The organism is Gordonia sp. SGD-V-85, from assembly GCF_001456905.1.
GTDB lineage: Bacteria > Actinomycetota > Actinomycetes > Mycobacteriales > Mycobacteriaceae > Gordonia > Gordonia hongkongensis.
The window spans coordinates 1-55,727 of record NZ_LNQO01000027.1 but is presented as its reverse complement, the minus strand read 5'-3'; the positions used below and the strand labels follow the sequence as shown (position 1 = coordinate 55,727).

Annotated in this window: 59 protein-coding genes, 1 tRNA gene and 1 other RNA gene (1 of these 61 running past the window's edge); 29 read left to right on the top strand and 32 right to left on the bottom strand. The window is 63.9% G+C overall.

Annotation, left to right across the window (positions count from 1 at the left end):
• From AS181_RS22295 to crcB, 6 genes are all read left to right on the top strand, one after another.
• Window positions 1–590, top strand: the 3' portion of a protein-coding gene (locus AS181_RS22295) for a universal stress protein (RefSeq protein WP_058253677.1). The gene continues 52 nt to the left of window position 1, outside the view; only the last 590 of its 642 coding nucleotides appear in the window; its start codon lies beyond the left edge, outside the window; it ends in the stop codon at window positions 588–590.
• A gap of 26 nt (window positions 591–616) precedes the next feature.
• Complete coding sequence (locus tag AS181_RS22290) at window positions 617–1,216, top strand: MSMEG_1061 family FMN-dependent PPOX-type flavoprotein (protein ID WP_058253689.1); 600 nt, start codon at window positions 617–619, stop codon at window positions 1,214–1,216.
• A gap of 119 nt (window positions 1,217–1,335) precedes the next feature.
• A complete protein-coding gene (locus tag AS181_RS22285) occupies window positions 1,336–3,216 on the top strand; it encodes a propionyl-CoA synthetase (RefSeq protein ID WP_058253688.1) in 1,881 nt (626 codons plus the stop codon).
• Window positions 3,217–3,220: 4 nt separating this feature from the next.
• The gene (locus AS181_RS22280) at window positions 3,221–3,703 is read left to right on the top strand and encodes a DUF6790 family protein (protein WP_058253676.1); all 483 of its coding nucleotides are present in this window, start codon (window positions 3,221–3,223) and stop codon (window positions 3,701–3,703) included.
• 14 nt (window positions 3,704–3,717) lie between these two features.
• Window positions 3,718–4,182 (top strand): fluoride efflux transporter FluC, encoded by a 465-nt coding sequence (locus AS181_RS22275; RefSeq protein ID WP_058253675.1) that lies wholly within the window; start codon window positions 3,718–3,720, stop codon window positions 4,180–4,182.
• Window positions 4,179–4,547 carry a fluoride efflux transporter CrcB gene (gene crcB, locus AS181_RS22270; protein ID WP_175404384.1) on the top strand — a complete coding sequence of 123 codons (369 nt, stop codon included), beginning with the start codon at window positions 4,179–4,181 and terminating at the stop codon, window positions 4,545–4,547. The genes AS181_RS22275 and crcB overlap by 4 nt, the downstream gene beginning before the upstream one ends.
• 73 nt (window positions 4,548–4,620) lie before the next feature.
• On the opposite strand, the gene AS181_RS22265 is transcribed toward crcB, so the two are convergent.
• Together AS181_RS22265 and AS181_RS22260 are read right to left on the bottom strand one after the other, a co-directional pair.
• Window positions 4,621–5,844: an acyl-CoA dehydrogenase family protein gene (locus tag AS181_RS22265; RefSeq protein ID WP_058253674.1), complete on the bottom strand. Its 1,224-nt coding sequence runs from the start codon at window positions 5,842–5,844 to the stop codon at window positions 4,621–4,623.
• Window positions 5,845–5,877: 33 nt separating this feature from the next.
• Window positions 5,878–7,248, bottom strand: coding sequence for an acyl-CoA dehydrogenase family protein (locus AS181_RS22260; protein WP_058253686.1), 1,371 nt, complete (start codon window positions 7,246–7,248; stop codon window positions 5,878–5,880).
• A gap of 179 nt (window positions 7,249–7,427) precedes the next feature.
• Between AS181_RS22260 and AS181_RS22255 the strand changes: the two genes are divergently transcribed.
• Complete coding sequence (locus AS181_RS22255) at window positions 7,428–7,886, top strand: DUF2752 domain-containing protein (protein WP_058253673.1); 459 nt, start codon at window positions 7,428–7,430, stop codon at window positions 7,884–7,886.
• 17 nt (window positions 7,887–7,903) lie between these two features.
• Entirely contained in the window at window positions 7,904–8,563 is a 660-nt protein-coding gene (locus AS181_RS22250; RefSeq protein ID WP_058253672.1) for an MBL fold metallo-hydrolase, read from the top strand.
• Between the two features lie 151 nt (window positions 8,564–8,714).
• On the opposite strand, the gene hisN is transcribed toward AS181_RS22250, so the two are convergent.
• On the bottom strand, window positions 8,715–9,527 hold the full coding sequence (gene hisN, locus AS181_RS22245) for a histidinol-phosphatase (RefSeq protein WP_058253671.1): 813 nt from the start codon (window positions 9,525–9,527) through the stop codon (window positions 8,715–8,717).
• A 19-nt stretch (window positions 9,528–9,546) separates the two neighbouring features.
• On the opposite strand from hisN, the gene AS181_RS22240 reads away from it, so the two are divergent.
• From AS181_RS22240 to smpB, 7 genes are all read left to right on the top strand, one after another.
• Window positions 9,547–9,939 carry a hypothetical protein gene (locus tag AS181_RS22240; RefSeq protein WP_058253670.1) on the top strand — a complete coding sequence of 131 codons (393 nt, stop codon included), beginning with the start codon at window positions 9,547–9,549 and terminating at the stop codon, window positions 9,937–9,939.
• A 46-nt stretch (window positions 9,940–9,985) separates the two neighbouring features.
• Complete coding sequence (gene prfB / locus AS181_RS22235; protein WP_058253669.1) at window positions 9,986–11,101, top strand: peptide chain release factor 2; 1,116 nt, start codon at window positions 9,986–9,988, stop codon at window positions 11,099–11,101.
• Window positions 11,101–12,054 (top strand): mechanosensitive ion channel family protein, encoded by a 954-nt coding sequence (locus AS181_RS22230; RefSeq protein ID WP_058253685.1) that lies wholly within the window; start codon window positions 11,101–11,103, stop codon window positions 12,052–12,054. Before prfB ends, AS181_RS22230 begins: the two co-directional genes overlap by 1 nt.
• Window positions 12,054–12,656, top strand: coding sequence for a hypothetical protein (locus AS181_RS24760; RefSeq protein ID WP_078113715.1), 603 nt, complete (start codon window positions 12,054–12,056; stop codon window positions 12,654–12,656). The genes AS181_RS22230 and AS181_RS24760 overlap by 1 nt, the downstream gene beginning before the upstream one ends.
• A gap of 91 nt (window positions 12,657–12,747) precedes the next feature.
• Window positions 12,748–13,434, top strand: a complete 687-nt coding sequence (ftsE, locus tag AS181_RS22220) for a cell division ATP-binding protein FtsE (protein ID WP_058253667.1) — start codon at window positions 12,748–12,750, stop codon at window positions 13,432–13,434.
• Window positions 13,435–13,488: 54 nt separating this feature from the next.
• Complete coding sequence (gene ftsX, locus AS181_RS22215) at window positions 13,489–14,397, top strand: permease-like cell division protein FtsX (RefSeq protein WP_058253666.1); 909 nt, start codon at window positions 13,489–13,491, stop codon at window positions 14,395–14,397.
• 90 nt (window positions 14,398–14,487) lie between these two features.
• A complete protein-coding gene (gene smpB / locus AS181_RS22210; protein WP_058253665.1) occupies window positions 14,488–14,964 on the top strand; it encodes an SsrA-binding protein SmpB in 477 nt (158 codons plus the stop codon).
• A gap of 1 nt (window position 14,965) precedes the next feature.
• Here smpB and AS181_RS22205 read toward each other — a convergent pair whose 3' ends face one another.
• Complete coding sequence (locus AS181_RS22205; protein ID WP_139114259.1) at window positions 14,966–15,517, bottom strand: hypothetical protein; 552 nt, start codon at window positions 15,515–15,517, stop codon at window positions 14,966–14,968.
• Between the two features lie 208 nt (window positions 15,518–15,725).
• Between AS181_RS22205 and ssrA the strand changes: the two genes are divergently transcribed.
• Window positions 15,726–16,099, top strand: a transfer-messenger RNA (tmRNA) gene (ssrA, locus tag AS181_RS24755).
• Between the two features lie 55 nt (window positions 16,100–16,154).
• On the opposite strand, the gene AS181_RS22200 is transcribed toward ssrA, so the two are convergent.
• The 5 genes from AS181_RS22200 to AS181_RS25035 all read right to left on the bottom strand — a co-directional run bounded on the left by AS181_RS22200 (window position 16,155) and on the right by AS181_RS25035 (window position 20,673).
• Window positions 16,155–17,033, bottom strand: a complete 879-nt coding sequence (locus AS181_RS22200) for a metal ABC transporter permease (protein ID WP_058253663.1) — start codon at window positions 17,031–17,033, stop codon at window positions 16,155–16,157.
• Window positions 17,030–17,836: a metal ABC transporter ATP-binding protein gene (locus tag AS181_RS22195; RefSeq protein WP_058253662.1), complete on the bottom strand. Its 807-nt coding sequence runs from the start codon at window positions 17,834–17,836 to the stop codon at window positions 17,030–17,032. The genes AS181_RS22200 and AS181_RS22195 overlap by 4 nt, the downstream gene beginning before the upstream one ends.
• A complete protein-coding gene (locus tag AS181_RS22190; RefSeq protein ID WP_058253661.1) occupies window positions 17,833–18,756 on the bottom strand; it encodes a metal ABC transporter substrate-binding protein in 924 nt (307 codons plus the stop codon). The genes AS181_RS22195 and AS181_RS22190 overlap by 4 nt, the downstream gene beginning before the upstream one ends.
• A gap of 64 nt (window positions 18,757–18,820) precedes the next feature.
• Complete coding sequence (locus AS181_RS22185) at window positions 18,821–19,441, bottom strand: class I SAM-dependent methyltransferase (protein WP_058253660.1); 621 nt, start codon at window positions 19,439–19,441, stop codon at window positions 18,821–18,823.
• A complete protein-coding gene (locus AS181_RS25035) occupies window positions 19,438–20,673 on the bottom strand; it encodes a CaiB/BaiF CoA transferase family protein (protein WP_058253684.1) in 1,236 nt (411 codons plus the stop codon). The genes AS181_RS22185 and AS181_RS25035 overlap by 4 nt, the downstream gene beginning before the upstream one ends.
• Before the next feature lie 188 nt (window positions 20,674–20,861).
• Here AS181_RS25035 and AS181_RS22175 point away from each other — a divergent pair, with 188 nt between their 5' ends.
• On the top strand, window positions 20,862–22,643 hold the full coding sequence (locus AS181_RS22175; RefSeq protein WP_058253659.1) for a long-chain-acyl-CoA synthetase: 1,782 nt from the start codon (window positions 20,862–20,864) through the stop codon (window positions 22,641–22,643).
• Window positions 22,644–22,645: 2 nt separating this feature from the next.
• Here AS181_RS22175 and AS181_RS22170 read toward each other — a convergent pair whose 3' ends face one another.
• Window positions 22,646–23,404, bottom strand: a complete 759-nt coding sequence (locus tag AS181_RS22170; RefSeq protein WP_091344483.1) for a serine aminopeptidase domain-containing protein — start codon at window positions 23,402–23,404, stop codon at window positions 22,646–22,648.
• Here AS181_RS22170 and pgm point away from each other — a divergent pair.
• From pgm to AS181_RS22155, 3 genes are all read left to right on the top strand, one after another.
• Window positions 23,403–25,046: a phosphoglucomutase (alpha-D-glucose-1,6-bisphosphate-dependent) gene (pgm, locus tag AS181_RS22165; protein ID WP_058253658.1), complete on the top strand. Its 1,644-nt coding sequence runs from the start codon at window positions 23,403–23,405 to the stop codon at window positions 25,044–25,046. The two genes, AS181_RS22170 and pgm, sit on opposite strands and share 2 nt — an antisense overlap.
• Before the next feature lie 92 nt (window positions 25,047–25,138).
• Window positions 25,139–25,891 (top strand): DsbA family protein, encoded by a 753-nt coding sequence (locus tag AS181_RS22160; RefSeq protein ID WP_058253657.1) that lies wholly within the window; start codon window positions 25,139–25,141, stop codon window positions 25,889–25,891.
• Between the two features lie 114 nt (window positions 25,892–26,005).
• Window positions 26,006–26,078: transfer RNA gene (locus AS181_RS22155), tRNA-Ala, on the top strand.
• Between the two features lie 120 nt (window positions 26,079–26,198).
• Here AS181_RS22155 and AS181_RS22150 read toward each other — a convergent pair.
• The 13 genes from AS181_RS22150 to AS181_RS22095 form a co-directional block, all read right to left on the bottom strand.
• Complete coding sequence (locus tag AS181_RS22150) at window positions 26,199–26,777, bottom strand: PIN domain-containing protein (RefSeq protein WP_058253656.1); 579 nt, start codon at window positions 26,775–26,777, stop codon at window positions 26,199–26,201.
• The gene (locus tag AS181_RS22145; protein WP_058253655.1) at window positions 26,777–27,307 is read right to left on the bottom strand and encodes a helix-turn-helix domain-containing protein; all 531 of its coding nucleotides are present in this window, start codon (window positions 27,305–27,307) and stop codon (window positions 26,777–26,779) included. The genes AS181_RS22150 and AS181_RS22145 overlap by 1 nt, the downstream gene beginning before the upstream one ends.
• Entirely contained in the window at window positions 27,308–29,329 is a 2,022-nt protein-coding gene (locus AS181_RS22140) for a recombinase family protein (RefSeq protein WP_082653020.1), read from the bottom strand.
• Entirely contained in the window at window positions 29,326–29,997 is a 672-nt protein-coding gene (locus AS181_RS22135; RefSeq protein WP_058253653.1) for an ImmA/IrrE family metallo-endopeptidase, read from the bottom strand. Before AS181_RS22135 ends, AS181_RS22140 begins: the two co-directional genes overlap by 4 nt.
• A gap of 44 nt (window positions 29,998–30,041) precedes the next feature.
• A complete protein-coding gene (locus AS181_RS22130) occupies window positions 30,042–30,416 on the bottom strand; it encodes a helix-turn-helix domain-containing protein (RefSeq protein WP_082653019.1) in 375 nt (124 codons plus the stop codon).
• Window positions 30,417–30,494: 78 nt separating this feature from the next.
• Window positions 30,495–31,076, bottom strand: a complete 582-nt coding sequence (locus AS181_RS22125) for an antirestriction protein ArdA (protein ID WP_058253651.1) — start codon at window positions 31,074–31,076, stop codon at window positions 30,495–30,497.
• 12 nt (window positions 31,077–31,088) lie between these two features.
• The gene (locus AS181_RS22120) at window positions 31,089–32,102 is read right to left on the bottom strand and encodes a DNA-methyltransferase (RefSeq protein ID WP_058253650.1); all 1,014 of its coding nucleotides are present in this window, start codon (window positions 32,100–32,102) and stop codon (window positions 31,089–31,091) included.
• Window positions 32,099–32,917 (bottom strand): replication-relaxation family protein, encoded by an 819-nt coding sequence (locus tag AS181_RS25230; RefSeq protein WP_175404383.1) that lies wholly within the window; start codon window positions 32,915–32,917, stop codon window positions 32,099–32,101. Before AS181_RS25230 ends, AS181_RS22120 begins: the two co-directional genes overlap by 4 nt.
• Before the next feature lie 121 nt (window positions 32,918–33,038).
• Entirely contained in the window at window positions 33,039–35,165 is a 2,127-nt protein-coding gene (locus AS181_RS25225; protein WP_175404382.1) for a type IV secretory system conjugative DNA transfer family protein, read from the bottom strand.
• Window positions 35,162–35,359 (bottom strand): hypothetical protein, encoded by a 198-nt coding sequence (locus AS181_RS25030; RefSeq protein WP_139114258.1) that lies wholly within the window; start codon window positions 35,357–35,359, stop codon window positions 35,162–35,164. Before AS181_RS25030 ends, AS181_RS25225 begins: the two co-directional genes overlap by 4 nt.
• A 458-nt stretch (window positions 35,360–35,817) precedes the next feature.
• Entirely contained in the window at window positions 35,818–36,030 is a 213-nt protein-coding gene (locus tag AS181_RS22105) for a hypothetical protein (protein ID WP_139114257.1), read from the bottom strand.
• Window positions 36,027–36,293 carry a hypothetical protein gene (locus AS181_RS22100; RefSeq protein ID WP_058253646.1) on the bottom strand — a complete coding sequence of 89 codons (267 nt, stop codon included), beginning with the start codon at window positions 36,291–36,293 and terminating at the stop codon, window positions 36,027–36,029. Before AS181_RS22100 ends, AS181_RS22105 begins: the two co-directional genes overlap by 4 nt.
• Window positions 36,290–36,634, bottom strand: a complete 345-nt coding sequence (locus AS181_RS22095) for a hypothetical protein (protein WP_139114256.1) — start codon at window positions 36,632–36,634, stop codon at window positions 36,290–36,292. Before AS181_RS22095 ends, AS181_RS22100 begins: the two co-directional genes overlap by 4 nt.
• A gap of 129 nt (window positions 36,635–36,763) precedes the next feature.
• On the opposite strand from AS181_RS22095, the gene AS181_RS22090 reads away from it, so the two are divergent.
• Window positions 36,764–37,144, top strand: coding sequence for a site-specific integrase (locus AS181_RS22090; protein WP_058253644.1), 381 nt, complete (start codon window positions 36,764–36,766; stop codon window positions 37,142–37,144).
• A gap of 315 nt (window positions 37,145–37,459) precedes the next feature.
• Window positions 37,460–39,277 (top strand): SIR2 family protein, encoded by a 1,818-nt coding sequence (locus AS181_RS24745; protein ID WP_082653018.1) that lies wholly within the window; start codon window positions 37,460–37,462, stop codon window positions 39,275–39,277.
• 692 nt (window positions 39,278–39,969) lie between these two features.
• Here the strand turns inward: AS181_RS24745 and AS181_RS22085 are convergent.
• Both AS181_RS22085 and AS181_RS22080 read right to left on the bottom strand, forming a co-directional pair.
• The gene (locus tag AS181_RS22085) at window positions 39,970–41,112 is read right to left on the bottom strand and encodes a hypothetical protein (protein WP_058253643.1); all 1,143 of its coding nucleotides are present in this window, start codon (window positions 41,110–41,112) and stop codon (window positions 39,970–39,972) included.
• 68 nt (window positions 41,113–41,180) lie between these two features.
• Window positions 41,181–42,047, bottom strand: a complete 867-nt coding sequence (locus AS181_RS22080; RefSeq protein WP_139114255.1) for a DUF4062 domain-containing protein — start codon at window positions 42,045–42,047, stop codon at window positions 41,181–41,183.
• 303 nt (window positions 42,048–42,350) lie between these two features.
• On the opposite strand from AS181_RS22080, the gene AS181_RS22075 reads away from it, so the two are divergent.
• Entirely contained in the window at window positions 42,351–42,578 is a 228-nt protein-coding gene (locus AS181_RS22075) for a helix-turn-helix domain-containing protein (protein ID WP_058253641.1), read from the top strand.
• Between the two features lie 131 nt (window positions 42,579–42,709).
• Here AS181_RS22075 and AS181_RS22070 read toward each other — a convergent pair whose 3' ends face one another.
• From AS181_RS22070 to AS181_RS25025, 3 genes are all read right to left on the bottom strand, one after another.
• Window positions 42,710–43,810, bottom strand: coding sequence for a restriction endonuclease subunit S (locus AS181_RS22070; RefSeq protein WP_058253640.1), 1,101 nt, complete (start codon window positions 43,808–43,810; stop codon window positions 42,710–42,712).
• Window positions 43,807–45,798, bottom strand: a complete 1,992-nt coding sequence (locus AS181_RS22065; protein ID WP_058253639.1) for an HsdM family class I SAM-dependent methyltransferase — start codon at window positions 45,796–45,798, stop codon at window positions 43,807–43,809. Before AS181_RS22065 ends, AS181_RS22070 begins: the two co-directional genes overlap by 4 nt.
• A 168-nt stretch (window positions 45,799–45,966) precedes the next feature.
• Complete coding sequence (locus tag AS181_RS25025; protein ID WP_139114254.1) at window positions 45,967–46,314, bottom strand: hypothetical protein; 348 nt, start codon at window positions 46,312–46,314, stop codon at window positions 45,967–45,969.
• 233 nt (window positions 46,315–46,547) lie between these two features.
• Here AS181_RS25025 and AS181_RS25020 point away from each other — a divergent pair, with 233 nt between their 5' ends.
• On the top strand, window positions 46,548–46,982 hold the full coding sequence (locus AS181_RS25020; RefSeq protein WP_139114253.1) for a hypothetical protein: 435 nt from the start codon (window positions 46,548–46,550) through the stop codon (window positions 46,980–46,982).
• Between the two features lie 120 nt (window positions 46,983–47,102).
• Window positions 47,103–47,423, top strand: coding sequence for a hypothetical protein (locus AS181_RS22060; protein ID WP_139114252.1), 321 nt, complete (start codon window positions 47,103–47,105; stop codon window positions 47,421–47,423).
• Window positions 47,424–48,032: 609 nt separating this feature from the next.
• Here AS181_RS22060 and AS181_RS24740 read toward each other — a convergent pair.
• Window positions 48,033–48,392, bottom strand: a complete 360-nt coding sequence (locus tag AS181_RS24740) for a histone-like nucleoid-structuring protein Lsr2 (RefSeq protein ID WP_082653017.1) — start codon at window positions 48,390–48,392, stop codon at window positions 48,033–48,035.
• A gap of 754 nt (window positions 48,393–49,146) precedes the next feature.
• Here AS181_RS24740 and AS181_RS22055 point away from each other — a divergent pair.
• Both AS181_RS22055 and AS181_RS22050 read left to right on the top strand, forming a co-directional pair.
• The gene (locus tag AS181_RS22055; RefSeq protein WP_331456760.1) at window positions 49,147–49,518 is read left to right on the top strand and encodes a helix-turn-helix domain-containing protein; all 372 of its coding nucleotides are present in this window, start codon (window positions 49,147–49,149) and stop codon (window positions 49,516–49,518) included.
• 2 nt (window positions 49,519–49,520) lie between these two features.
• Complete coding sequence (locus AS181_RS22050; RefSeq protein ID WP_058253682.1) at window positions 49,521–50,102, top strand: ImmA/IrrE family metallo-endopeptidase; 582 nt, start codon at window positions 49,521–49,523, stop codon at window positions 50,100–50,102.
• 34 nt (window positions 50,103–50,136) lie between these two features.
• Here AS181_RS22050 and AS181_RS22045 read toward each other — a convergent pair whose 3' ends face one another.
• The 3 genes from AS181_RS22045 to AS181_RS22035 are packed head-to-tail and all read right to left on the bottom strand — an operon-like array spanning window position 50,137 to window position 52,233.
• A complete protein-coding gene (locus tag AS181_RS22045; protein WP_058253636.1) occupies window positions 50,137–50,820 on the bottom strand; it encodes a hypothetical protein in 684 nt (227 codons plus the stop codon).
• A gap of 13 nt (window positions 50,821–50,833) precedes the next feature.
• Window positions 50,834–51,931 carry a Tox-REase-5 domain-containing protein gene (locus AS181_RS22040; RefSeq protein ID WP_058253635.1) on the bottom strand — a complete coding sequence of 366 codons (1,098 nt, stop codon included), beginning with the start codon at window positions 51,929–51,931 and terminating at the stop codon, window positions 50,834–50,836.
• Complete coding sequence (locus AS181_RS22035) at window positions 51,928–52,233, bottom strand: type VII secretion target (protein ID WP_058253634.1); 306 nt, start codon at window positions 52,231–52,233, stop codon at window positions 51,928–51,930. The genes AS181_RS22040 and AS181_RS22035 overlap by 4 nt, the downstream gene beginning before the upstream one ends.
• 1,302 nt (window positions 52,234–53,535) lie before the next feature.
• Between AS181_RS22035 and AS181_RS24735 the strand changes: the two genes are divergently transcribed.
• On the top strand, window positions 53,536–55,245 hold the full coding sequence (locus AS181_RS24735) for a DUF349 domain-containing protein (protein WP_082653016.1): 1,710 nt from the start codon (window positions 53,536–53,538) through the stop codon (window positions 55,243–55,245).
• Between the two features lie 123 nt (window positions 55,246–55,368).
• Window positions 55,369–55,695 (top strand): hypothetical protein, encoded by a 327-nt coding sequence (locus AS181_RS22015; protein ID WP_058253630.1) that lies wholly within the window; start codon window positions 55,369–55,371, stop codon window positions 55,693–55,695.
• Window positions 55,696–55,727: the final 32 nt, after the last annotated feature.

The window sequence follows — 55,727 nt, the reverse complement described above, 5'->3', positions numbered from 1 at the left end:
GAGTGCCGACAGATCCCGCCCTGGCCGGGCCGATCGACGCGCGCGGCGTACCGGTGAAGAGCCACGCGGGGTTCGGCCGTCCGGTCGTCGTCGGAGTCGACGGGAGTGACGCCTCACTGCGTGCGGTGAAGGTCGCCGTTCGACTGCTCGGCGATTCCGGCGACCTGATCCTGATCTGCGCCACGCGGCGTCGTCGGAAAGAAGCGAGCACCACGCTCCACGACGCCCTCAAGGACGAGGCCTATCTGCTCTCCGGTCAGGCGGGAGTCGACGAGACCCTGCGGACCGCCGCCGAACTCGCGAGGTGGCATGGTGCACGGACGGTGTCGACCATGAGCGAGGTCGGCGACCCGACGACGGTCCTGCACCGGGCAGCCCGACGGGTGGAGGCCGGCGCCGTCGTCATCGGTACCGGTGGGACACGTCCGGGCTGGACCGCCCGACGTCTCGCCGGACGACTCGACGCCGACGTCACCCTGATCGTCACCGACGGGTCGGTCCATCTGCGCCGTCGGGCTGCGCGGGTCGATGATGTCCGCGACACCACCTGGACCTTCCCCTGGCCGGCGCCCGCACCGCGACCCGCGTAGCAACGGCCGCGTGACACGATGTGCAGATGCACATCACCGACGAGTCGAGGCTGCGGGAGATCGTCGGCCATCCGATGGAGATCATCCGCGACAAGGCGCGGAACTCACTCGCCGCCGTCGACCGGGAATGGCTCGCGGAGTCGCCGATGGTGTTCCTGGCGACGGCCGACGAACTCGGACGGATCGACGTGTCGCCCAAGGGCGACCCGGCCGGCAAGGTCGTCCACGTCATCGACGACCGGCACATCGCGATACCCGAGCGGCCGGGCAACCGTCGTGTCGACGGCTACGTGAACATACTCCGGAACCCCAATGCGGGCACCATCTTCGTCGTACCCGGTCGCGGGGACACGCTGCGGATCAACGGCCGCGCCCGCATCGTCGAGGACGCCGACTACTTCGACGACCTCACGGTCAGCGGTAAGCGGCCGATCCTCGCGGTGGAGATCACCGTCGACGAGGTGTTCTACCACTGTCCCAAGGCGTTTCTCCGGTCCGATCTGTGGAAGCCGGACTCATGGCGACCCGACGCGCTGCCCTCGGTCGCGGAGATCACCCGGCGCGTGATGCCCGAAGCGGGCAACGAACGGTTCACCGAGGACAGCTTCCGTCCGTACCTCTACTGACCCGCCGGCGGTGCGGGCGCGGGATCGAACACGGTGTCCCCGGTCACCCCGATACCCTCGAAGGGCGATGCGGCACCGACGACACCGGTGCCCTCACCGACGACGGCGAAGGGATGGCCATGGGCCGGTACATTGAAGCGTTCACACGGGCAGCCGACGATCGGGAGGCTTTCTGGCTCGACGCCGCCACCGGCGTCGAATGGATCACCCCACCCACCTCCGCGCTCGACGACTCTGCCGCCCCGCTCTACCGCTGGTTCCCGGACGCGACCCTGAACACCTGTGCCAACACCCTCGATCGCCACGTGTCGGCGGGGCACGGCGACCGGACCGCGCTGATCTGGGACTCGGCGATGGTGGGCGAGGTCCGTCGGTACTCCTACGCCGAACTGCTCGACGAGGTCTCGCGATTCGCCGGTGTCCTCACCGGGCAGGGGATCGGTTACGGAGATCGCGTGGTGATCTACATGCCGATGATTCCCGAGGCGGCCGTCGCGATGCTGGCGTGCGCGCGGATCGGCGCGGTGCACTCGGTGGTCTTCGGCGGTTTCGCCGCCCGTGAGCTCGCGACCCGTATCGACGACGCCGAGCCCGTCGCCGTCCTCACCGCCTCGGGCGGTCTGGAACCGGGCCGGGTCGTCGAGTATCTGCCGATGGTGGCCAAGGCCATCGAGTTGTCGGCGACGCCCCCGCGCGTCGTCATCGTCAAGGACCGTCCCGAGATCGGCGGTGTCGCAGCGGATCACGAGGGTTGGCTCGACTGGGACGACGTGCTCGCCGGTGCCGATCCGGTCGAGCCGGTCGCGGTCAAGGCTACCGATCCGCTGTACATCCTCTACACCTCGGGGACCACCGGGAAGCCCAAGGGCGTCGTCCGCGACAACGGCGGGCATGCGGTGGCCCTGACATGGTCGATGGCGAACATCTACGACATCGCCGCCGGCGACGTGTGGTGGACCGCCTCGGATGTCGGGTGGGTCGTCGGACACTCCTACATCGTGTACGGGCCCCTCCTCGTCGGAGCGACGTCGGTGATGTACGAGGGCAAGCCGGTCGGTACCCCGGACGCGGGCGCGTTCTGGCGTGTCATCGGCGAACACGGGGTGAAGGCGTTGTTCACCGCACCCACCGCGATCCGCGCCATCCGCAAGGCGGACCCGGACGCCACCGAACTGAGCAAGTACGACGTGTCCTCGCTCGAGACGTTGTTCGCAGCGGGCGAGCGACTCGACCCGGACACGTTCACGTGGGCATCGGAGGTGCTCGGTGTCCCGGTCGTGGACCACTGGTGGCAGACCGAGACCGGTTGGGCGATTGCGGCGAATCTCCGTGGCCTGGAACCGATGCCGATCAAGGCGGGCTCGCCGACGGTCCCCGTTCCCGGCTACCGCGTGGGGGTCGTCGACGCCGAGGGCAATTCGCTGGGCCCGGACGAGGAGGGCAACATCGTCATCGGTCTGCCGCTGCCGCCCGGAACCCTCGCCGGGTTGTGGCGCGACGAGGAGCGGTACCGCAAGTCGTATCTGTCGGCGTTCGACGGCTTCTACCTGACCGGCGACTCCGGTTACGTCGATGCCGACGGTTACGTGTTCGTTCTCGGCCGGTCCGACGACGTGATCAACGTTGCCGGACACCGGCTCTCGACGGGCAGTATCGAGGCAGTGGTGGCGTCGCACCCGGCGGTGGCCGAGTGCGCGGTCATCGGGATCCACGACGAACTGAAGGGCCAGCGTCCCAGCGGATACGTGGTGCTCAAGTCCGGCGTCGACATCGACGCCGAGACACTGCGCACCGAACTCGTGGCCATGGTGCGCGGCGAGATCGGGGCCGTCGCGACGTTCCGCGACGTGACGGTGGTGCCGGCGCTGCCGAAGACGCGGTCGGGCAAGATCCTCCGGAAGACCATGCGGCAAATCGCCGACCACGAGGAGTACACCGTGCCCTCCACCATCGAGGACCCCGATGTCCTGACCGCGCTGGCCGCACAACTCGAGGGCTGAGTCGATGCTCGATGGTGTGCTTCGCACCGCGATCCGGCTGGTGCCGTTCGTCGGGCTGGTCGGCACGATCATCACCACGATCGTCGACGCGTCGACCCCGGGTGGTGACCTGGGCCGGGATCTGCTCGAGAACTCAGTGCTGTGGATGATCGGTGTCCAGGGATGGATGACCGGGTGCGGACACATGTTCTTCGGCGAGCCGATCGCCGAGTCGATCGGGTGGCCCCCGAAGACGCCGTGGCAATGGGAGGTCGGGCTCGCCAGCCTGGCGACGGGTGTCTTGGGCGTGATCGCATCGGGTTTCGGTGACGAGTTCACCCTCGCCACCATCATCGCGTTCTCGGTGTTCTACCTGGGCGCCGCGGTCGGGCACGTACGGGAGATGGTGACCCGGCGGAACTTCAAGGCGGGCAACGCCGGTCCCATCTTCTTCTTCGACGTGCTGGTACCGATCTACCTGATCGTGTTGTACGTGTCGGTCACGTAGCGGAGACTTGGCGCGTGCACCGAGACGAGCACCGCGAACTCCCGGTCGATCCGGACGAACGCCCTGTGCATCTGCGCCTGCAGGCCGTCGCCTGGGTGTTCGCCGGCGGGATTCTCGGCACCGGGCTCCGGCTGTGGGCCGAGAACTCGTTCCCGGCCGTCGAAGGGCAGTGGCCCTGGGCCACTTTCGGGGTGAACGTCGCCGGCGCGTTCGTGCTGGGAGCGTTGCTCGAGTTGCTGATGCGTTCGGGACCCGACGGCGGATGGCGCCAGCGCATCCGTCTCTTCGGCGGCACCGGCATCTGTGGGGCGCTGACCACCTACAGCACCTTCGCGCTGGAGATCACCGAACTGACACGGGCTTCGGCGGTCGTGACCGCAACCATGTATGCGGTGCTGAGCGTGGTGCTGGGGGTTCTCGCGGCGGGTTGCGGGATCGCAGTCGCATCGACGATCGCCGGGCGGAGGGAACGATCGTGATCGCGTTCGCCGTGATGGTGGCGGGAGCGCTCGGTGCCGTCACCCGGTTCGTCGTCGACGGAGCTATTCGACACCGATGGCCGTCGACGACGCCCTGGGGCACCTTCGCGATCAACGTCAGCGGGTCGGCACTGCTGGGTGTGCTCGCCGGTCTCGTCGTCTTCCACGGGGCGCCGCACGACTGGCAGCTGGTCCTCGGGACCGGATTCTGCGGTGGCTACACGACTTTCAGCACGGCTGCGTTCGAGACGGTGCGGCTGGGGCAGCAGGAGGACAGGTGGCGGTCCGCCGCGTACGCCGTCGGAACGCTCGTCGCGTCGGTGTTCGCGTGCGCGGCCGCCGTGTGGGTCGTGTGGCTCGTCTGATCGCCGGCCCACGAACGACTCGGCCCCGCGACGGAAGCTCCGTCGCGGGGCCGAGAGGCGTTGTGTCAGATGATCACTTGAGTTCGGCGCTGCTCTTGTTCAGCACACGCCGGGCGATGATCAGATTCTGGATCTGCTGCGTCCCCTCGAAGATGTCGAGGATCTTGGAGTCGCGCGCCCACTTCTCCACCAGCAACCGCTCCGAGTAGCCGAGGGTGCCGGTGAGTTCGACGACCTTGTTGGTGACGTCGGTGGCGGTGCGGCCTGCCTTCGCCTTGGACATCGACGCCTCGGTCGAGTTCGGCTGCTTGTTGTCGGCCATCCAGGCGGCCCGCATGGTGTGCAGGTACGCGGCCTCGAAATCAGCCTCCATGCGCAGGAATTCGGCAGCGGCGGCGTGCTGGTCGGCGGCAGGCCGATCGTAGTCGACCTCGATGCCGGCCTCGTCGAGGATCGCGCGCAGTTCCTCGAGCGCGGCACGGGTCACGCCGACGGCCATGCCGGCCACCAGCGGACGGGTGTTGTCGAAGGTCTGCATGACCCCGCCGAAACCCTTCTTGGTGTCGACCTCGGGTGAGCCGAGCAGGTTCTCCTTCGGAATCCGGCAGTTCTCGAAGCGGATCGCCGCCGTGTCGGAGACCTTGATACCCAGCTTGTGCTCGAGGCGTTCGACGGTGACACCCGGATGGGTACGCGGCACCACGAAGCTCTTGATGGCGGCGCGGCCGGCACTCTTGTCGACGGTCGCCCAGACGACGATGTGGGTGGCGCGCGATCCCGCTGTCACGTAGATCTTCTCGCCGTTGATGACGTACTCGTCGCCGTCGAGGGTGGCGGTGGTCGAGACGGCGGCCGAGTCGGAGCCGAACCCGGGCTCGGTGATGGCCATGGCTGCCCACACCTTGCCGAAGCGCTCGAGCTGCTCGTCGGTCGCGACAGCGGCGATCGCCGAGTTCCCCAGTCCCTGATAGGGAATCGAGAGCATGAGGCCGACATCGCCCCAGGACGTCTCCATCACGTTGACGACGGACTGCATGTTGCCGCCGTTGACCACGGCGCCCTCGGGCTTGGGCTTGTCTTTCTTCTGTTGGCTACGTCCGCCGTCGGCGCCCGCACCGGCCTGTCCGGTCTCGGACAGACCGTCGTACAGGCTGGCGAGGGTGTCGAGCTCGACGGGGTAGTCGTGCTCGCGCAGGTCGTACTTGCGCGAGATGGGCCGGAAGATCTCCGCGGCCGCCTGATGGGCCTGGTCGACGGTGACGCGCAGCTTCTTCGGGAGTTCGAGATTGATGCTCATGAGAGGTTCTTTCGCTACGTTCGCAAAACGCGGTCAGAGGACGACGATGCCTTCGCCGATGCCGGCACCGCGGAGATCGCGGTACCACCGCTCGACGGGGTGTTCCTTGGTGAAGCCGTGGCCGCCGAGTAGCTGGACGCCGTCGAGGCCGATCTGCAGCCCCTTGTCGATGGTCAGCTTGCGCGCCAGTGCGGCTTCGCGGGCGAAGGACAGACCCTGCTCGGCGCGCGCGGCACCGCGCAGCGTGACGAGGCGGATCGAGTCGACCTCGGTCGCCATCGTGGCGACCATGAAGGCCACCGCCTGACGGTTGGAGATCGGCTCGCCGAACGCCTCGCGCTCGTTCACATAGGGGATGACGTAGTCGAGGACGGCGCGCGCGGTGCCCGCGGCCAGCGCCGACCAGCCCAGCCGGGACAGGCGAACGACGTCGCGGTACGCCGACGTCGCGGCGTCGGCCTCGCCGCCGATGATGGCGGTCGCCGGTACGGCGACGTCCTGCAGCAACAGACGACCCATGCCCGCGGCGCGCACGCCCATGCCCGGATCGGCCTCGACGATCAGGCCCTTGCTGTCGGATTCGACGATGAAGAGGGCCGGCTTGCCGTCGAGCTGGGCGCCGACGATGAACAGTTCCGACGAGCCGGCGGCCGGGACGAAGGACTTGACACCGTTGAGGCGGAACCCGCTCGGCACGCGAGTTGCCTTGGTGCTCAGCGAGAAGGCGTCGAACAGCGGACGCGGCTCGGCGATGACGACCGCGGACTGGGGCACGTTTTCCCCGGCGAAGTCGGGCAGGTAGGTGCGCTGCTGCTCGTCGGTGCCGAAGTTGGTCAGGGTGGTGGCCACGCCACTCGGCGCGAGGAGCGGAAGCGCCAGGCCCATGTCGCCGTAGGCCATCGCCTCGGCGACGAGCGCGTTGGTCACGACCCCGCGCTCGGAGGCGGCGCCCTCGAACTCCTCGGGGACGTTGATCATGGTGATGCCGAGCTCGGCAGACCGCTTGACCAGGTCTTCGGGGGCCGCCGCGGCGGCGTCGGCATCGTGTGCCGCCGGACGCAGGAGCTCGGTGGCGAACTCCTTCACCGTCTCGGCGATCATCTGCTGTTCGTCGTCGGGGGTGAGGTTGAAGTAGTCCTTGGGCGTGCTGGTGAGACGCTTGGCCTGGCCGGAGCCGCCGCCCTGAGCGGCCTTGAACGCGCGGTTCGCCGCCCCGAGGGTCTGGAAACCGGTCTTGGTGCCCTGGTAGGCGATGCGGTTGATCGGTTCGCGGATCTTGTACTTCTCGGCGAACTCGGAGCCCGTCACCGTGGTCAGTACGCGCATCGCGGTGCCGATGAAGTTGCGCGGGTGCGGGTTTCGGCCGACTGCGGAGGTGTCGCGCGGTTCGGTGTGGGTTGTCATGATCACCAGCCGTTTCTTTCCAGTCGCCCCGGTGGGGGTCTGTGCGTGGATCCACGTGTGGGTGGAGGGTCGATGCGACCTATCTTACTCGGTAGTAAGTCCATACCTTACTTCGGAGTAAGAAGTTTGTCACGCACTTGTCCGACACCGCCTTTCCGCACACCCGCTACGCTGGCCGCATGACCCTCGATCACCGCCGCGAACAGGGCTTATCGGGCACCCAGGTGGTGGGCGCGACGACCGTCGCGGTGGTCGGTGCCGCCGCGCTCGGCGCCGCGTGTGTGTTCAGTCCGAGTGGTGTGGAGAGCGGACCGCCGCTGTGTCCGTTCGCGGTGATGACCGGCCTTCCGTGTCCCGGCTGCGGACTCACCCGGAGCTGGGTTGCGTTCATGCACGGCGACGTCGGTTCCGCGTTCACCTTCAATGCCTTCGGGCCGGTGTTCCTGGTGCTGACCGCGGTGACCGTCGTCGCGGCGACGGTCACCCTGGTGCGCCGTCGCGGGGCACCGCTCGCCGGCTGGCGCGACCGCGTGCTCGGACCCGTCGGTGCCGTCCTGCTGGGGGTGTGGCTGACCTACGGTTTCGTGCGAATCCTCGACGCCGCGTTCGGGTGGGGGTTCTTCCCGGTCGTCGTGTGAACGGGCACAGTGGAGTCATGCAGATCACCCACTTCGGCCATTCCTGTCTGCTCGTCGAGATCGACGGGACCAAGGTGCTCTTCGATCCGGGGAATTTCTCGCACGGGTTCGACGGCATCGACGATCTCGACGCGATCCTGATCACCCACCAGCACCCTGACCACTGCGACGTCGCGAAGCTGCCCGAGCTCGTCGCCGCGAACCCCGACGCGATCCTCTACGCCGATCCCCAGACGACCAAGCAGCTCAACGACGACGACGTGGCCGGCGCGTGGACGGCCGCCCGCAGCGGCGACCAGATCGAGATCGGTTCGCTCACCGCGCGTTTCACCGGCGGCCGGCATGCCGTCATCCATCCCGAGATCCCGGTCATCGACAACGTCGCCTATGTCCTCGGGACCGCCGACCAGCCGGGCCAATTCATGCATCCGGGGGACTCGTTTTACATTCCGTTCGAGCATGTCGATGTTCTCGCGCTGCCGTCGGCCGCGCCGTGGATGAAACTCAGCGAATCGGTCGACTACCTCCGGGCGATGGCGCCGCGCGTCGCCGTCCCCATCCATCAGGCGGTCCTGTCCGACGCCGGCAGCGGCATCCACTACGGGCGACTCGCGGACATGAAGGACGACGCGACCGAGTTCACGGTGCTGGAAAAGGAGAGCGCCGCGCAGGTGTGAGGGGCCGGGAGGTGGCTTCGACTCGGTTCGTCGCTGCGCTCCTCACCGGCTCAACCAGCGAGGGGGGCCTGCGAGCGGGCTCCCTCCGGTCCCTGAGGAGCGAGCTTGCGAGCGTGCTCCCTCCGGTCCCTGAGGAGCGAGCTCGCGAGCGTCACGAAGGGTCGACGCGCAGCGCCCCCAGCACCTCGTCGTGCAGCAGTCCGTTGCTGGCGATCGCACTGCCGCCGGCGGGTCCGGGCGTGCCGTCGAGGGCGGTGAAGCGTCCGCCCGCCTCGCGGACCAGGATGTCGAGCGGCGCCAGGTCCCACAGCGAGACCTCGGGTTCGGCGGTCACGTCGACCGCACCCTCGGCGACGAGGCAGTAGTTGAAGAAGTCGCCGTAGCCGCGCACGCGCCACACCCGGTCGGTGAGGTCGATGAATTTCTCGCGGATGCCGCGATCGGCCCAGCCGGACAGGCTCGAGAACGCGAGGCTGGCCGACCCGAGGTCGGCCACTCCCGACACCGACAGGCGTCGGACATCCTCGTCGTCGAAACGCACGTGCGCACCGAGACCTGTTGCCGCCCACCAGCGTCGGCGAAGTGCCGGTGCCGAGACAACCCCGACCGTGGGCACGCCGTCGATGAGGAGCGCGATCAGCGTGGCCCATACCGGGACGCCGCGGACGAAGTTCTTGGTCCCGTCGATGGGATCGACGACCCACTGCCGCCCGGAGAGCACGGCGTCGCCGCCGAACTCCTCGCCGAGCACGGTGTCGGCGGGGCGACGGGCCGAAAGGCGTTCGCGGATCAGGGTTTCGCACGCCAGGTCGGCATCGGACACCGGTGTGAGGTCCGGCTTGTCGTCCACCTTCAGGTCCACGGCGCCGAAGCGGTCCATGGTGAGTGCGTCGGCGGAGTCGGCGAGGGAGAGTGCGAGCTCGAGGTCGTCGCTGAACGTCGTCGGACCGGGAGGGACGGACATGCCCGGTAGGGTAGCTGTCATGGTGCTGACCGTGACGTTCACCCTGTTGATCGCGGCTCTCGTGGTGGTGCTGGTGGTGCAGTGGCAGCGCGGCCGCAATCCGCAGCCGATGTCGGCGGCCAAGGCCTCCCAGTTCGTACAGGGCACGTTCACGGTCGTCGGGGTCTCCGACCGCGACGACGAGCCGACCAAGAGCGCGGCCGACAAGGACGGAAACCGGTTCTGCACCATCTCCGGGACGATCGTCGGTCCCGAGACCAGTCCGACCGAGGTGTACGGGACGCTCGTGCTGGGCGCGGGCGACCCCTGGCCCCAGGTCGGCGACGATCTGCCGGTCCTCTACAAACCGCAGAAGGCCGCGACGTCGTGGCGGTTCGGGGTGATGCCCGAAGCCGGTCCCGGCCCTCTGTAGATCCGCCGGGCGCTGACGCGCCCGACTGTCGGTACTCTGGATAACCGTGCATCCCGACGTGACCGCAGACCTCGACTCCCTCGACGCCACCTTGACCACCGTGGAGAAGGTGCTCGATCTCGAGGAGCTGCGTCGTCGCATCGACGAGCTCGAGATGCAGGCGTCGGACCCGGACCTCTGGAACGACCAGGACCACGCCCAGAAGGTGACCAGCGAGCTCTCGCACGCGCAGTCGGAGTTCCGCAGGGTCTCCGAGTTGCGCCAGCGCCTCGAGGATCTCCCCGTTCTCTACGAACTCGCCGAGGCCGAAGAGGGTGACGACAAGACGGCTGCGCTGGCCGACGCCGATGCCGAACGTGAGAGCCTGCGGACCGACATCGAGGCGATGGAGGTCAAGACGATGCTCGCCGGCGAGTACGACTCGCGCGACGCCGTCGTGAACATCCGTTCCGGCGCGGGCGGCGTCGACGCGGCGGACTGGGCGCAGATGCTGATGCGCATGTACATCCGGTGGGCCGAGCAGAAGGGCTATGGCGTCGAGGTCTACGACACCTCCTACGCCGAAGAAGCGGGCCTCAAGAGCGCGACGTTCGCGGTGAAGGCCCCGTACATGTACGGCACGCTGTCGGTCGAGCAGGGCACCCACCGGCTCGTGCGTATCAGCCCGTTCGACAACCAGAGCCGCCGTCAGACATCGTTCGCCGAGGTCGAGGTGCTGCCCGTGGTGGAGACCACCGACCACATCGACGTCGACGAGAACGACATCAAGGTGGACGTGTACCGCTCGTCGGGCCCCGGCGGGCAGTCGGTCAACACGACCGACTCCGCGGTCCGGCTGACCCACATCCCCACCGGCATCGTCGTGACCTGTCAGAACGAGAAGAGCCAGCTGCAGAACAAGGCGTCAGCGATGCGCGTGCTGCAGGCCAAGCTGCTCGACCGCAAGCGCCAGGAGGAGCGCGCCGAACTCGACGCACTGAAGGGTGACGGCGGTTCGAGCTGGGGCAACCAGATGCGCTCCTACGTGCTGCACCCGTATCAGATGGTGAAGGACCTGCGGACCGGCGTCGAGGACAACAATCCGACGTCGGTGCTCGACGGGGAGCTGGACAAGTTCATCGAGGCCGGGATCCGCTGGCGGATGGCGACCGCCGAAGCGTGATGCGCGATCCCGGAGTCCTGCTGCTCGCCGCGCCGCCGAGCCCGACCGAGGTCTTGATCGGTCGGGTATATGTGTGGATGGCCACCAACGGCTTGGAGATCCTCATCTGGATCCTGGGCGCGGTGCTGCTCGCCCGATTGATCCGGTGGGGCGCCGACAAGTACGCCTCCCGTGTGGACTCGCGGTTCTCCACCAGCGACCTCATCGTCCAGACCGAGGACGCCAAACACCGTCGCGCTCTGGTCGACGTGGTGGCGTGGACGCTGATCGTGGTGATCGCGATCATCGTGATCATCCACACGCTGTCGGTGTTCGGAATCCCGTTGAGCGGGTTGACCGGCCCCACCGCGGTGATCGGTGCCGCCCTCGGCTTCGGTGCGCAGCGCATCGTGCAGGACATCCTCGCCGGCTTCTTCGTCGTTGCGGAGAAGCAGTACGGCTACGGCGACGTCGTCAACCTGACGGTGACGGGCAACGCGCCTGCCGAGGGCACAGTCGAGGACGTGACGCTGCGGGTGACCAAACTGCGCACCGCCGAGGGCGAGGTCATCACCGTCCCCAACGGCCAGATCGTCAAGGCCACCAACCTTTCGAAGGACTGGGCGCGCGCGGTCGTCGACGTCCCGGTCCCGTCCGAAGCCGACATCGGGCTCGTCAACGACACGCTCGACCGGGTGGGCCGGGAGTTCTACGCCCTGCCCCGGTGGCACGACCTGCTTCTCGACGCACCGTCGTCCCTCGGTGTCATCAGCCTCGAGCTCGACGCCATCACGGTGCGCATGGTCACTCGTACGCTTCCGGGCAAGCAGTTCGAGGTCGGGCGCGCGCTGCGTGTCCACATCATCCGAGCGCTGGCGCGTGAAGGTATCAATGTGCCCGCCCGCGAGGTCCGGTCCGCGGGTGGGCCGCCGGCGACACACGCCGATCAGGGCAATCGGGACGGGGGAGACTGATGGCTGAGACACCGAATTCCCCGCGCCGGAACGAGCCGGCTGGGGACAGGCCTGACGAGAGCCTGCCCCACGACGAGCAGCCCGGCGAGGGTGGGCCTGGTAGAGACATCCCCGCCGACGACGCCCCGACACAGATCATCCCGACGCAGGGCATCCCCCCCGAGGCCCCACCGCCGCAGCAGTCGCCGGACGAGTCCGACGGCAAGCGAGGGCACGACTGGCGGCACATCGCCCGCACCCGGATGCGGACCAGCACCGCGATCTTGGTTACGGTCTTCCTCGCCTGTTGCGTGCTGTACGGATACACCTCGCAGCGCTACGGTGTGGTGTACTCACCGGCACGGCCCGCGCCGACGACATCGCAGACGGTCGAACCGACGTACGAGCCGCCACCGTCGACGTCGTCATCCACGACCACCACCTCGACGGAACCGTCGACGACCGACTCGACCAGTGGCGTCGAGGGTACGGACGGCTCGTCGACGGACGGGGCCCCGGCGCCCGCGCCCGGTACGAGCCGCGAGACCATCCCGGGTCTGCCCAACATCCCGCTCCCGAATTTCGGCGGACAGACGCCGACCACCACGGTCCCGACACGCTGAACCGGCGGGGAATTCGCTGGTCAGGCGGGTGGCTGAGCTGGGGCGTCGTGCCTGAACGCACTCTCAGGAGTCGTCGTTACACTGGCACATCGTGATCAAGCTGGAGAACGTCACGATGCAGTACAAGGCGTCCAGTCGACCCGCTCTGCGAGATCTGAGCTTCGAGGTCGACAAGGGGGAGTTCGCGTTCCTGATCGGTCCGTCGGGATCAGGTAAGTCGACGTTCTTCCGTCTGCTCCTCAAGGAGGACCGCCCGACGAGCGGCGAGGTGTACCTCGGGGAGTTCCACGTCAACAGACTGAAGGCGCGCAGCGTGCCGAAGCTGCGGCAGTCGATCGGGTGTGTGTTCCAGGACTTCCGTCTGCTCCAGAAGAAGACGGTGGCCGAGAACGTCGCGTTCGCGCTCGAGGTGATCGGTCGGCCTCGCTCCACCATCCAGCGGGTGGTGCCGGAGGTGCTCGAGTACGTCGGCCTGGAAGGCAAGCACGATCGCATGCCGAACGAGTTGTCCGGCGGCGAGATGCAGCGCGTGGCCATCGCCCGCGCCATCGTGAACCGTCCGCTGGTGCTCCTGGCCGACGAGCCCACCGGCAACCTCGATCCCGAGACCAGCGAGGAGATCGTCGACGTCCTCGACCGGGTCAACCGCCGCGGCACCACGGTGGTGATGGCCACCCACGACCGCCACATCGTCGACGCGATGCGACGACGGGTTCTCGAGTTCGACAGCGGCCAACTCGTCCGCAACGACCCGCAGGGCGTGTACGGAATCGGCTGACGCGCAGCCCGACCCGACACACTTCCCCGAGACCCAAGGACTGTCTGAGCAGACATGCGAGCGAATTTCATCATCAGCGAGGTTCTCCACGGACTCCGCCGCAACGCGACCATGACCATCGCGATGATCATCACCACCGCGATCACGCTGGGAATGTTCGGCGGTGGGCTCCTGGTGATCCAGATGGCGGACAAGAGTCAGCAGATCTTCCTCGACCGGGTGGAGATGGAGTTCTATCTCAATCCCGAGGTGACCGAGCGTGATCCGCAGTGCGAGTCCGACCCGTGCGCCCAACTTCGCCGCGGGCTCGAGAACGAACCCGGCGTCACCTCGGTGACCTACCTCGACAAGGACGAGGCCTTCAAACGCGCGAAGGAGATCTTCGCGAACAACCCCGATCTCGCCGAGAACATCGTCGAGGGCACGTTGCCGGCCTCGCTGCGTGTGCGGGTGTCCGATCCCGGCCAGTTCGATGCGGTGCTCACCAAGTACGCGACGCGGAAAGACCTGGGGGTGGACGCCTTCAAGGACGACCGCAAGCTCGTGCAGCGGATCTTCAGTGTCCTCGACGGCGTCCGCAACGCGACCTTCGCCATCGCTTCGGTCCTGGCGATCGCCGCCATCCTGTTGATCATCAACACGGTTCAGGTCGCGGCGTTCACCAGACGGACCGAGGTGTCGATCATGCGCCTCGTCGGCGCGACCCGCTGGTACACCCAGTTGCCGTTCCTGCTCGAGGCGGTGGTGTCGGCCTTCGTCGGCTCGATGCTGGCCATCGGCGGTCTGCTGCTGGCCAAGAAGTTCTTCTTCGACAACGCGTTACGCGAGCTGTACGGGGTCAGCTTCTTCGCCCGGATCGAGCTGACCGACGTACTGTTCGTCGCACCGTGGCTGGTGCTCGGCGGAATTGTGTTGGCGGGTGCGACCGCGTATGTCACGCTTCGTGTCTATGTCCGGGAATGATCGGTCCGTCGGGGCGGTTCGGATTGTCGGCGATCAGCAACCGGTCGGTCACCAACAGGGCGATCGACCACACTACGAGGAGGTGAGTGCATGCCGAAGGAAAAAGGACGCAATGTGATCGCGTCCAACCGCAAGGCGCGGCACAACTACGCCATCCTCGACGTCTACGAGGCCGGCGTCGTCCTGGTCGGCACCGAGGTGAAAAGCCTGCGGGCGGGCAAGGCCTCGCTGGTCGACGCGTTCGCGACGATCGACGACGGCGAGGTGTGGCTTCATGCCCTGCACATCGCCGAGTACGGCAACGGCTCCTGGACCAACCACTCGGTCCGCCGCAAGCGCAAACTGCTGATGCACCGACGCGAGATCGACAACCTCGTCGGCAAGATCCGCGACGGCAACCTCACGCTGGTGCCGCTGTCGATGTACTTCAACGACGGCAAGGTGAAGGTCGAGCTCGCGCTGGCCCGCGGCAAGCAGGCGCACGACAAGCGCCAGGACATCGCCAAGCGGACCGCCCAGCGTGAGGTCGAACGTGAGGTCGGCCGCCGCGTGAAGGGCATGGGCTGACTCACGCGCCGGTGTCGGCCTGACCCTGTTGCTCAGTCGGCGTTCCCGGCGACGTGTTCGGTCCGTTCTGGTCGTCGGACTCGGAGCCGCTCTCACCGTCCTGGTTCTGTCGGCCCGGCAGGCCGCCCATCCCGGGCCCACCCATCTGCGGTCCACCCATCTGTGGTCCACCCATCTGGGGACCGCCACCCATTCCGGGCCCGTTGCCGCCCTGCTGCCAGACGGCGGCCGGCGACGGCCGCTCGGGCGTCGTGTTGTCCCCGGTGATGTAGCCGGCGCCGAAGCCGAGTGCGCCCGCGACGATGGCCAGCCCGGCTGCACCGGCGATCAGGGCCGACCGGGCCGGCGCGGTCTTCGGGGTTACCGGGCGCGGTTCGCCGACCGGGCCGCGTGAATCGGGTGAGTCGCCCGCGCCGATGGACTCATGGGAGTTCGCTCCCGGGGTCGGCGCCGGGCTGATCGGCGTGGTCGCGGCGTCGTCAGATGTCGTGGGTGCCGGCGGGGCCGGGGAGGTGCTGTCGGGGTCGTGTCCGCCAGGGGTCGGGGGCGTCATGTCGGTCTCGCTCTCGTCGGTCGGCCGAGTCCGTCCTCGGCTCACGAGGTCTCCACGATCCCGGCGGTGTCTTGGTCGACGCTGTCGGTCAGCTGTGAATGCGCTGGTGATCGCGGCGAACGGTAGCCGACCGGTAATGGGAATGAACTCTGAGTGACGAGTTGTTAGACTGAAGTGCTCGCTGACATCCGTCGGCGGCAACCTACTCGGGGCTGATCGGTTTCGACTTCGTGCGTCGAGATAGGGGAAGCGTGTCGGTGCAGGCTGGAGACCACCGTGAGCGTCGCAGCAACCAATTAAGCGCCGATTCCAATCAGCGCGACTACGCCCTCGCTGCCTGAGTAGCGCCGGCTAGTCTGTCGGCCCGGGTTATGCTCCCAGACCCGGTTGCCGGCATCATCCATGGGAGCTCACCGTCCTCGCCGGTCGCGGGTGAGGTCGGAACATCAAACAGCGACTGGGATCGTCATCTCGGCTTGTTCGCGTGACCGAGAGATCCGAGTAGAGACATAGCGGACTGCACACGGAGAAGCCCTAACAACACGACGGAGGACCCGGGTTCAATTCCCGGCAGCTCCACGAGAAGGCGCCCCACCGGACTCGGTGGGGCGCCTTTCGTTTCGCGCCGGCCGGTTCGCTAACCGGTACTCAACGCATCGAGCGTCGCGCTCTCGCGATGCTTGCGTCGTTTGGTGACGACGCCGTGGGTCGGGCTGAACAGGTAGACACCGAAGAACGCGATGCCCTGGACGAGGACGACCATCCCGCCGGGGGAGGTGTCCTGGTAGTAGGAGACGTAGAGGCCGATGACCCCGCAGATCGCCGAGATCGCGGGCGCGATGACGAGCATCCGGCCGAAGCGATCGGTGAGCAGTCGGGCCGTCGCGCCGGGGATGATGAGCATCGCGACCACGAGCACGATGCCGACCACCTGCAGCGCGGTCACCGCGGTGAGGGCGAGCAGCGCGAGAAGGGCCGCGCCGAGCAGTTTCGGGCTGAGTCCGATCGCGAAGGCGTGCGTGCGGTCGAAGGCGTAGAGGGTGAAGTCGCGTCTCTTGAGCAGCAGCAAGGTCGCCACGATCGCACCCAGGATCGCGATCTGCACGAGATCCGACGTCGAGACACCCAGGAGGTTGCCGAAGATGATGTGGTTCAGGTCGGTCTGGCTCGGCGTCACCGAGATCAGCACCAGGCCGAAGGCGAAGAGGGTGGTGAAGACGATGCCGATGGCGGCGTCCTCCTTGACCCGGCCGCCGTCGCGGACAGCGCCGATCAGTGCCACCGCCAGGAAGCCGAAGATCACCGCGCCGATGGCGAACGGCACGCCGACGATGTAGGCGAGGACCACGCCCGGCAGCACCGCGTGCGAGACCGCGTCACCCATCAGCGACCAGCCGATCAGCACGAGCCAGCACGACAACAACGCGCACACGACCGAGGCGATCAGCGTCGCCCACAGGGCACGCGTCATGAACGCGTAGGCGAACGGGTCGAGAAGGATGTCGACGATGTTCACGAGACCTCCTCGTGGCGATCGGTGGTGAGGCGTTCGGAGTCGAGGCGTTCAGACGTCGGCCGGGCGAGTGGATCGAGGCCGAACGCGCGGACGAGGTTGTCGGTGGTGATCACCTCGGTCGGCGCGCCCTGCGCGATCACGCGGCGCATCAGCAGGATCGCCTCGTCGGCCAGCTCGGGCAGGACCTGGAGATCGTGCGTGGACACCAGGATCGTCGTCCCGGCATCGGCGAGTTCGCGTAGCAGTGCGGTGATGGTCCCCTCGGTGCGTTTGTCGACGCCGGCGAACGGTTCGTCGAGCAGCAGGATCTCGGCCTCCTGCGCGATGCCGCGGGCCACGAAGGCCCGCTTGCGCTGCCCGCCGGACAACTGGCCGATCTGGCGGTCGGCGAAGTCGGTGAGCTCGACGCGTGCGAGGGCTTCGTCGACGGCGTCGTGGTCGGCCCGCTTGGGGCGGCGCGTGAACCCGAGATGGCCGTAGCGACCCGTCATCACGACGTCACGGACCGACACCGGGAAGCTCCAGTCGATGTCCTCGGACTGCGGCACGTAACCGAGCGCGCCGGCTCGACGCGCCGCGGTGGGGGTCCGGCCGCCGAGCCGGACCGTGCCGGTCGTCGGGGTCACCGACCCCACGATCGTCTTGAACAGCGTCGACTTGCCCGATCCGTTCATCCCGACGAGGCCGCACACCTGGCCGGACGGTACTCGTACCGACGCGTGGTCGAGCGCGAGGATGTCGCCGTACCGCACGGTCACGTCCGTCACCTCGATGGCGGAACCGGTTGTCGCTGAGACGTTCACGTGTTGCTCCCGGTCAGGCCCGACACGATGGTCGCGACGTCGTGGCGGATGAGGTCGAGATAGGTGGGTACGGGGCCGTCGGCCTCGGAGAGCGAGTCGACGTACAGGGTGCCGCCGAACCGAGCGTCGGTCGCGTTCACGACCTGTCGCATCGGGGCGTCGGAGACCGTGGACTCGCAGAAGACCCCCGGAACGCGGTTCGCCCGGACGAAGTCGATCGTCTCGGCGACCTGCTGCGGCGTCGCCTGCTGCTCGGCGTTGACCGGCCAGATGTAGCGCTCGACGAGTCCGGCGTCGTGGGCGAGATACGAGAAGGCACCTTCGCAGGTGACGAGGGCCCGCTCGTTGGCGGGTAGTCCGGCGAGTGCGGAGGTGAGATCGGTCTGTACCTGCTGGAGCTGCCGCTTGTACGCGGTCGCGTTCGATTCGAAGGTGCCGGCGCCGTCGGGGTCGAGCTCGGTGAACGCGCGCACCATGTTGTCGACATAGATCTGCACATTCACCGGACTCATCCACGCATGCGGATTGGGCTTGCCCGCATAGGCATCCGACGCGATGTCGATCGGTTCGACACCCTCGCTGACAACGACGTGCCGGACGTCGAGGCCGTCGACGAACTGGGCGAACCAGGCTTCGAGATTGAGACCGTTGTCGAGGACGAGCGACGCGGTCGCGGCCCGACGGATGTCGCCGGGAGTCGGCTCGTAGCCGTGGATCTCGGCACCCGGCTTGGTGATCGACTCCACCTGCAGACGGTCGCCGGCGACCTCCGAGGCGATGTCGGCGAGCACGGTGAACGTGGTGAGCACGACCTTCTCATCGGGCAGCCGACTCGACAGCGTGCATCCCGCGAGGATCGTGCACACGGCAGCAAGCAGTGCCCCGACGGTGACGAACCGGCGACGCACGAGCTTGGGCATGCCGACACTATAGTTTCGGTTCGCCGAACTTTCTAGTTCGGGGGGTACGTGCCCTGGAACAGCGTCATCGGCGTATCGCGAGGAGATGGAACTCGGCGAAGCGATGGGCGTCATCGGCACGTTTGACGGTGCGCCACTCCTCGTCGAAACCGGCATCGGCCAGGGCCGCCGCCATCCGATCCGGGTGCCAACGCCACGCGGGTGCCACCCGATGGTCGAACTCGACGATCTCGTCGTCGGGGGTCGTCTGACCGGCGACCAGGACGGTGCTGCCCGCGGCCATCCGCTCCGCCCAGCCGCCCACGATCTCGGGCACGGAGTCGGGTGGCACGTGGATCAGGCTGAAGCGGGCCAGTACGGCCGCGACGGTGACGTCGGCGAGCTCCGGAGCGTCGATGCGGGCGTCGCCGGAGACGAACCGGACGCCGGGGTGCTTCGACCTCGCGATCCGCAGCATCGCCGTACTCGGGTCGACGCCGACCGCGTCGAACCCGAGTGCGACCAACTCGGCGGTCAGGAGCCCCGGCCCGCAACCGACGTCGAGCACCGTTCCTGCGACACCGCTGTCGCGGACGTGCTCGACGAACGCCCCGAAGGCGTGGCGCTGCAGGATGTTAGTGAACGGGGACGGGAAGGTCTCGGCGTACAGATCGGCGAGCTCGTCGTAACCGGGCTGCGAACTCACACGACTCCCGACGCCCGCAGATCCTCGATCTCGCGGGCGGACAACCCCAGCAATCCGCCGTAGACGGCCTCGTTGTCGCAACCGGGGGCGGGGGGACCGGCGTTGCGGATGCCACCGGGGGTGTCGCTGAACTGTGGCACGACGCCGGGACCGAGGACGGTGCGCTGCGCGCGTTCGTCGTAGTGTTCGGCGATCATCCCCCGTGCCTGTAGATGCGGGTCGGCGACCACCTCGGCGACGGAGTTCACCGGTCCGACAACGACTCCCGCGGCACCGAGTACTTCGGTCAGCTTCTCCGGTGTGTACTGCCGCGACCATTCGCCGATCAATTCGTCGAGCTCGTCCTGGTTGCGTCCGCGCGCGGCGTGATCGACGAAGCGGTCGTCGGTCGCGAGCTCGGGTTGTCCCATCGCCGCGCACAGCCGGGCGAACACCGAATCCTGGTTGGCGGCGATGATGACGTGCGTGCCCGCACTGGTCGGGTAGAGGTTCGACGGAGCGATGCCGTCGAGCCGGGTGCCCGACGGGCCGCGGACGACGCCACCTGCGTCGTAGTCCGCGATGGCCGATTCCTGCACGGCGACACATGATTCGATGAGGGATGTGTCGACGACCTGCCCCCTGCCGGTCACCGCACGCCGGTACAGTGCCGCGAGGGCGCCCTGCGCGGCGAACATGCCGGCCAGGGTGTCGCCGAGTGACAGCGCCAGCCGGGGCGGGAGCTGTCCGGGGTAGCCGTTGAGATACCGCAGACCGCTGGCGGCCTCGGCGACGGAGGCGTACCCGGCTCGTGTCGAATCCGGGCCGGTCTGGCCGTAGCCCGAGACGCGCACCACGACGATGCCCGGGTTGCGTGCGGACAGTACGTCCGGGCCGATACCGAGCCGCTCGAGCGTTCCGGGACGGAAGTTCTCGACGATGATGTCGGCCCGTTCGACGAGATCGAGGAACAGCTCGCGCCCTCGGTCCGCCCGCAGATCGAGGGTTACCGCTTTCTTGTTGCGGCCGTGCACCGTCCAATAGAAGCGGTGACCGTCGACCTCCGCCTGTCCCCAGGTGCGGATCGGATCGGGCTTGCCGGGCGGTTCGATCTTGATGACGTCGGCGCCCATGTCACCCAACAGCCGTGCCGCGTGTGGTCCGGCGATGAGCGTGCCCAGTTCGAGGACGGTGACGCCGTCAAGCGGGCCGGCGGGACGGTCGCTCATCGGTCTCGGCGAGGTGTCGGTCATCCAGACAGTGTGGCCGGTCACCCGGCGTGCGCCAAGGGTCGACCCGGGTGCCCGGCGGATCGCGGTGCGCTCTCGCCTGCTGGCCGACGCACTCGGAATGTTTGGAACAAATCACGCCCGATGTGTCAATGAGCACCGGCCGACGCTAGGGTGTGTGTCGTCGAACACACCGAAGGGGCGGGAAGAACATGGTTGATCACGCGTCGGGCACGGGACTGCTGCCGGACATCCGGCTGGCCGACATGGTGTCGGGAGTCGCGTCGTTGCGTCGTGACGCCGGCACGATTCTGCGGACCCTACCGGCGATGCTGCCCACACCGCCGACCACGAAGATGTCCATCGGCAAGCGGTTCCAGCAGAGTGCGCAGAAGTACCCTGACCGGGACTTCCTCCGGTTCGAGGGTGTGTCGATCACCTACCGCGAGGCCAACGCTCGGGCCAACCGGCTCGCGGATTTCCTCACCCGCGAGGGTGTCGGGCGCGGTGACGTGGTCGCGGTGCTCTCGCGTAATCACCCCGATGTCGTCATCGCGATGTTCGCGATCGTCAAGATCGGGGCGATCTGCGGAATGCTCAACTTCAACCAGCGCGGTGCGGTGCTGGAACACAGTCTCGGACTCATCGAGCCGAAAGTGGTTCTCTATCAGTTCGATCTGCTGGAGGCGCTGGAATCGGTGCCGACCGGATGCCGGCCGGACAAGGAGTTCACCTTCGCCGAACTCGCCACACTGACCGCGCGCTGCTCACCGCTCGACCGGCCGGTCACCGACTCGATCGAGGTCGGGTCGACCGCGATCTACATCTTCACCTCGGGCACAACGGGTTACCCGAAGGCGAGCAAGATGAGTCATTACCGCTGGCTGGTGGCGATGAACGGCATCGGCGGGCTGGGAATCCGTCTGCGCGGCGACGACGTCATGTACACGGCGTTGCCCTTCTACCACAACAACGCTCTCACGATCTCGGTCTCGTCGGTCCTCGCATCGGGAGCCTGCCTGGCCATCGGCAAGCAGTTCTCGGCGTCGAAGTTCATCGACGAGATCATCGAGAACAACGCCACCGCGTTCGCCTACATCGGTGAGCTGTGCCGCTATCTGCTCGCGCAGCCGCCGAAGCCGACCGATCGCGCGCACCGCCTCCGGCTGGCCGTCGGCAACGGTCTGCGCCCGGACATCTGGGATGCCTTCACCGAGCGGTTCGGTATCGACCGCGTCGTCGAGTTGTATGCGGCGAGCGAGGCGAACATCGGTTTCATCAACGTCTTCGGCTTGTCCAAGACGGCCGGGTTCTCGCCGTTGCCGTACACGATCGTCGAATACGACGAGGAGACCGGCGAGCCGCTGCGCGGTCCCGACGGGCGGGTGCGGCCGGTCGGGAAGGGTGGTACCGGATTGCTTCTCGCGCAGATCAATTCACGGGTACCGTTCGACGGTTACACCGACCCGGCCGCGACCGAACGAAAGATCGTCCGCGACGCGAAGCGCAAGGGCGACAGGTGGTTCAACAGCGGCGACGTCGTCCGCGATCAGGGCTTCTCGCACATCGGCTTCGTCGACCGCATCGGTGACACCTTCCGCTGGAAGGGTGAGAACGTGGCCACCACCGAGGTCGAGGCGGTGCTCGACGCGCACCCCGCCGTCGAGGAGGCGGTCGTGTTCGGTGTGCCCGTTCCGGGGGTCGACGGCAAGGCCGGCATGGCGGCGGTGAGCCTGCGAGACGGCGAGACCTTCGACGCCGACGGTCTCGCCCGGCACGTTCGCGACGGTCTGCCCGCGTACGCCGTGCCATTGTTCGTCCGGATCGTCGAGGCGCTGGAACACACCTCGACGTTCAAGAACATGCGCACCGAACTCCGCAAACAGGCTTACGGGCAGACCGGCGACGATCCGCTCTACGTGCTCGTCGGGGAGAAATACGTCGAGTTCTATCCGGAGTTCGTCGAGGAGTTGGCCGGCCGGCCGACGCGCTGAGGTCAGGCGCCGCGCAGCGCGGACAGGCGCTCGCCGACGAAGTCGAGCGCGCTGCGCTGCCAGAGCCCGATGTGATCGAGCATGGCGTGACCGCCGCCGGGGACTGGGATGAACTCGGCGTCGACGCCCAGCGCCGAGAGCTCGGCGATGCCCTTGCGGGTCCGCTTCGCGAGCGTGCGGGTGTCGGCGTCGCCGTGCACCGCGACGACCCGCGCGCCGGGCTGGATGTGTCGCCAGTCGGCGAACTGCCACCACGGCGCCAGGCCGAGGACGCCGATGACCCGGCGGTCGGCGGCGAGATGGGCGGCCACGCGTCCGCCCATCGAGTGTCCGATCGCGACCACCGGCACGCCCGGGTGCCGTCGGCAGATCTCGTCGAGTGCCGCACGGGCGGGGAGCAGAGGTGAATTGTCGTCGCCGTTCCAGCCGTACACGCGGTAGCCGACCTGGTGGACGCGCACCGACCGGCCGAATCGCAGTCGCAGCGACCAGGTGAACGGGTACATGCGCAGGGCGGACGGCTGCCAGGGGCTGAACGGTTTGTGGCTGTTGTCCGTGCCGCCCGGCAGGACGAGCACGAGCAGGCCGGGGGATCGGCGTCCGGGGGACAGCAGTCCCGACAATCCGGCGATCAGCATGTGTGCAGGCCCCTTCGATGCGACGTCGACGATCGTCTCACCGTAGCGATTCGGTCTCCGGGTCCGGACGGATCGGTTCGTCGACCGGGCGAACGGCGTGTGGAGTGGCACAATCGCGGTCATGGCACATCCTCGCGCTGGTACCTTGGCCCTGCCCGAAGACCTCGTCGACGTGGACGCCCTGGTGCGTGCCTATTACGACAACACACCCGACCCGTCGGACCCGTTGCAGCAGGTCGTGTTCGGGACGTCGGGGCATCGCGGATCGAGCTTCGACAACGCGTTCAACGAGGCCCACATCCTCGCGACGACGCAGGCGATCGTCGACTACCGCCGCTCGGCCGGGATCTCCGGTCCGCTGTTCATCGGGTTCGACACCCACGCTCTCTCGGTCCCCGCCTGGCGCACCGCACTCGAAGTGCTCGCGGCCAACGAGATCACCGTCTACACCGCCGAGAGCGACTCGTTCACACCCACGCCGGCGGTCAGCCGCGCCATCCTCATGTTCAACCAGGACAACCCGGGGGTGCTGTCCGACGGCATCGTCGTGACGCCGTCACACAATCCGCCGCGGGACGGCGGATTCAAGTACAACCCGCCGACCGGCGGTCCCGCGGACACCTCGATCACCTCGGTCGTCGCGGCGCGGGCGAACGAACTGCTCGAGCAGAAGCTCGACGGTGTCGCGCGCATCCCGTTCGAGCGCGCGCGCGGCAGCGAGTTCGTGCAGGACTACTCGTTCCTCCTCAACTACATCGACGGACTCGGCGACGTGGTCGACATGCGAGCGATCCGCGACGCCGGCATCCACATCGGCGCCGACCCGCTCGGCGGCGCGTCCGTCGGCTATTGGGCGCTGCTGGGCCTCCGATACAACCTCGAGCACCTGACGGTCGTGAATCCGACGGTGGACCCGACGTTCTCGTTCATGACGCTCGACACCGACGGCAAGATCCGGATGGACTGTTCGTCGGCCAACGCGATGGCCTCGCTCATCTCCTCCCGTGATTCCTACGACATCGCGACCGGCAACGACGCCGACTCGGACCGGCACGGCATCGTCACGCCCGACGCCGGTCTGATGAACCCCAACCACTACCTGGCCGTCGCGATCGATTACCTGTTCACGCACCGGCCGCAGTGGTCCGAGTCGGCGGCGGTCGGCAAGACGCTCGTGTCGTCGTCGCTGATCGACCGGGTGGTCGCCGGGATCGGACGACCGCTGCTCGAGGTTCCCGTCGGCTTCAAGTGGTTCGTCGACGGCCTGTTGAACGGTCGCGTCGCCTTCGGTGGCGAGGAGAGCGCCGGGGCGTCGTTCCTGACCTTCGACGGCAGCCCGTGGTCGACCGACAAGGACGGCATCATCATGGCGCTGCTGGCGTCGGAGATCCTCGCGGTGACGGGCAAGTCGCCGTCGCAGCGCTACGCCGAACTCGCCGAGGAGTACGGGACCACGGCGTATGCGCGGATCGATGCGCCGGCCAGCCGGGAGCAGAAGGCGGTGCTGTCGAAGCTGTCGCCGGAGCAGGTGACGGCGACGGAACTGGCGGGCGAACCCATCTCGGCGATCATGACGACCGCACCGGGCAACGGCGCACCGATCGGCGGCCTCAAGGTCACGACGGAGAACGCCTGGTTCGCGGCTCGCCCGTCGGGCACCGAGGACGTCTACAAGATCTACGCCGAATCCTTCAAGGGCGCAGACCATCTCGCGCAGGTGCAGAGCGAGGCGCAGCAGGTCGTCGACGCGGCGCTGGGGGCGTGAGCGAGTAGCGGGCCGGCCGTGGCGGTCACCGCCCCGTTCCGGCCGGACGTTCCCTCAGACAATTTTCAGCGCGACGCCGTTATTGTCGGAATGTGAGCAAGAAGCGCAAGCCGGGAGCATCGGTGCCCCGCACCACCAACTCGAAGTATCAGCCGAGCGCGCCGTCGAACACGATGACCTACGTGCTCGGCGGCATCGCCGTCCTGGTGATCGCGGGCCTCGTGATCGGCGGGATCTGGTGGAGCGGACGCGATCAGGGTGACACCGATCAAGCCGCGCTGGCGTCGAGTTCGACGATGATCGTCGGTCCCGAGACCGCTCCGCTCATCGACGTCTTCGAAGACCCGATGTGTCCGGTGTGCAAGGTGTTCGAGCAGCAGTCCGGACCGGCCATCACCAAGGCCGTCACCGAGGGCAAACTCCGCGTGCGCTACCACACACTGCACTTCCTGAACTCGCGGTCGGCGACCGGTGACTACAGCTCGCGTGCTGCCGGTGCGCTGACCTGCGTGGCCGACGAGCAGAACACCGATCTGTTCCTGCGGTTCCACAGCGCGCTGTTCGCCGCCCAGCCGCCCGAAGACGGCACCGGCAACATCAGCAGCCCCGAACTCGCGCGGCTCGCGACCGAACAGGGCGCGACGCCGGCGACCGCCACCTGCATCACCGACAACGCAAAGGTCGCCCAGGCCGAGGAGAACGCCCAGAAGTCGACCGACGAACTGTCGAAGGCGACCGGCGGACAGGTCGGCACGCCGACCGTGCTGCACGACGGCGAGCCCGTCAACGGCGTCCTCGAGGGCACCGGTTGGCTCGACAGCATCCTGGGTGGCGGCAACTCCTGAGTCGCGGGACGCCGATTCGACACCACTCGGGTCGGCGTCCTGGCGATTTGGCTGGTATCGCCGAGATGGTGTAACTTCGCCAGTGCCCTTGAACAGGGCGGAACAACAAAATACGGGGCTATGGCGCAGCTGGTAGCGCACCACACTGGCAGTGTGGGGGTCAGGGGTTCGAGTCCCCTTAGCTCCACCGAACGAAGCCCGTTCCGACAGATGTCGGGACGGGCTTCGTCGTTGGTGGGATAGAGTCTGTCGAACCGAGTTGCGTAGGGACAAACGGTTGCGCGCTCTACGGAGGCGGCAACGTGTTCTAGCTACCGGATTCGAAGTAGGGTGCGATATCCCTGACGAAATCGGTTGTGCCAGAAGCTGCGAGAGCATCGAGGAACTGTTCGGTGGTCACCGGTGGGCGACGACGCTTGTCGGCGGTTTGGGCTACAGATGCCACCGCACGCGCCGGATTGCGGTGGAGTAGGTCCAACAGGAATTGGTCGGAGCTGCGTATGTGCAGCCCCAGCGGCTCCACAACTGCATTGGGAAAATGCTGGGTGTTGTCGGTGACGATCGCGGCCGCGTGGCCTCTCACGGCGGCTGCGACAACGTGTCGGTCGTCAGGATCGGGCATTCCTGAGATTGCCTCTTCAAGTGGTTCCCAGCCTTCGACGCACGCGTCCTCGAAGGCATCGTTCATGGCGTCGACCCGCAAGCGTGCGGTCGCCTCTGAGACTCGTCCCTTTGTCGCCCGATTGATACCGCGCACCGTCTCGTCCATGATGCGGTTGCTCCACAGCGGGTAGTACGCCCGTTGCTCGGCGAAGGTGAGCAGCAGATCGGCCTTGTGGATCGGCACCAGAACACACGCGTCGAGCATCACGCGAAACCCCGCCACTACCGCTTGCGCTCCTCGGCAATCTCGCGGCGAGATGTGCGCATGGCTTCCCGATAGTCCTCGGCGGGCACGTCGTACAGACCGCTGTCTTCGGCGTCATCGACGAGAGCTTGCAGTGCCCCGCGCCGCTCGATTGCGCGCTGTGACTGGTACTCGAGTAGATCGCCTAACTTCACGCGCCGGTGACGGCTGCCTTCTACGGTCTCGTAGGGGATTCTGCCGCTCTCCAGCAGTTTGATGAGAGTAGGGCGGCTGATGCCGAGGTAGTCGGCAGACTCCTGCGTCGAGAGTTTCTGGTCGACCGGAGCGACAACGACCGCGCGGTGCGCGCGCATCGCATCCACGATCTGTGTCAGCGTCCGATAGACCTCGAGCGGGAGAGGCACTTCTTCACCGTCGGGCCCGACGAGTGCGGCAGGCTCGTGGTGGTGATCAAGGAACCGCGACAAATCCATGAGGGCGTCGAGGTCGGGGGCGTCGGTCGGGGGGAAGAACGTTCCTGTTCTGCGCGGTGCGGTAGTCGGGCTCATTTAGCAAGTTTGCCGACTAATCGAAATATCCGCAATCCCTTTGGTGGCTGTACTGGCAGAGGGGGTCAGGGGTTCGAATCCCCTTGGCTCCGCCAAATGTTCGTCGTTCAAACCCTGGGCGAACGTCAGCACTGGTGTCTGACGTGGTCTGGGAGTGAAGCTCAGGAGCACGGCCGTCTGGCTGTGCTCCTGTTGCATTTGGTGGTACCGCTGTCCGCGCGGGATGAGCGACACGACATGAGCTGTCGAAGTGTCGCCCGAATCGGACTCGTTCTGCTCGGGCATGGCGTGCCTGAGACGCTTCTGACGGTGTTGGATGGTCGTCCGCTTGTCGACGGCAAGCAGGTGAACGAATGGCTGCTGCAGCTCCGCGTCTGAGACGGTGCCGTCGCTGTTGATGTAGATCCGAGTGAAGAAGCCTTGGTTGAGCATGCGCCGCTCGGATGGCCGCGCCCTCTCGTAGAGACGGTGGCAGTGGTGAGCGAGTTCGATGGCGCTATCGGCCCGGTGGCGGAGTTCATCGAGACCTTGGCCTGAGATAGCAAGCTGGTTTGTCGCCGCCTCGATTACGTCGGACAGACGCTTCATTTCCTTCTTCAACAATTCCAGCGGTATCGCCCCGTCGTAGTGCGCAGCAAGGAGCTTCTCCTGCTCAGTCTGGGCGCGCGTTAGCCGCTTCTTGGCGGCGGACGTGTCGAGTTCGGCCTGCTTGCCGTGGGCGCTCAGTTCACCGTGAACGGTTTCGCTGATAGCAGTCGCGTCCTCGGTCGTGAGGGACATCGCCCTGTAGAGATCTTCGATACCTTCTTCGATCCTGCTGAGTCGGACGAAGCCGCGCGGGCAGGGATTGTCGGCGTCCTTCCTACCCATGCAGAAGTAGTACTCATACGTGCCGCCCCGTCCCTTGTTCTTGGAATACACCATTCGTTGGCCGCAGTGGCTGCACCAGATCGTGCCGCGCAGGTGATGGTTGTGCTTGTTGTCCTTTTCCCCGGCCGTGTTGTGTGCGTGGAGAATGTCCTGCACGCGAATCCACGTTTCGAGCGGGACGAGTGGCTCGTGCTTCCCCTCCCGGTATGCGCCGCGGTAGGTAACGACTCCGGCGTAGTACGGGTTGGAGAGGATCTTGTGGAGTGACCCGATCGAGACGGGTCGGCTCGGCACGCGGGGTGTTCGACGGGTGCGGAGGCCTTTGTCTTCGAGCGCGTCTCGGAGGTTCGCGATGCTCCAGTCGCCGGAAGCGTATGTTTCGAATGCCCACTGAATGAGCGGTGCTCGTTCTGGATCGGGGTCGACCCAGCGGATGTCGGCCAGGTCATCGATCGTGCGTTTGTTGAGGTACCCGAGGGGTGCCCGTCCTGGGGTTCCTCCACGAGCGTGCTTGGTCGTGAGTCCCTTGAGGACCTCGCTCCCGAGGTTGTCGGAGTAGTAATGGGCGATGCCGCGCAGGGTCTGCAGCTGCATCTTTCCGGCAGGTGTGCCATCGATGTTCTCGGCAATGGAGACGAGTTGGCCGTTCATCCGCTCGAGTGCGTCATCGATCATGAAATCGACGCGCTTGCTGCGACCCAGGCGATCAAGCTTGTGCACGATCACGTGAGTGACGTTCCCGGCCATGATGTCTTCGAGGAGGCGTAGGAAGTCAGGCCGTTTGGTATCGCGCCCACTGAATCCGGCATCGACGTACTCATCATGAATCAACAACCCGAGATCGCGCGCTCGGGCACGCGTGACTTCGCGCTGATAGGGAATCGAGTAGCCCTCGACCTCCCCACCGACATGCGCCTGTTCGGCGGTGCTGACGCGAAGGTAGATCCCGGCTCGCCCGCGGGTGCGCGCGACCGTATCCGGGTGTGAGGCTGCTTGTGCTGTCACCAATTCAGTTGGTGCCGAGCCTTTTCGAAGGAGCGCCGCGACCTCATTGCGTGCGGCCTGGGTTCGTGCGTCGTTCTGCTTACGGCGGTGTTTCTCCAAGCTGGTGCTGAACGCGCTGAAGTCGATCGAACCGTTGTCGGTGCTCATGCGGGCGCTCCTGTGGATGGCTCTGGTAGAGAGGGGGTGGGCAGGGTATCGGGTCCATCGGCATCTGGGAAGGTGTCGGCGCAGTACAGGTGCAGATCGAGCCGTGATGGCTCCTCGATGTCGAGGGGCAGGCCAAGTTCGGCCATGCGGCGTTTCATCGCTCGTACCGACACGTGGCACGCCATTGCCAGTGCCTCCGGGGTACGCAGACCCTCGCCCCAGAGGTGGTAGACGGCTTGCTTGCTCATGAGGAGGCAGGCCGCGAAGTGGTCGCAGACCTGCTCGATCTGCGATGCACTCAGGCGGGCGTAGATGCGTTCGACGGCGCAACCGGCGTCAATGATGTGCTTGAGTTCGTGGGCGACGGTGAACCGTTGGCGGGTGAGCGGTTCGGTGGTGTCGACCACGATGACCCACCGGCCCCGCTCGTAGTAGCAGTGGCCAGAGGCCGGGTAGTCCTTGGCGACGGTGGTCGCGGCGTGGATCTCGACGCGCGTGATGCTCAGGAGATCGCGCTTGGACACGACGTGCCGGTCGGCGTTGAAAGCCCGGGCCAGACGCACCGCTTGGCGTTCAGCCGCGCGCAGAGCCTCTGGGTAGCTCATGGCGAAACGCGGCATCATGCGCCGCAGGTTTCGCAGCGTGGGCGCTGGCAGATGGTTGTACATGTGTTCCCTCCCTTCATATTTAGCTTTGTGCAACGTCGAGGTGGTCAGCGCCGGTGCTGCTGGTTCTGTCGGTGCATGGCATTCACCATCGCTTCGACTTCGCTGATCTGCTCCGGGGTCAGGTCCTGGTAGCGGTGGCGGAAGTACACGGGCAGGCTCGGAAGGGGGTCGTCGGAGGTTTGCCAGATCGCGTCGTAGAACACTTCGACGTCTACGTCGAGGGCTTCGGCGAGCTTTTGTGCGGTTTCCGGGGTCAGTGACATCTTCCCCTCCTCAACGCGGCGAAGGTTGGAGCGGTCGTAGCCGCTTCGGGTGGCGAGCTGCGACATGGTGATACCCGCTTGCTGTCGGAGGCGCCGAAGTAGTGCAGAGATCGGCGTCGGCGAATCAGGTTCTGAGGCAGTGGTTTTGACGTCCATGTCCTTCTATTGTCGCAGGTAGAAGCTACCCCGCCAAGGTCGTTTCGTTGCGGAATGGACAACGACTGCGGTCGGGTGTCAGGGGTAGAAGACATGCACACCCTCGCTGCCATCAACGACGCTCCACTCGCTGCGCAGGGCAGAACCGAGGCCGTCGGTGTCGATCGTCAGGTAGGAGCCGAGTCCGGTGCGCTCGCGGATCTTCTCCAGCTCCTCGTTCCAGCCCATCGCGTCGACGTACTCGTCAATGAACGTCCCGGTACTGGTGTAGCTGCCGTGGTAGTTGTCTTCGAACCCATCGAGGCTGGCTTCCTCGGTGCCGACCAGGTCGACGTAGGCCGCGAAAGCTTCCCCGTGTTCTGCTATCCCGCAGGCGATCCTGTGGACGGTATCGAGACGGTCGTACTCACCGACGCGGAAGTCGTAGAAGCCTTCGTAATCGTGAATTGCGAACTCTTCGGCGTCATACTCCTTCGATTTCGACAGCATGCGTGTGACGGCGGCCTGCAGGTCGTCGAGTTCCTGTGTGGGGTCGAGCCATTCGCCGTGCAGACGGCCGTTGTTGTAGTCCGCCAGTGAGGCAACGTAGATCATCGGCGCTACCTTGGAACGCTCGCGCTCGTAGGGGTTGGTGGTGTGTTGTTCGGGGGTGGTTTCCATGCGTAGTTCTCCTTATTCAGTTATGGGGTGGTGTTCGTGGCGCGCCTGCTCGATGCGGTCGCGCGCCTGATCCGCATAGCGGGGGTTGAGTTCGACACCTAGCCAGTCCCGGCGGTGCTTCTCGGCGGCAAGAGCAGTGGTGCCCGCGCCGACGAACGGGTCGAGGACCCGACCCGGTCGCCAGCCACCCGGACAGGTGCATTGGGGCTGCAGCTGACCGGTTCTGAGGGGGCGCCCGCCGACTTCGCGGATGGCGCGGAGCCACGGCCTCTGGCAGCGGCGACAGATCCGTGCTGGGGTACCGGCCAGGATGCAGCGCTCGGCAAGCGCGATGGGGAAGGTGGCGTCGTGTGCGCCGCTATACCCGGCGGTCGGGATGCTCCAGACGTCGCCGGGTGACTTGCCGAGCGGATGCGCGCTCACACCGCGTCGTTTCATGCTGGCCAGCCCGCGGTCGGTGTCTCCCGGGCGCGGTCCGACGGAAGGTGGCGCGTCGGGGCGTCCGGGCGGCCGCGTCGATGGTCGCCGCCGTCGGGTTGGTCGGGTGGCTGCCGGAACGCGGATGGCGTCCAGGTCGAAGTAGTAGCGCTCCGCCCGGGTCATGAGGAGCACGACTTCGTACTGGGTGGACAGGCGGTCGCGGACGCTGGATGGCAGTCCGTTGGGTTTGTGCCAGATGATCTGGTTGCGGACGATCCAGCCGTCATCGGCGAGGGCGACGGCCAGGCGCTGCGGGCCGAGCAGCATCCCTTTTCTACGGACTCCTTCTCGTGTGTGTTCGGCGTACCCGTCGCCCACGTTGAGCCACATGGTGCCGTCGGGCCGAAGGACCCGGGCGAGCATGGCGGCGACGGAGCGCAGCTCGTCGACCCAGTCGTGAATCGTCGCTTCTTGCCCCATCTGGTCGGGATGTCCGTAGTCACGGAGCCGGTGATAGGGCGGTGAGGTAACAATGCAGTCGACCGACCCCTCGGCGAGCGATGGTAGGTGCTGGCGGACATCGCCGACGATGATCTGCCCGCTCACGATCGTGCCTCCGCATCAGTGCCGTCCCGGCCGAGGAGGAGCGGAGCAACGACGCCCGCGCGCACGACGAACAACTCGTGCACCTCACGGGGCAGGCGCGCGAAGACGGCCTCGAGCTGCGCGACCCGCCGTGCATTCGGCACCGCCCAGACCACCCGCGGGAAGACGCCGAAGCGGGCTTGCTCGACGCCCGAGCGCCAGTAGGCGACGTAGGCTTGGCACTTGCGCAGCACCGTGCTGGTGCTCTCGGTGGCCATGTCCTGCTCCAGGAAGGTCGCGAATGAGTAGCTGTCGTCATGGGTGAGAACGAAGGCGTCGGGCCGGATCGTCGCGGTGCCGCCGTGTGGGGCGGGGTAGCGCCGCCAGCAGGCTGGTTCGGGGCTGAACTCGTCCACTGTCATGTTTGCGTGCCAGGAAGCCTCGTAGAGCGCGACCGCCTGCTCGCCGATTGCGAGGACATGGCGGACGAAGCGCTCGCCGGGTTCGCCACTGGAGCGGCGGCGTTCGGTGCCGTCCAGCCGGGCAAGCGTGGTGCTCCCGCGTCCCGAGATCCGGTAGACCGTCCCGGTCGATCCCGCGTGGACGCCGCCAATCCGCCGGTCGAGTCGACGAACGTAGCCGTCGTTGGTGAGACGCTGCAGCATTCCGCGCGTTCGGCGAGCGCGGGTGGCCGGCGAACCGGCCGTGATGGTGATTCGTTGGATCTGGTCAACCGAGAGCAGTCGGAACCGCTGCAGAAGACGCAGTGTCGTGACGTCGCGCTCGGACAGTTCTGGTCGTCGGCGGGCACGTTGCCCAGTTCGATTGCGGCTCATGCTAAGTGCTCCCATGAGGTGCTTAGATTCGCGTGCAAGGGGGCGGCATCGGTGCAGGCCAGACCACGTTCTGAGATGAGGCGACCGGTAGGCCGATCGGTAGCCGGGGTCCAAGGGCGGTTCATGATTGCCCTCCTCGTTTGACCCGCCCGACCGGCCCGCTCGGCGGCGTGTCCCAGCGGGCGACGAGCGCGGCATCAATCGCGTTCCCTTCCCTGCCGTACCGCGCCTGCGAGACGCGGATGCGCGGCTCGGCACTGGCCGGTGCTTTCGGAAGCGCAACGGTGCCCAGATGCGTGGCACCCGGGTGCCCATGGAGCCGGACGATGGCCTCGAATTCCTTGAGACGCGCCAGGTCCTCCGGCGTGACGGCGGGGCTGCCGACGAGCTTGGCGACCGCCACGCGATCGTCGGGGCCGGGAGCGAAGGTGACCAGGGTGCGCAGATTGGCCGCAATGACGGAGCGCAGCGCACTTGGGATTTGGCCAACATTCTGATTGACGAGTGCCAGCCCGATTCCGTACCCGCGAACCGTCGCCGTCAGATCGGCAAAGTCCAGGCTGTTCGTGAACTGCGGCCACTCGTCGATGTAGAGCGAGCCGACCGGCCGTCGGGAGTTGGACTGGCTCAACCGGCGTTCGATCGCGGCGTAGAGGTGGTTCAGGAGCAACGAGCCCAGCAAGCGAGCAGCTTCAGGACCGATTACGCCTCGGTTGAGCGAGACCAAGACGATGCCGTCGGCCGCGAGGACTGAGTCGAAGTCCCAGCCGGGAGCCGGCTGGCCGAGAACACGCCGGATACTGGTGCGGCTGAGGAAGGCCCGCAGTTTATTCAGGACCGGCGCGACGACCTGTGAGCGTTCCGGGTCGGACAGACCGTCGAACCAAGCGAGCCATGGTCCGATCACCACCGGGTCGGTCGTCTCGGCGGCCACGCGTCGCCGGAACGCTGGGTTCGTCAAGATGGTGGGGATATCGGGAAGCGTGCCGTCCGGCAGACGCGCCGCCATGATGAGCGCGTGCAGCAGGACGTCGGCACTGCGCGGGCCGATCCCGGTCCCGAACTCGCCGCGCAGGACTCCGACGAGTTCGTCGGCGCGTCGCTCAGCGTGCTCCCGAGGCCCGGCGAGTGGGTTGAAGCCGACCGGGTGCTCGGTGGCGCCACCGTCAATGAACACCGTGCGCGTGACAGCCGCAGCGGATATCCGCGCCATCACCGCGCGAACGGCGTCGCCTTTGGGATCGACCATGACGACCGGTCGCCCGGCGGCGATGTCCGCGAGCGCCATGCGCACCATCAGATGGGACTTGCCGGAGCCGACTGGTCCGAGCAGCCACGTCCCGCGGGTGACGGTGCCAAGTGGCTGCACCACCGGGTGCTGGCGAGCCGCCGGGTGAAGGCTGACGCCTAGCGGGCGGCCATGACGAGGGAGAGGGGGTGGCGGGTCACCGATGGGGAGCTGCCATGCGTGCTCGGCTCCGCCGAGCGGCCAGCCGAGCAGCACCGCCAGCTCTTCGGCCGAGGCGATGCCGCCCCACCGCCGGTGGGCGACCGTCGCGACTCGCTCAGGGGTGCGGGCGGACGGGGTGAACACCACGCGTCCCTCGGCGCTCTCGGCAATCTGGAGTGCTTGCCGTACCCCGGCCAGCGCACGGCGCGTCGAGGTCGTGGCGATCCGCCCGCGTACCGCGAAGAGTGGTTCGCGCGCTTTCGCCTGCCAGGCTGATCGTTGTTTGGCCGTCTCCGGCTTCTTCGGCGTCAGCCCGAGTTCAGCCGCCAGGTCAAAGGACTGCGGCCGCGTGCTGCGCTGTTTCGCAGGACCGACGACCCACTGGACGACCGTGGCGTCGGCCTGCGAGCCGTGCAGCGCCGCCCCCATAGCGGCACTCACGTCGGTCGCTACGTCAGTGCGCAGGGTCGCGGCCACCGACCCGAACCCCACCTCGTATCCGAGGAACACCGGGCGGCGAATCGCTGCAACCGTCTTCGCGTCGAGTTCGTGGCTGAGCATGTGCGGGACGCCCGAGACGAGGTGCTTGATGAAGGCGCTTCCCAGCGGATGTTCGACACCGATGAGATGGCGCACCAGGCCGCGCGTCGCCCACTGCTCGAAGGTGACGACCGGGACGCGCCCGGTGAACCCTACCATCGGCCGCGACAACAGCGGTCGCACGAGTGACGTCATGGCCGCCTGATCGGCCCCGCGGGGCACGAACACCTCGTGCCAGCTCATCGTGGGCGTACTCATGATGCCGTCTCCGTCGTTTCGGAATCTCCGGGAACATCGTTCGCTGTGGTGGCGGTGAGCGACGAGGGCGTGACGCCGCGAGTTGCCATAGCGATGACCGCGCGGGCGACTTTGCGAAGTGCTTCCGCGTCGTCACGGCTGCGCCGGACGCCGCTTACTGCGGCGGGTACTTCTTGAGAGTCTTTGCTGTGCATGTCTTCTCCTTTCTGGTGGCCGCGCTGAGAACGAGATCGCAGCGCGGCCACCGGACGGATCGACTGGACACCCCCTGGAATCACGCGCCCTGGAAATGGGCGCACTGAACAGACCTGACGCCGGGTATTGAGTGACGAGCAGGGTGACGTGACGTAGAGGGAGGCCAGGAACAGCGGCCACCAATGCGGGCCGCGCGATCCGGTTAGTTAGTGCGGGGTGAGTGACGATTCTGTGCTGGCCGGTGAACAGTCGGAGCGCGGGAATGGCTCTGCGCGAACGAGTTCGGGTGACGACTCAGCGTGGCGAGGCGGTCGCGCCCCGTCGTCTGTTCTTACTGTGGGGTAGGTTCTACCCCGCGTCAATACATCGTTGACAGGTCTACAACACCGAGCGGTACATCGTGTCCGCGAGAAACGGGCGACCGGTTCGTGGCGTTGTGATTTCGACACTGGCGCGCTCAGAACCATCCGGCCACCGCCTTGAGGACGACCATCCCGACCAACGCGGCCACGACGATGAACACCAGTACCGGCTTCAATCGCTGCAAGGTGACTTCCGCGACCATCGCGATGACCCAGAGGAACGCCAACCCGATGACGATCCAGAACACGATGTCGCCCAGGTGGTCGGCAGCGACCGACGACGGATCGGCGGGCGGGGGAGTCGTCACGGACGCCTCCACTCACCATCCGGCCATTCTGTGGTGCTGCGGGCCTCTTGCAGCATCGCGGCCAGCGCTTGGCTGGTCAGTGTCCGGATCTGCTGCTCGGCGTCGTGTTCGACTCGGCGGACGCGCACCCGTTCGAGCTGCGCGGAAGCATCTTGGGCGCGGTGATCGCGGATTGCATCGGTGACGGCGATGATGAAGCCGGCGACCACCACCAACAGCACCGCCATGCTGAGGATGAGGGCAAAGGCCAGCTGCGCGCTCATCGTCGACCCCGACGAAGCTCACGAGCGCTGTCGACGACGATCTCGCTCGTCAGGACAGCGGTGAGATCCGCGATCGCGGCCAACCGTCCCGATGCATGGGGTGTCAGCTGCGCCAGCGCAACTTCTGCCTGACTCAGTTGCGCCGTCGCGACCAATGCCGATGTGCTGATGCTGTTGAGCGCGCGGACGCGTTCCTGCTGGACTTCGGCCGTGGCGTCGATCCTGGCCAACTCGCGAGCGACACGGCCTTCAAGCCGCTGCAGCTCGCGGCGCGTCTCGCGAGCTTCGCGCGGTACCAAGTAGTCCGAGCTGGGTCGCCACGCCCTCTGTATTTCGTTCACTGCTGATGCTCCTCGTGCGTTGCCTCCGAGTCTCTTGGAGGTGCGGATTTCGCAGTTTCGAGGCTAGGTCGCAGGTCAGAGGTGGAAAACCATAAGCGTGATAGCACTTGCGAACGGTAGGATAGCCATGTGGAAGCCGATGATCGGGATGCCGACGGGGTCGTCTACTACCCCGAAAACCTGATGCCAATTGTCCAGGAGCTAGGTGTTCGATACAGACGCTTCTCGGAGCTGCGGGAAGAAGTGCTGATCGGCTACGCCTACAACACGGCGCGGGCATACTGGTCGGATCTCGACGATGTTTGTATTTGGGCCCTAGAACGCGCGAAGGACCCGCTCGATCTGAGCGAGCGGGATATACGGCAGTACGTAGCCTTGCTCCGACGCCGAAAGTACAGCGAGAACACGATCAGGCGACGTGTCACGGCGGTCCGCAAGTTGTACGACCGACTGGTAGCAACTGGACAGCAACAATCAAACGTAGCGGCCAACGTGCGGATCGGGAGGTAGGTGCAGATTCCGGACCAAGTCTAGTGCCGAACGCGTGGTGGATCGTCCGTGAGCGCATGCGAATTCTGGCTTGCTGCATAATTACCAGGACAGACGTGGCCGCCTTGCGAGACGAGCGAAGTGGCGATTGAGCCCTATCGAGCAAAGTCGCGCCCGCTAGCATCTTTTGTTGAGTGCCGCGCGGGCTTCGCACGACATCCGCGCCGCGATGGGGTCGAACGGGTACAATGCCGGTACACCCTCGGCGTTCGAAGTGACCGACATAGCCCGTCTGACTTAGCCTTAGCCGAGACTCTATGCGAGAGGAATCGACGGATGTCTCGTTTCCGTCCAGTGCATGAAGATGTGCGCTCTATTAGTGCGGAAAGACTACTTCTTGGTCATGCATTGTCGCCTAGTAACCAGCCCCATCTGTCAGATCTAATTGAATACATAAGTCAGCCCGAGAACCCAGTAACGATCTTCGTTGGTGCCGGCTTTTCTATCGATTCGGGGTTTCCTAATTGGGGACGCCTATTGGAGTTAGTCGCTGAGAAAATCCAGCGTGATGATTTCAGGCAGCTGGCTCTCGATGACGGTGATGACCCATTACGGCACGCTGAGACGCTTTTGCGGCTGATCTCTCCGAGTTCGTCATCAACGGACGCGGATATCGTTCGCGACGCGCTGTATGCATCAGCGCCTAGTGCTACCGAGCCCGGGCCCTTGGCGCAGTCGCTGGCGACGCTTTGCGCCTGCGGGCCAGGCAGGTTCTCGGTCATCACGACGAATTTCGACGACGTGATTGAATCAGCACTGGCGGAAGAGTTTGACGAAGATGACATCTCTGCCTTCAGCCTCAACGGAGTCCATGATGATGGAACGAGGTGTGGGGTTGACGAGTGGCGCGCTGCGCGTGAAGAATTCGGTGCACGGGCCGTCCTTCACTTGCACGGAATGACCAGGCGGCAAATGACGCCATTGCAGCCCGTCATTCTGACGGAGTCACACTTCTTGAGGCACGGACCGGCGGTGCGCAAGATCATTTTTGATGAGCTTGTTGAACGTTGCGTGATCTTTATCGGAGTTAGCCTGACTGATCCGAACGTGGTTGGTCCACTGTGGGACCGCGCCGAGGAGATCCAACGCACCGGTCGTAAGCTCCCCCCTTGCTTTGTCCTGCATGTACCGGGGCCAGTGGAGGGCGCAGATTCGCTAAAAACCAGTTACGCCTACACGCTTTCGAAGTATCGGTATTTTGAACTGGCGCTCGGAGTAAAACCTGTCTTTTTGAAGTCGTTCTCCCAGTTGCATCAGTTGATGAGCGAGTTGTCTGTCAGTCATTTGGTTCAGATCAAAGCAGAAAGTAGTGCGACGACTGAGGAAAGACAATCGTACGGAGTACGGTTCGGGAACAAATTGCGCAGTGCATACGAAACCCTGGGCTACGATCATTCCGGAAAGAACATCGCGCATGATGCCGCATTGCGTGTCTCCGAAGCCCTGCGTCGTGAGCTGGCGCCTGGGAGCAGTCTAGGAAGTATGTTGTACGAGGCTGATTATGAGATTCGAGCCAAGCATCAAGAGCTGGTGGGCTCAACTCCAGGCATGCAAGAGACCGTGGGCTCAACTCCGGGCATACAAGAGCGGTTCGGACTCTTCCTTTGGCTCCGGGTTCCTGAGACGCATAATGGAGATCCTGCGCCTTACGCAATCCGGCTGGTAGGTGCGTCTCCGTACACGCATTACGAAGAATGGTCTTTCACGCGCGACGTCGTGATCGAGGCGGACTCACTCTACCCGCCGTCGACAGCCGTGTTCTCTGGGATGGCTGTGGCAATGAACCTGAAGGCTACGAGCGAATTCCAGCTTTGGAGATCGGCTATAGCAGTCCCCGTGAGGGTTGAGGGGGACCGTTATGAGCGGGAAGACGGAACCAGCATTGCAGACTCAATGACAGTTGGCGCCGTTGTTCTGAACTCGAACAAGATGACAGTACTGGGGGAAACTGCGGATACAGGAGTAGACGCAGTGGGTCGAAACTCAGGCGTACACGAACTCTCGATTTTGGCTGCGTACACCCAGCGAGCAGATGTGATAAACACACTTATTCAGGCGATCGAAGAAGCGGCGAAGAGTGTTATCAACAGTTGATAATTAAGCAGCAGGCGGCAATCCATCGTAGTAGCAATACGAGTGTCCACGTACGATCTGTTAGGCGTTTAGCCCCTTAATCGGAGCCTCTTTCTGCACTATCTGACCGCCTAGTGTTACGTGAGGTATCGACTTGCCGTTCGCTTCTGTTACCATGCCGAGTGTTGCTCTGCACCATTGGAGCAGAAAACTTCAAGACAGTCGATCCAACTGCCCTGCGTGACCTCTGACGCATCGCCATGGATTTTGGCTCCTGTTCCGGTGGAGGTGGCAAATCGATGTACTCAATGTTGGTAGTTGCTAGTTTCGAATTTATGCGGTAGATATCCATCCTGGAATTATATCAAGGTCACGAAACTGTAACAATAGCATCACGGGTTCGCTGCTCTCAAGTGTACACCTGGCGCCCCAGGCGGCGGACCTCAATGTGACACGCTGCACGATGGGAGCGCAAGGACCCCTGTCCGCACTCTCCTCGAGGTCGCGAAGCGTCCCACACCGTTCTGGCCTGTAGCGAAAATCCCTGGTGATGCACGGACACAGTGAAACAGTGCGTACCGCTAGTGTCCGGCAGCGCGTGAGGCCAACAACCCGGGCTGGATGAAGTCGGCATGCTGTGCAGGATCGGCTGGCGTGGTATTGTCCGCCGAGGAGGTCCTCGGCTGTTTCGGTCGTGTGCTGGAATCCTTGCGTCAATTGTTTGATTGGGCGGCTGTGGCCGCAGTGACGGCAGGTTCTTCTGATGAACTTGACGCGCCGGAGCGCCTTGCTACCCAAACGAAGGCGACCCCGCTTCGGGGCAGTACCCATCCGGTATGCGACACAGCGATAGACCGTTCGGGAACGTTCGGCGGCATGTGCTCGATACGCGTCTTGTGGCTACTCACGAAGAAGTCGAGGACGTTGACGTAGTCGATCGATGTGTCGCTGTAGTCCAAAGCGATGTCAACGTTCCGGGTTGCCTGCTCCATGTCGAAGTGGATCATGTGGCCGCGCTGAGGTGTACGGACTCGGTACGTGTAGCTGATGGTGACGGGTCTCTGCGCGTCCACTGCTTCTCGTCCGACTGATGCGGTGTAAAGCTGCCCGTCCTTGCGCTGAGCGCGGCGGATGGTGCGTTGCTCCCCGTCAACGGCGAACTGGACGAGTTCGAAGGCATCGCGGCTGCTGGCATCAACGCCGTTCTCCTTGCGGACGAACCATGCTGACGTGAATTCCGAGTCGCCGGCCAGTTCGCGGTACTCCTGCCGATCGGACACGACGGCGAAGCGACGAGAGGCGTGCTTCGGTACGACCGTGTACTCCCAACGAACGGTTGAGACGATCATCGGGGTCGACGAACTGCCTGCACCCTTGTCCTCGGACAGATGAATGGAGATCTTGGCGTCGTACCACCGTTCACTAGTGTTGATCGCCTGGTCGCGGAGATCCTCGTAGGCTTCCTCGGCGAATTCGGCGTCGCCGATCCGAAGGGCGAGGCTGTTCTTGGTGATGTCATCCAGCATGTCCGGCGTTGCGACGCTCGTCAGGTCATCGACGTCGAACGCGAACCCTTCGATGACGGATTTCCGAAATGCGTCGACATTCGACTTGAGGAGCCGGTCGACGCGAGCGTCGTTGCGGGCTTCGTCGTCTCTTGCGAGCCATGCACTGACCAGAAGGCCGAGCGCGGCCGCGGTAAACAGCACATCGCCTATGCCGAACACGAAGGTTGAGAGCTTGTCGTCAGTAACGAGCCAGATGCTGGCGCCCATAAGAATGAACCCCACGAAACTGAGACTCACGATGATGAGTGCAAGCTTGATGGTGTGGATTCGTTGGAGCGGGTCGCGCATGAATAAGTTTAGTATAGCAAACTAATGCTAAGTCGCCCAGCAGGTTTGGTGTTCCCGGTGAAGGTCTCCTAGTTCAGGCTTACCGTCCATCGCTGAGACTTGGGTTCGTCTCCTTCAAGCCATTCAGCGTCGATTTGGATACTACCGCTTCCCATCGCGATCAAAGACCAGCCGAGCTCTGAGTCACGCTCGACGGTGATTGGCGAGTCGGGGGCCTCGAAGTGAAACATGCTGCCGTCGACTGGAGTGACTGTGAAGGTCATGTCGGTTGCGGCTGAGCTGCCGTCGTTACGAACGACGAGTCGGTTAGCGATGACTCGGTGCTTCATCTTGCCGCTCTTGTCGATGCCCCGTTGCTCCGTGCGGTGATCGTGATGCCAGCGCAGGACCGCACCAGACGCCTGGGGGATTGGCGCTGGTGCCGACGCCCATCCTCGATCTGAGATGTCCATCTCGAGTGCGCGTATCACCTGGCCGGCAAGGCCTGAAGGGTCGCTGTAGTCGCCGAGAAGCCCCTTGTTCCGCAGGCTCTCCTTGAAGTCGTCGAGTGCGGATAGTTGCTCCCGATCCGCGTCTCGGGGGATCGCCTCGGTCGAGAAGTAGACGTGGACAGGTTTGCCGAGGTCAACCGCACGCTGAATCTCCTCGGCGGTGCCGGACACATCTACGCCGGTGGCAGTGCCGATACGGCTGTCGAAGAAGGCGACCACGACGTCCGACTGGTCGACGGCTTGCCCGTTGATGATTGCTTGCGGCCGGTCGCCCATGCCGGGGACAGCGTGTCGTTCGTAGAGCCAGGGGAGCAGTGCCACCTTCTCGCGGCGTCCCCGCTGGATGTTCCAGTCATTGATCGCGTCACGGACGGTCGCGCGTTCATCGGCGGTGTCGCCAGGCGACGCCACAACAACGAGTACTCCGGTCATCTGTTCTGTCATGTTGGTGATTGTGCAACCGGGCACCGACAGACGGGGTCGAGTGGCGCGGCTGAGTGCGTCTGCGCTTTGGCGCGCCCATAACTCGTAGGCTTGAATGACAGGGACCCCTGGGCGTGTAGACGACGCCCAGGGGTCCCTGTCCAGATGCCGGGGCTCAGATCAAGCCCGTGCCACCGCCAACGAATCCAGTTCCGCCGCCCATATCTCCACCTCCCGCCCGGTGTAAGAACCCTGCCGGCGTCACGTCGGCCGGTCCGAATATCCTAAATTGGGATATCGCCTGGCGCAAGGTGCGCTTGTGGGGTGGACAAGTCGATCTACACCGCCGAGTACCAGCGTCTGTGTGCGCTGCTGCGGCAGTGGCGGGTCGAAGCAGGCTTCACCCAAGTGCAGGTCGCTGAGCGGCTGGGTGAACCCCAGTCATTCGTGAGCAAGTACGAAAGCGGCGAACGGCGCCTGGATGTGATCGAGCTGAAGCACATCTGCGCCGCGCTTGGAATCGATCTCGCTCGCGTCGTTGGTGAGCTGTGAATTGTCGCTGCCCGTCTGTTGCGAGATGGCTAGCCGCGGTGGCGAGCGCAAAGGGTGTATTGCTGTGTCAGCGCGGTCGGCCTGCTTGCTGGATAGAAGGCCCGAGGCATTCGCCCACGTGGCGTTCGTGCTCATGATGCAGTTGTTAGCCCACGACAACCCATAGACCGTTCGGCACGTACCCGAAGCGCACGGCCATAAGCGGTCATACCCTCCCAATCTACGGCCTGATTGCCGCTCCCATCGGTGGTCACGGGGACCATTATTCGTTGCCGCAATAGGCGTTCGAGAGTGAGCTTGTATCCGAAACCAAACTTGGAAACGCACTGGTGGGTGAGAATCGTGACGAGGACGAGCAGCGCGTACTCAGTTGCATCATCCGAAAGCGGCTCCAGCGCGATGACGTCGTCGGAGGCGCTGAAGGGCACAGGCTGGTACTTTGCGTGCCCCGTTCCGCCATCGCCGTTGTAGATGAGACTGACCCATCCTCCGGGGAACATCGGCGCGACGCTGGCGTAGTCCCGGATGCTGTTGTTCATGCGTGAACCGGTCACGAATGGCGTTGTTCCTGGGCGCCGGTCCGCCCTCGTTAGACGCTTACCCTTATGGGTTCGAAAGAGGCCATGCTGGCCGATGTCGGGGTGATCGACCACGAACATCGGCGCGAATGTCAATTTGGGCAGGTCGTCGGCATCATCAGGACGTGTCTGACGGACGGCCTCCGCATTGGAACGGGTCCGTGCGCGAAGCTCTTTGCCGAGATCGGTCATGCCGTCCCAGTCGACGACCGCGTCACCACTATCGTTTGTGACGACAGGAACCATGATTAGGGTCTTGCGTAGACGACCGAGAGTCGCACCGTTGCCGCCCCAACTAAATCGAGCCATTTGACCAGCGATTAGTGTCGCTAGTATCGGGCCATTCATGTCATTGAGCTGCGGATGCCTGAGGACCTGAATGTTCTGACTCGTGTAAAAGCTGGCGGGCTGAAACGTGACTGTCTGTGTGTCAAGACCGATAGTTATCGCGTTTCCAGGCTCAGGAGGTTTAGCCTGGATCGGGCAAAAGCCGTCGATTCCGTTCTTGGCTCGGGTGCGCGATACGAAGGGATATACGGCGTCACCGTCAGTGGACAACTTCGACTTATCGTAAAATGCTGCGGATGCATTCATTCTTTCGAAGACGTCGGTAATCAGAACCGGGGCGAAGTGCAGGTTGGAGAACACAGTCACGGAATGTTCTCCTGTGCGTCGCTATCGTCCGTGTTTGGCTCGGCCGGGGTGGGTGTGATCAGGTCGCCGAGACCGTGTGAGTGCATGTCCACCTGCCACGTGACGTAGTCAGCCATCGTCGACAGAAAGTCATCGTAAGTTGGTGGCTGGTCATTGAAGTAGAAGAATGAGTGTTGCCACTCGTCCGTGGCAGTAATCTCTGAGCGGACGATGAACCCAGTGTCCTCGGCAACGCCATCGTTGAGCACGGACAGTAGGTGAGATCGCCGTGACTTCTCGTTGCCGTCGCCCACTAGGCCGATGTGCTGGCGTACCTTGTAACCGTCGTCCTTGAAGTTGGCAAACGCGACCTTCTTAGATTCCGGGTGTGGGACACCCGCGGTGAACAGTGCGATCACCACGTGATTGCCAACGCCGTAGAACGTGTCAGGGTTCATTGTGATTACTGCGTCGAGAGTGTGCTCAGCCAGGATTTTGGCCTTACGGGCCTTGTCTTCCTTGGTCTTACCCACCATCGACGACTGCGGAACGATCGCCGCAAGCCGACCCTTGTGATCAAGTAGAGACAGCGCGCGCTCGATAAATGACAGCTCGGAGAGGTGGCGGGTTTCCTTGGTCTTTGCCTGGGAGTACGGCGGGTTGATGAGCGCCTTAGTGAAACCGTGCTCACCTCGCAGATCCTGGGGGTCCAGGTCGAAGATCGAGTGTCGCTGAAAGTTGGCCTTGCCATCGCCGCGAAGAATCATATTCGTGGTGCCTATCGCGAAGAGCTTGTCCTGTAGCTCTACGCCAAAGAGCTGACTCTCGCGGATTTCTTGTTGCTTGGTCGCGAGCAGGCCTGGCTTCTTGCCGTAGCGCCGCTGCGCATCGTCGAACATCCGGCGCATCGCCGCGATCAGGAATGCTGCAGTGCCAGCGCACGGATCGATTACGACGTCTTCAGCATCGATGTCGATAAGCTCAGCCATGAGGTCAGTGATGTGGTGGGGCGTAAGTACAATCCCGAGGGCGTTACCGTCTGAGCCGCCGTACTTCACGAACTCTCCATAGAAGTTTCCGAGGACGTCAAAGGCGGAACGGGAGGGGTCTGATACCGAATGGATGACGTCATGATCTAACACCCTGACGAATCGCCTCATCGGCGTGATGTTGCCCAAGTCATTATTCACGCGGTTAAGCAGCACGTGTGATTTGATAAACGAGAACTGATCCAGTAGGGCGCCGATTTTCTGCTTCGGCTTCAGATCGGCGTCGTCGCTCTCCAGGTACTCGCGAGCAGCCTTGTAGACCTTCTCACCGTCGGTGAATCCCGACTTTTTCTCGCCCTTGAGGTCGTCGATGAGGCTAGGCTGATACTTGAGCGCCAGAAGAATCGCCGACACCAAAGTGGCCTTGCGCTCACCCTCTAGGGATGCGTAGTTGCGCATATCCTCATGGAGCCCAGCCGCGACCCTTCGGATCTCGCGGGCCTCACGCTCCTCGCGTGGTAGCTGGCCGAGGACTGCGACGCGATGATACTCAGCGATGTTGTCCGCTGCGAGATCGGTCAAAGCGTCCACCTCAGCCAGGAGTTTTAGCTGAGAGCCCTTCTGGGCATACGCGATTGTGACATCGTGGTGTGACTCGGCGCCAGCGACACCGACGGCGAAGACGCCCTTGTCGATGCGGTCGGCCAAGTGTTTGGCGTAGTGCGCGGCGCCGTTGAGTGCGTACTCCGTCCGGGCAGGGTGGCTGATGTCGATCTCGTCGTTCACGATGAGCTTCGACTTCGTCAGGTCGGCTTTGTCTTCAATCACGACCAGAAAGTCGCCGGATTCGATCAGGAACTCGGGTTTACCCGGCCCGCGCTTCTTGCCTTTGGAACCGCCCTTCAGTGCACTGTAGATGTACGCGGGGGCGTCGGAGCAGCTCTGCTCCCACGGACGATTGAAACCTATGTCGCGCAGCATGTCCCGCACGAACTGGTCGGTACTCTTCTCGTTGCCCATCAAGTCCCGGCCCTGTCGTCTGTTGCCCGCTAGCGATACAGGATGGAACGTATCAGATGCGTGGCAACCGGACGGCGAGGCCGTCTGCGGGAACACTAATTGGGTGATCCGTAGACCTACCGCGCCTCGGCATGGCACGGCGGCTTCGATGTCGGTGGTACCCCAGACTTAGACGTCGGAATTGCGGATCTGGAACAGGGCTATATCGGCGATTGCCGTCTGCGTGCTGCGCGGCAGAAAGTCTGCCACCTCTGTTGAAGGAGAAAACTCCCGCGCTGCTTGGACCGCCAGTTCGGCGTCGGATTTGGATATTGAGAACTCTTTACGACCAGTAGTTGGATCGGGCAGAGCGAAATCCGCTCTGGCCGCACGAATAGCCAGATCCCGAAACTTTTCAACCTCGTCTCTTGCCAATGTGCGCCCTGCCGTCGAAATGAGTGTGTCGCAGCTAATCGAGACTGCCTCCATCTCGCTTCCCCCTAGTATGACTTGCTCTTGCGCCTGATTGAATCTCATGTTATATTCTTCCCCCTAAAGCTAGGATAGCCCAGCATCCGCACTAATGTAAATAGGGGGGCCAAGTAAACGTGTCCACGTCTGCTGACCCGGTCGATAACGCATACGTATTGGTCGATCTTATTCTTCGGGACCTTCGAAGTGTTGAGTCGAGTTTTGCGCGGTCGGGCTACCGAGAACTTCTTGCATCTCAACTCGCTGAGTTGTCTCGGCTGGGGCGCGAGGTTGACGCGGTGGTTGCTCAGCACATCTCGGAATACGATATAGCGGTCGAATATGCCAGCATGCACCGCTATATGATGCGCACGCGGCGCAACTATCTCAGCATCCTTAGCGCGTCTCATCATCTGATCGATGAGGCGACCACGATGCGCGCGAAGAAGTATTCCAGCAAGGCGCAGAAGAGGCTCGGCAAGAAACGCCGGTTCCTCTGGTCCGACATTGTTCCTTTCAGTCCGGATTCCTCGATTAGTAGAGAAATCAACCGTCTTCGCGACCCGCGTCTGGTCCCCAATAATTGGCGGGGGGTAAGTCGATACATCCGGGACACTAAGAGCATTCTTGGACCGATATCGGTTGAACTGCTCAATATGCGTGTCAGACCGAAAGACCTCGGATACCGGTACGTCTTTTCGGTTGCGTCTGGCTGCGCAACCCGCAGAGATTAAGCGCGGACGATCATGCTGGCCACGATATCGCAACTGGGTGCAATCGTCGCATTCTCGAGTTTTCTGTTCGCCGTGTTTACGTATTGGCGGGAAACGAGGCGGTCGAGCAGAGAAGACGCGATGCGTATCATCATTCATAAGTCGGGTTCGATCCTCACAATCGAGAACACGAGCGACATCGTTGTTACTGATCTGGAAGTGAGCATTGGGACTGGTAAACAAATTGAGATCGTTAACGCATCGCCCGGTTACATAAAGTCGAAGGAGAAGATTGAGCTCGACTTGTCCGACGAGCGGATAGTTAAGCAGCCTGCGCCGGCAGGTTATATCCACGTTGCGTTCACTGGTCCGCGTGGACTCAGGTGGGTCCGTGACAGCGATCAGCTCGTCAAGCAGGGTTGGATTCAGCGCAAGATGATCCGTAAGCGCCTCTCCAAGTAGGCAGCGGGCACCTAGTTTCTGCCGTGGCGTTACCATGTCGAGTCACCTGCTTCGCGCTGTAACAGCTTCGTGGGACATCGTCACAGAATCTGGGTCGCGGGGGAAGCGGATAAAGCGGCGTGTCCACAATGGGTCTCGATTGTGGTCCACTGAAGCAAAATGGGTATTTCTACTACGTTGCAGCTCGGTGACGACACCGACTGTCGGTGGCGGCAGGGTTTTGCACTCTGGCGACCCAACAGATCGTGTCCTAGCTGTGGTGACACCTTGGCGCCCACGACGTTGCCGACCAACGCGCGGTGGGACAGTGTGGATGGTTCCGCAAGGGCATGCGCTAGGTCCGGAAAGTGCGACCGGTGGAGCTGGCGAGTCTCTGCTCTCCGCAATGGAACCTGATGCGCGCGCAGCGCGTCAAAGACTCATGAACGCGTCACCATTCGATCCGCGCTGCGGCGCATGTGCACAGCTCTCCAGGTCAGACCAACTTCAGGCGTGGTGGACGCGCCTGGACGAAGTCGGTAGTCAGCCAATTCCGGTTCAAGTCGAAGATCTCGACACCGAAGCATGGACAGCGAGACCTCGCCCGGGTGATAAGCCGGGGCGCATGGCCTAGTTCGCTGCCTCGTAAGCTTCCACAATGTCGCGCGCGATACGTCCGCGGGGTGAGACCTCAAAACCGTTGGCTACAGCCCATTCGCGAATCTGTGCGTTCTGCGAGGAACTCGCCTTCGAGGCGCCATTTCGCTTCGATGAACCACGAACCTGACGTCGCCCGCCAACGCGTGTCGACGCAGTCAGCAGCTTGGCGACCGTTACTTTGCCTTCTTCGATCTTGTCGAGGTTGGCGGGGGAGACGTCCAACTCGTAGTCGACACCCAGCCACGTCCAAGAGACAGTATGGGCTTCTTCAGGATCAAGCTCGCGTCCGTCGAGATCGTCAACGACGGTGACTGTTTGAATTCGGGACATGAGGTTGAGGCTAGCGCACTGGGTAATGAGTCGCGCCTACGTCCCTGGGTTCGGGGATGCTTAGGCGGAGTGGATTTAGGTCGCATATTTGAAGTCGATCGGAATTCCGTATCACGGTACAGCCGGCGGCCGAATAGTTGGTACACATGCATCATCGGCTTCTGCTCCTTTGGGCGCGATGTCTGCGCCTACCTCGAGAATGCCGGCCGGGCCTGGGTGTCACGACTTCCCCCTTGTGACCACCAGGCCCGGCGCGGCGGTCGATCGCTAGTTTTCCCGTCGGACGCCTTTGAAAGGCTTCCCATCCGCCTTGACGTCCATGAACCGGCCGGTGTTGGAGTTTCGCTTGATGTATCCGCTCTTAGTTGAGACCTGGGTTCGGGAACGAACGGATCCGCGACGCGAACCGCTTCCGGTGTTCTTTGCCACCTCAATCACCCCCTCTCTCGCTCTCTCTTGATGGCGCAGCAACGTTCATGCCCGCCGCTGTAGCTCCCAGGTGACTGCCTGGTTGTTGTAGGGCGGCATCACATTCCCCTTTGCGATGGGGGCGGTTGTCGAGGGCGTCGACTACGCCTTCCACACGCCGCTGACGGGGCATTGCTGTCCGGTACGGGCCGTGATGGCCATGCTGGCTCCTTAGCTAGATTCGTGCGTCTCGAAAGTGAAACGCTGATACGAAAGTACAACATGATCCGGAAGTGCGCCAGCGCATCGAATCTGCAACACTTACTAGCATGGGAGCACAGCAAAGTTGAGCTTGAAGCGGACTATCGATACGGACGCTCTGTACGCGGCGCTCGACGCCGTTCGGCGTGAGCGGGGGGTCTCGATGCGGCAGTTGGCGAAGGACATCGGAGTGAGCCCCTCGCTCCTGTCCCGACTCGCGAACGGATATAAGCCAGACGCCGAGGGTCTGATGACGTTGACGGCCTACCTCAAGATCCCGGCAGAGCGGTTCGTTGTGGGGGAGCCTGGGCAGAGCGACGATCTCCCGAGTCTGATGACCGAGATCGCGCCGCTACTACGGGCGCGACCAGACCTGGACGCTGACGACGTGAAGTACCTCGAGGACGTCATCGACGCTGCGGTGCGGTTGAAACAGGCGGTGCGGTCGAAACAATGACCATGCCACGCGGAACCAAAGCTGAGCTTCGACGTCTTGCTGCAGAGCTGCGCCTCGAAGTTGGCGCCGGGAACGACGGCGTCTTCGATCCGTTCGCGCTTGCCAAACTGTACGGCGTCACGGTGATCGAGATGTCGACGGTCGCCAGCGAGGAGTCTCGGGAGTATTTTGGTGCCGCGGGCTACAGCAAGTTCTCCGGTGCGCAGATCCCGGTTGGTCCGTTCGGGTCGGTGATCCTGGTCAACGATCTGCATCCGATGACCCGCGTCAGGTCGACGCTCGGTCACGAGCTGGCACACGTGGTACGCGAACATCCTCACGCAGCGAGGTTGGTCGATGAGAACGGCTGCCGGACCGACAACCGTGTTCACGAGGAAGAAGCGGACTTTCTCAGCGGTGAGCTACTTCTCCCCACGGACGTCGCACGTAAGCTCGCTATTCGCGGTATGTCTGCGGCCGCGGTGGCGGACATGTACGGAATTAGCGAGCCGATGGCGCGGTGGCGATTGAACATCAGCGGAGGACATCAGATCCGGCGTCGTGCGTCCATACGGCAGACCGGCTCGGCCCACCGGCAGAGCTGACATGCCCGGTGTAATCGCCGCACACCGACACTCGCTACTCGTATCCAAGTGCATGCCTGACAAGGCGCGCGCTCTCAACGCTCGGCGCGTCTGGAGTGCCAGGTAGCGTCAGGTACAGTCCGCCGTCTCCCTCTGAACGAGCGATGTCGCTGCCATCGAGAAGCGCGAGATCACGCGAGACAGAGTCACTGAGATAGGTGTCCCATCCAACCGGGATCTGACGGGTGGACGAGTCCCAGCCTTGTGCGTCTCTGAATTCGTAGGTGTGTGCGCTGAGGTAGTCCGGGTGCCAGGCTCGGACCAGAGCAGCCATGTGATCCTTCACCGCCCGGGCCACCAACACTTGATCGTCGCTCTCAAAGTTCAGCCTGGCAAGCGTGTGATTGCGAACGCCACGCGGGCCTTCAAGACCGGCGCGAATTCGGCACTCGACGGCGTAGTCCTTGGCGTCGGTGAGTCGATAGACCTTGATGTCGAAGCCCGGCTTGGGGCGACGTCCGCCGGCCGCGTCGAACGTGGTTCGTTCGATGCGCCCCATGAGATCGGAGACATCTGAGGCATCGGCGATGGGGTCGTAGAAGTAGGTGCCGCCCTCTTTGCGGGGCGTAACCCACTCGCCGGTTGGCTCGTTCGGCATCGTCAGCACCATCCGGGACGTGGCTTGGGCGGCCGATTCCAGGGTCTGTGCTCGCCAGTCCCATTCGCCGAGGATGATCATCGAAGTCACTTTGCTATTTCTCCGGTGGAATGTGTTCGACTCGGATGCGATCACCGAGTCCGAGGTCTTCAATCTGTCGCTTTATCGCTTTTTCGAGAGCCGGGGTGGCGACGCGCCATTCAACTTCGGCGTCGTGCTCCTCGGCCGCGTCGTACTGACGCTGCAACTGATCGGGAAGCTGTTCTGCGAACTTGGTGTTCTTCCGGATCGATCCGTCGTCCTCGATCATCCAGTCGTAGCTGGCGGTGCCCTTGGCTTCGATCCACGTTTCCCTGGAATCGTCCGTGGCGGGCTCCATGCCGTCGACCTTAATGGCCCCGCTGGGGGCGTCTTCCGACGGAATCTTGTAGGTCACACCCGAATCGGTGCCGGTGACTTGCCGCTCGTAGTCGCTCGCTTCCTTCGACCATCCGGTTTCATTCTCCGGTACCCATTCGCCGCTCCCGCCTCCCGTCGTATCGAGATTGCTGCGGCTCAGCAGCTCGTTGATGTCGATGTCGGGGAAGTGCTCGATTGCCCAGGAGATGGCTAGGGCCACGCCTACAGTTGCCGCGGCTGCTGCGAACGCGACGGCGGCGATCTCGAGGAGGCTGGCGCCCGCGAGCGCTCCAAGGAGCAGCGGGAACGCGACGGTCTGGATTTTGCCGGAGCTGGCGTTGTCCGCATTCTCGAGCTGGTGGTAGTAGCGGGTGATGATCGGCTGCCAGAGTGCCACCCTGGCCTCAGCGTCGTCGCTGCCTGTGTCAGCGGCCGTGACTTGCCAGGTGTCGCTCACCTTGCAGCCGTCGGCTTCGGCGGCGTCTGCCTGCGCGAGCAGAGCAACCGCGGCGTAGTGCATCTCGGTGAGGCCGTTGTATGCCGCATCGCCTGCTTGCGTAACGATGTCTGCGGTCCGGATGTTGGTGGTGTAGTGCTGGTCGACAGTGGCGAAAGCATTCTGATACCCGATACCGGACCAACCGCCGTCATGACCCAGGTTGCTGCCGCCGTCGCGGATGCGCGTGCTGGCCGCCTCGAGCACGCTCGCCTGCGATGTGAGCGAACCTCGCGCCGTCGCCGCCGCAGCGGCCGCCGTCCAGGCTCGGACAGCGGATCGAGTGAGTGCTGTCATAGGCGCAGCTCGCCTTCGCGGAGTCGGGAGGCGGAGGACTCGTCAGCGTTCTCGTAGGTGGCCGCGGCGTTGACCACGCTCGGACCCACCGGTTCGGACTGCTCCGCCGCGCGCGTGATTGCAGCCTTCACAGCAGCGTCAAGCACCGCTAGCGATAGGGCAGTCTTGCTGCCCGCGACTTGCTCTGACGCCGCGGCCAGTCGGCTTCCACCTGCGGCGCTGGAGATGTCGGCCGATGCCGCGCTCACGACGCCGCCGTACGTACGCATGTCCCCGGGCCGAGCCGAAACGTTGTCCGTCATAGATCCCCCATGTCTATTCCTGGGCAACAGTGTGTCAGACCTGGGCAGCTGGGCGATGATGCGATCCACAGGGGTGCCGCGTGTTCCTGTTGTCGCCGCCGGGGTCGCGCAGCCACGAGCGAGCCGTTGCCATATTCCGTAGCGTGTCGGGGCCCCATCGATGGTCGGTGGGTTGTTCTAGATCATAGTTGTGGGCATGTCACGTGGGCTGGAGTTGTTCAGCGCAAGAATCGAAACTCCTGCAACTGGTTGCGGAAACTGCTTCATTGATGCTGGTTCGTTCGCTTCTCAGAGAGGAATCTTTGAAAAGCTCTATATAAAAACTCGAATGAGGCCTAGTAACGGGTCAAACGCGGTTTGCAATCCGGATGACGCCGCCGGCGTGAACCAGAAGCAGCATCGCGTCGAGCACTTTCATCGGCGCTTTACCGAAGAATATTCCAGTGTATAATAGTTGACAGATGAAGCAATTCAGACTCATGACTCATCAACAGAACTTTCTCCTGCGGGACAGAGCGACGCGCCAGTTCGTACTAGTAGGCAGGGCCGATCCATTCTCGGTAGACATAGACAACCCTAGCATCATCTACGGATTGTTTCAGACTTCACTGGCTTCACTGAGCCCTGAAGACGAGCGCGTAGTTTCAAGTCTGATGGACTTATTCTTCCAGAATGGTTTCGTTCTAAATAACTTCTCAAAGTTTCATGACGAGGTCACAGTCAGTGACTATTACGTGGATGATAGAACCTATTCGCTTAGGTCATACTATTATAGTGAGATAGATATAATGGATCTCGATCGAATCAAGGATTCTCGGTTGAAAAATTCTATCGAGCAACCGGTCATAGTTCTGTGTTCCTTTGATGAATTAAAAAGCGAAATTGGAGAGGATGAGATGATCGCGTCCCTGTTGGTTAGAGAAGAATCGTTTCTTAGTTGAGTTAGAATGCGGAAATTCTGCCGAGAGATTACGTGGCCGCGTTCGCCCTGTCTTGTGTGAGGCGTCAGGGTGCGGTTGGTCAACGGTTTCGGCGCAGTATCAATTCTGTGATCCATCTTATCCCGTGACAGGCAACGGCAGGTGAGTTATACACCGGTCAAACTGACAACCATCTGGTGCGCCGCCTCGCTGGTCCGCTGCGGGTCCTCGGCCTTACCTACTTGGAGAGCGGGAGAGTGTCAGCAAACGACGTGCTCAATAGAGTCTTCTGCGGCACAATCAAGGCCTGGGACTCTGACCAGCGGTTGCGCTCGTTTCGAGACTGCCTCTTCAGAGCGCGTCTAGACGAGGGGGACATGATATGCCTGCATGGAGTGAGTCTGTGATACACGGCAGCCTGGATGACGGACGGTATGTCACCTTGAAGTTCGCGGCCGACAGCGACGATGTGTTGGTAGCTCTCGGCCACCTCAGCGACATTCAGCCGTGGAACGACCATGTGCATATCTGGCGGGGCAGCGACGGCAAGCTTGACCATCATGATCGACGCTGGTCGGCCGCGATCTTCCCTTCGACCCCTGGCAAAGACGAACAGAAGTCCACCCGCAACGAATACAACCGCACCGCCGCGCTGCAACTCGAAAACCTTGTTAAGCAGGCTAAAGCGGCTGCCGCCACGACCGACTGGCGAGCAGGCAAAGCGACGATGGACAGCCTTAGACATCAGTGGAATTCAGTGTGGCGCGATCCGCGCTACACTTTCCGGCCCGGAACCATCGATTACGCAGAGCGGGACCGCCTGCGACGCGAGTTCAGGGAGGCGCAGGACACATTCTTTGAGAACCGCCGCCAAGCCAACGAACGTCGACAGCGTGACCAGCAGCATGCGCTCGAACGTAGAGAGGGGATAGTAGCAGAGGCCCATAGGCTGGCGGCATCCACCGACTGGAAAGCGACGGCCGCGCGCTTGCGAAAGCTCGACCAGGAATGGAAAGCCGCGGGGTCGTGTCGTCGCGAAGACAACGACCGCTTATGGCAAGAGTTCAAGAGTGCGAAAGACAGCTTCTACGCCAAACGCACCGCGTTCTTCGAAACAAGGGACCGCGACTCGGAGCGGGCCAAACGCGCCAAGGAAGACCTGGTGCGTGAGGCTGAGCGCCTTGTATCGTCGACAGATTGGAAGGCGACAGGGGATCAGTTCCGTCGACTTCAAGAACGCTGGAAAGCTACCGGGCACTGCAAGAAGGATGATAGCGATAGGCTATGGCAGCAATTCAGCGGTGCGCGGGACAAATTCAACCGCAACCGTGAGAAGCACTTCGAGAATGTGAAAGCCGACCAAGCAAAGGCGGTGAGGGCAAAGCAGTCCCTAGTGAGCGAAGCTCAATCGCTTTCCCGTGCCACGGATCTACGGTCTGCCCGGCAGTCGATGAAAGGGTTAATGGACCGTTGGAAGGCAGCGCCTCGCGCCTCGCGCACTGACGAGGATAAACTATGGCAACAGTTTCGCCAGGCCCAAGACGAACTCCGGCGACGCTCGGATGTCGAGCGGCAGAACCGACAGCGAGAACAGCAGCAAGCTAGGTCCGCTAAGGAGCGACTGGTATCGCGTGCGGAGTCACTCAGCAACACATCCGATTTTAAGCTGGCGCGCCAAGAGATGCGAACTCTGATGGATGACTGGAAGGCGGCTGGACGTGCCGAACGGGATGTGGAGAACCAACTGTGGGAGCGCTTCCAGCGTGCCAGGGACCGATTCAACCAGGCTGCTAACGCCGCCTGGGAGAATCAAAAGCGAGAACGAGTGTCGAGACTTCAAGATGCAATCCAGCGTAAGAAGGAAGCCCTGAGCCGCATTGAGAATGCAATCCGTAGTACAGAATCTCAGCTGTCTGACCTATATAGTCGCCCGGAACCTTCGTACAAAAACCCCCGGCGCTGGGAGATTGCTAGTCGGCGCAACGAGGCAATCAGCAACAAAAGGAACAAGCTCGCCAGCATGCAGGGCAAGAGGAACGATATCGTTAACGCACTCGTCGATATGGAAGCAAAGCTGCGCAGCATGTACTGACTACTTCTTTCTGAAGAATGGGCCGCGATGTCGTCAAACGTATTTCCCTGCACCTGAACTGCCTCAGCCACTGCCACGCAGCATCCGGAGTCCACACGCAGCATCGCCAAGGCGCTCATCAGCATGGCGGGGGACCTCGTCAAGCAAGAGGCGTTCGTTCGGGAGATGCTTGAGCGTGACGAGCGCATCGCAGGCGTGTCGTTGAGCAGGTTCTTCGTCATGCTGTACTGGGATGGCCATGCCTTCGCGTGTATGGAGAAGCGCATGCTCGTCGTGCGCATCCCCGCCGCTTCGTCTAAGCGCCCGATCCCCGCCCACCGGGCAGAGTGGGTACTTGGGGATATGGTCATGGAGAACTGGCGTGTGGACAACGCTGAGCACTCGATGTGGGTTTCGCTAGCGCTACACGCCCGAGATATCGTCAGCGACGAGCTAGGGCAGGCGGCGTAACGGGTCATCCGCGCCGGGGTTTGGGCAGGTCA

Bases quoted from the DNA above. Each gene is read 5' to 3' on its own strand.
- AS181_RS22290 (WP_058253689.1), top strand. From the start codon at position 617: ATGCACATCACCGACGAGTCGAGGCTGCGGGAGATCGTCGGCCATCCG.
- AS181_RS22285 (WP_058253688.1), top strand. From the start codon at position 1,336: ATGGGCCGGTACATTGAAGCGTTCACACGGGCAGCCGACGATCGGGAG.
- AS181_RS22280 (WP_058253676.1), top strand. From the start codon at position 3,221: ATGCTCGATGGTGTGCTTCGCACCGCGATCCGGCTGGTGCCGTTCGTC.
- AS181_RS22265 (WP_058253674.1), bottom strand. From the start codon at position 5,844: ATGAGCATCAATCTCGAACTCCCGAAGAAGCTGCGCGTCACCGTCGAC.
- AS181_RS22260 (WP_058253686.1), bottom strand. From the start codon at position 7,248: ATGACAACCCACACCGAACCGCGCGACACCTCCGCAGTCGGCCGAAAC.
- AS181_RS22255 (WP_058253673.1), top strand. From the start codon at position 7,428: ATGACCCTCGATCACCGCCGCGAACAGGGCTTATCGGGCACCCAGGTG.
- AS181_RS22250 (WP_058253672.1), top strand. From the start codon at position 7,904: ATGCAGATCACCCACTTCGGCCATTCCTGTCTGCTCGTCGAGATCGAC.
- hisN (WP_058253671.1), bottom strand. From the start codon at position 9,527: ATGTCCGTCCCTCCCGGTCCGACGACGTTCAGCGACGACCTCGAGCTC.
- AS181_RS22240 (WP_058253670.1), top strand. From the start codon at position 9,547: ATGGTGCTGACCGTGACGTTCACCCTGTTGATCGCGGCTCTCGTGGTG.
- AS181_RS22230 (WP_058253685.1), top strand. From the start codon at position 11,101: ATGCGCGATCCCGGAGTCCTGCTGCTCGCCGCGCCGCCGAGCCCGACC.
- AS181_RS24760 (WP_078113715.1), top strand. From the start codon at position 12,054: ATGGCTGAGACACCGAATTCCCCGCGCCGGAACGAGCCGGCTGGGGAC.
- ftsX (WP_058253666.1), top strand. From the start codon at position 13,489: ATGCGAGCGAATTTCATCATCAGCGAGGTTCTCCACGGACTCCGCCGC.
- smpB (WP_058253665.1), top strand. From the start codon at position 14,488: ATGCCGAAGGAAAAAGGACGCAATGTGATCGCGTCCAACCGCAAGGCG.
- AS181_RS22205 (WP_139114259.1), bottom strand. From the start codon at position 15,517: ATGACGCCCCCGACCCCTGGCGGACACGACCCCGACAGCACCTCCCCG.
- AS181_RS22190 (WP_058253661.1), bottom strand. From the start codon at position 18,756: ATGCCCAAGCTCGTGCGTCGCCGGTTCGTCACCGTCGGGGCACTGCTT.
- AS181_RS25035 (WP_058253684.1), bottom strand. From the start codon at position 20,673: ATGACCGACACCTCGCCGAGACCGATGAGCGACCGTCCCGCCGGCCCG.
- AS181_RS22175 (WP_058253659.1), top strand. From the start codon at position 20,862: ATGGTTGATCACGCGTCGGGCACGGGACTGCTGCCGGACATCCGGCTG.
- pgm (WP_058253658.1), top strand. From the start codon at position 23,403: ATGGCACATCCTCGCGCTGGTACCTTGGCCCTGCCCGAAGACCTCGTC.
- AS181_RS22170 (WP_091344483.1), bottom strand. From the start codon at position 23,404: ATGACCGCGATTGTGCCACTCCACACGCCGTTCGCCCGGTCGACGAAC.
- AS181_RS22145 (WP_058253655.1), bottom strand. From the start codon at position 27,307: ATGAGCCCGACTACCGCACCGCGCAGAACAGGAACGTTCTTCCCCCCG.
- AS181_RS22140 (WP_082653020.1), bottom strand. From the start codon at position 29,329: ATGAGCACCGACAACGGTTCGATCGACTTCAGCGCGTTCAGCACCAGC.
- AS181_RS22135 (WP_058253653.1), bottom strand. From the start codon at position 29,997: ATGTACAACCATCTGCCAGCGCCCACGCTGCGAAACCTGCGGCGCATG.
- AS181_RS22130 (WP_082653019.1), bottom strand. From the start codon at position 30,416: ATGGACGTCAAAACCACTGCCTCAGAACCTGATTCGCCGACGCCGATC.
- AS181_RS22125 (WP_058253651.1), bottom strand. From the start codon at position 31,076: ATGGAAACCACCCCCGAACAACACACCACCAACCCCTACGAGCGCGAG.
- AS181_RS25230 (WP_175404383.1), bottom strand. From the start codon at position 32,917: ATGAGCCGCAATCGAACTGGGCAACGTGCCCGCCGACGACCAGAACTG.
- AS181_RS25225 (WP_175404382.1), bottom strand. From the start codon at position 35,165: ATGAGTACGCCCACGATGAGCTGGCACGAGGTGTTCGTGCCCCGCGGG.
- AS181_RS25030 (WP_139114258.1), bottom strand. From the start codon at position 35,359: ATGCACAGCAAAGACTCTCAAGAAGTACCCGCCGCAGTAAGCGGCGTC.
- AS181_RS22100 (WP_058253646.1), bottom strand. From the start codon at position 36,293: ATGAGCGCGCAGCTGGCCTTTGCCCTCATCCTCAGCATGGCGGTGCTG.
- AS181_RS24745 (WP_082653018.1), top strand. From the start codon at position 37,460: ATGTCTCGTTTCCGTCCAGTGCATGAAGATGTGCGCTCTATTAGTGCG.
- AS181_RS22085 (WP_058253643.1), bottom strand. From the start codon at position 41,112: ATGCGCGACCCGCTCCAACGAATCCACACCATCAAGCTTGCACTCATC.
- AS181_RS22080 (WP_139114255.1), bottom strand. From the start codon at position 42,047: ATGACAGAACAGATGACCGGAGTACTCGTTGTTGTGGCGTCGCCTGGC.
- AS181_RS22065 (WP_058253639.1), bottom strand. From the start codon at position 45,798: ATGGGCAACGAGAAGAGTACCGACCAGTTCGTGCGGGACATGCTGCGC.
- AS181_RS25025 (WP_139114254.1), bottom strand. From the start codon at position 46,314: ATGAGATTCAATCAGGCGCAAGAGCAAGTCATACTAGGGGGAAGCGAG.
- AS181_RS22060 (WP_139114252.1), top strand. From the start codon at position 47,103: ATGCGTATCATCATTCATAAGTCGGGTTCGATCCTCACAATCGAGAAC.
- AS181_RS24740 (WP_082653017.1), bottom strand. From the start codon at position 48,392: ATGTCCCGAATTCAAACAGTCACCGTCGTTGACGATCTCGACGGACGC.
- AS181_RS22050 (WP_058253682.1), top strand. From the start codon at position 49,521: ATGCCACGCGGAACCAAAGCTGAGCTTCGACGTCTTGCTGCAGAGCTG.
- AS181_RS22045 (WP_058253636.1), bottom strand. From the start codon at position 50,820: ATGATCATCCTCGGCGAATGGGACTGGCGAGCACAGACCCTGGAATCG.
- AS181_RS22040 (WP_058253635.1), bottom strand. From the start codon at position 51,931: ATGACAGCACTCACTCGATCCGCTGTCCGAGCCTGGACGGCGGCCGCT.
- AS181_RS22035 (WP_058253634.1), bottom strand. From the start codon at position 52,233: ATGACGGACAACGTTTCGGCTCGGCCCGGGGACATGCGTACGTACGGC.
- AS181_RS24735 (WP_082653016.1), top strand. From the start codon at position 53,536: ATGCCTGCATGGAGTGAGTCTGTGATACACGGCAGCCTGGATGACGGA.
- AS181_RS22015 (WP_058253630.1), top strand. From the start codon at position 55,369: ATGGCGGGGGACCTCGTCAAGCAAGAGGCGTTCGTTCGGGAGATGCTT.